A 55529-nucleotide genomic window follows, 5' to 3' on the forward strand; every position below is an offset into this window, starting at 1 on the left:
CGCAGCGCCTCGGCTGGCGGACCGTCGCGATCCACACCGACCTCGATGCCGACGCCCCGCACGTCCGGGCCGCCGACGCGGTGGTGCGGGTCGGGTCCTACCTCGACATCGACGCCGTCGTCGCGGCCGCGCGCGAGAGCGGCGCGGGCTTCGTGCACCCCGGCTACGGCTTCCTGTCCGAGCGCGCGCCCTTTGCGCGGGCACTCGCCGACGCCGGGATCACCCTCGTCGGCCCGACCGGCGACGTGATGGACGCGATGGGTCGCAAGGACAGGGCGCGGGACATCGCCGTGGCCGCCGGCGTGCCGATCGTGCCGTCGTACGACCTCGCTGCCGACCCGGCCTCGTTCGCCTACCCGGTGCTGGTCAAGGCGGCGGCCGGCGGGGGCGGGAAGGGCATGCGGGTCGTGCGCTCGGCCCCGGACTTCGTCGAGGCGTGCGCTGCGGCCCGGCGCGAGTCGCTCAAGGCCTTCGGTGACGACACGCTGCTCGTGGAGAAGTACGTCGAGTCCGGGCGCCACATCGAGGTGCAGGTCCTCGGTGACACCCACGGTCACGTGCGGCACTTCTTCGAGCGCGACTGCTCCACCCAGCGCCGGCACCAGAAGGTGCTCGAGGAGGCGCCCGCGCCCACGATCGACGCCGCACAGCGGGCTGCGATCACCCGCGCCGCGGTGGCGCTGGCCGAGCAGTGCGACTACACCGGTGCCGGCACGGTCGAGTTCCTGCTCGACAACGCGACCGGCGAGTTCTACTTCCTCGAGATGAACACCCGCCTCCAGGTCGAGCACCCCGTCACCGAGGAGGTCGTCCGGGTGCAGACCGATCAGGGGAGCGAGCGCGTCGACCTCGTCGCGCTCCAGCTCCTCGTCGCGACCGGTGAGCCGCTCCCCTTCGAGCAGGACGACGTCACGCTCGAGGGTCACGCGATCGAGGCCCGGGTCTATGCCGAGGACTCCTTCCACGGCTTCCTCCCGCAGGCAGGGCGTACGTCGATCGTCCGGTGGGGATCGGGTCATGGCGTCCGCGTCGACCACGCCCTCGAGCCGGAGCAGGAGGTCAGCACCTCCTACGACCCGATGCTCGGCAAGGTCATCGCCTGGGGAGCCGACCGCGAGGCCGCGCGATCGACCCTGGTCGCGGCGCTCGACGGGACCGCGATCCTCGGGATCACCACCAACACCGGCTTCCTGCGCGCGCTGGCTGCCTCCGACGAGTTCCGCGACACCACCATCGACACGGCCTGGCTCGACGACCACGAGGTCCCCGCGCCGGACGCCGCCCTGGCGCTGGTCTTCGGGGCCTGGACCGAGGTCCTCCTCGACACCGCGGGCTCGACCGGACCGTGGGAGGCCGACGGTTGGCGGATGGGCGCCGACCCGGCCCCCGACACCGTCACGCTGGGCGACGCGCTCGTGGTGGTCGACCGGCACCGCGGGACCGTCACCCACGACGGCACCACCCACGACGTACGCCTCGTCTCGGCCGCCGACCACACCGTGCACCTGCTCGTCGACGGTCGCGCCGAGCACGCCGTGCTCAACGTGCAGCGCGACCTCGTCGACGTGGTGCACCGGGGGCAGCGCTGGTCGTGGGAGCGCCCCGACCCGTTCGGCGACCACGCAGCCGCGGCCGGTGACGGCACGCTGCTGGCACCGATGCCCGGCACCGTCCTCGCGGTCAACGTCGCCGAGGGCCAGGCGGTCGCCGAGGGTGAGACGCTGGGTGTGATGGAGGCGATGAAGATGGAGCTCGCGCTCAGGGCGCCCTTCGCCGGCACGGTCACCACGGTCGGCGCCGGTGTCGGCGACCTGGTCCGGCTCGGCGCGACGCTCTTCGTGGTGGAGGAGTCATGACGCTCCCCATGACCGTCCCCGCAGACGGCCTTCCCGCGCGCGTCACGATCTACGAGGTCGGTCCGCGCGACGGACTCCAGAACGAGCAGGCGATCGTCCCGGTCGAGGTGAAGGCGCAGTTCGTACGCCGCCTCGTCGCCGCCGGGCTGCCGATCGTCGAGGCGACCTCGTTCGTGCACCCGAAGTGGGTCCCGCAGCTCGCCGATGCGGCGGAGCTGATGGCCGACCTCGGCGAGGAGGGACGCCACCTCCCGGTGCTGGTGCCCAACGAACGCGGCCTCGACCGCGCCCTCGAGCTCGGCCTCGAGCACATCGCGATCTTCGGCAGCGCGACCGAGACCTTTGCGGCCAAGAACCTCAACCGCACCTTCGACGAGCAGTTCGCGATGTTCGAGCCCACAGTGGCGCGCGCCCGCGCCGCCGGGATGGACGTGCGGGCCTACGTGTCGATGTGCTTCGGCGACCCGTGGGAGGGCACCGTGCCGATCGAGCAGGTCGTCACCGCCGGCACCCGGCTGCTCGACCTCGGCGCGAGCCAGCTCAGCCTCGGCGACACCATCGGCGTCGCGACCGCGGGACACGTGAAGGCCCTCGTCGCGGCCTTCGCCGACGCGGGCGTCGGCACCGACCGGCTCGCGATGCACTTCCACGACACCTACGGCCAGGCGCTGGCCAACACCCTCTCCGCGCTGCAGGCGGGGATCACCACCTTCGACGCGAGTGCGGGCGGCCTCGGTGGTTGCCCCTACGCGAAGTCGGCCACCGGCAACCTCGCCACCGAGGACCTGGTCTGGATGCTGACCGGCCTCGGGATCGACCACGGTGTCGACCTCGACGCCGTCGTCGCCACCAGCGTCTGGATGGCCGGCCAGCTGGGTCGCCCGAGCCCGAGCGCCGTCGTACGAGCACTGGGTGGCAGTGCTGGTTGAGCAGCGAGCGAAGCGAGCGTGTCGAAACCGAGCGCACGTGAGCCTCGGTTTCGACACGGGACTTCGTCCCTGCTCAACCAGCGGCCGGTGGCGGCCGGATGACTGGCACAATCAGCGCCATGAGCCGCGTCGTCCACCTCCACATCGGCGCCCCCAAGACCGGGACGACCTACCTCCAGGACCGGCTGCTGCTCAACGCCCCGTCGCTCGCGCGCCACGGCGTGACGGTGCCGTCACCGCGCGGGGGGCGCTCCGACATGTTCCACTTCCGCGCGGCGCTCGACCTCCTCGAGCAGGACTGGGGCGGGCCGCCGGGACACGCGCGGGGTTCGTGGGACGCGATGGTCAAGCGCGTCAACCGCGCCGACGGCAACGTCGTCATCAGCCACGAGATCCTCGCCGGGGCCAAGCCGGACAAGATCGCCAAGGCGATGAACGACCTCGCCGGCAGCGAGATCCACATCGTCTACTCGGCCCGCGACCTCGGCCGCCAGCTGCCCGCTGCCTGGCAGGAGTCGATCAAGCAGGGGCGCAAGTGGCCCTTCAAGCGCTTCCTCACCAAGGTCGAGCGCGGCCAGACGTGGTTCTTCAACGCGATGGACCTGCCGCGGGTGCTCTCGCAGTGGGGCGCGAAGCTGCCGCCCGAGCGCGTCCACGTCGTCACCGTCCCGCACGACCGCGGTCCCAACGGCGACGAGCTGTGGCTCCGGTTCTGCCGCGCGTTCGGCATCGACCCGGCGTGGGCACCGCTCGACTCCGAGCGCGACAACCGCTCGCTGGGCATCGCCGAGACGTCGCTGCTGCGCAAGCTCAACCGGCGCCTCGAGCTCGGCCTGTGGCGCGAACCCGCCTACGACGCCCTCATCCGCGAGCTGCTCGCGCAGGAGGTGCTGGTCTCCCGCAAGGCCCTGCCGGTGCGCCTGCCGCCCGACCGCTACGACTTCGCCGAGGAGCGGGCCGAGCTCTGGATCGACTGGATCAAGGGCAGCGGCGTCGACGTCATCGGTGACGTGGAGGACCTGCGGCCGCGCCGGCCCGCGGCCGACGAGAAGTGGCGCGACCCCGACCGGGTCCGCGCCAAGCTCGAGCTCGGTGCGGCGCTCGACGCGCTGACGGTGATGACGCAGGAGGCGGCCAAGGGCGCCGGGTCCGACTCCGTCGGCGACCGCCTGCGCGACACCGCCCGTCGGCTGCGCGACCGTTGACCGGCTCGCGCGCGCACTCCTGGGTCGCACACCTGCGCGCCGGGGGTACGACGCCCTGGCTGGCGTGGTCCGACGCGTCGCCGGACCCGCGCGCCCCGGGTCCGCTGCCGGGCGCCCAGCAGCTCGAGCTGCTCCGCCGGATCAACCTCGCGTCGAGTGCGCGGCCCCGCGGCGACCACGACCGCGAGCGCACTCGACTCGCCGACCGCGTGCTCGCCGCCCCGGCCGCCGGTCGGGGCAAGGCGGACCTCCCGCTGGTCGGCCTCGACGCCCCCGGCTTCGGTCCGCGCCCGGTCGATCCGTCGGAGCTCAGCGCCCACGAGCTGCTGCGGGTCGCGAGCGCGGTGCTCGCCGACGACCTCGGCGCGCTCGGCCCCGACCCGGTCCGGACCACCTGGGCCCGGCCCTGGCGGCTCCGGTTCCGCCTCGTCGGCGACCCCGTCGTGGTGGGCACTCTCCGCGCGGACCTGCTCGCCCGTGGCCGCCCCGAGGGTGGTCCCCGGCCCTTCGTGGTCGCCGTCGGCGCACCGCTCGACGACCTGCTGGCCCGCACCTGGACCCAGCGCTGCTTCGAGACCGGCACGATGCCGTGGCCGGAGTGGCTGCGCTTCTGGCGGGGGCGCGACCAGCTGCCCCCGCGTGCTGACCTGCTCGCCTCCGTACGCCGCTGGAACGGCCGTCGTCCGTTCGTCCGGATCGTCACCGACCTCGACCTCCTGCCCCGCCAGGTCGGCGTACGACGCCTGCCGGAGGTCCGGGTGCCGGGCGCCGACCAGGCCGAGCTGGCGCGCCGCGTGGCCGCCGTCGTCGGCCTCCGGGTGCCGGCGGCCGAGCGCCCGGCGCTGATGCGCACGCTGCAGCAGCGGATCCCGGCCAGTGGCGTCGCGCCCATCGGCGTACCGTCCCGCGAGCGGGACTGGGTGGCCGCGTCCGCGGAGCGGATGTCCCGGGGCCTGTCGCGTGCTGGCTACTCTGTCGTCGGCGACCTCGCCGACCTGGCGCCCCGTACGGCCTCAGCCGCGGGCGGCTCCGGCGGCGCCGACGACCGGCAGGTGCTGGACCTGGCGATCCGGATGGTCGTCGACACGGGCTGGCGAGCCGGAGGCCGCAGGCCGCACGAGGTGGAGAGGCAGGTGGAGCAGTGAGCAGACGAGTGCTGCTGCACGTGGGCTGCCCCAAGACCGGCACGTCCTACCTCCAGGACGTGCTGTTCCGCAACCAGGCGACCCTGCGCGAGCACGACATCCTCTATCCCGCGGACCGCTTCGACGCGCACTTCCTGGCGGCGCTGGACCTCATGACCCTGCCGTGGGGCGGGCTCGAGACCGAGGCCGTCGGGTCCTGGGACCGGCTGTCCGCCGAGGTCCGCGACTGGCACGGCACCTCGATCATCAGCCACGAGATCTTCGCGCGGGCCACCCCCACGCAGGTCGAGCGCGCGCTCGCCTCGCTCGGCGACGCCGAGGTCCACCTCGTGCTGTCCGTGCGCGACCTGGTCCGCCAGATCCCGGCGGAGTGGCAGGAGAACGTCAAGCACCGCAGCCACATCACCTACGCCCGGTTCCTCGAGACCGTGCGCGACCCCGGGCGCGAGTCGAAGATCGGGTCGTGGTTCTGGGCGGTGCAGGAGGTCCCCGACATCCTCGACAGGTGGGGCGCCTCGCTGCCGGCCGAGCACGTGCACCTGGTGACCGTGCCGCCGTCCGGCTCGGACCGCGGTGAGCTGTGGCGCCGCTTCTCCCACACCTTCGGCCTCGACGACCTGCCGCTCGACCTCACCGCAGAGCGGGAGAACCCGTCCCTCGGCGTGCCCGAGACGTCGCTGCTGCGCACCATCAACCAGCGGGTCACCTCGATCCTCTCGCCGCCCGACTACCGGCCGCTGGTGCGCGAGCTGCTGGCCCACCAGACGCTCTCGCGCAGCGTCGCCTCGGCCCGTCTCGGGCTCGCGCCCGACGACCACGCCTGGGCGCAGGACCTGTCCCGGAGCTGGGTGGCGCTGCTCGCCGAGCGCGGTTACGACGTGGCCGGCTCGCTGGACGACCTCCTCGGCCCCGACCTCGGCACCTTCGCCGACCCCGACACCGCGTCCGCGGAGGTCCTGCTTCCGCCGGCCCTCGACGCGATCGGCGCCCTGCTGGTGGAGGCCGCACGACTGCGCGCCGTGGAGGAGCGCCTCCACGAGGAGCTGCGGGAGGCGCACGAGGAGCGCGACCGCGCACGGATGACGACGTCCTACAAGGTCCGGCGCAAGGTGGTCACCACACTGGAGGACAGCCCCGCCGGCCGAGGGACGCTGGACGCCTACCGGCGGATGCGCGGCCGGGGCTAGTCTGGCCGCACTCGCGCGCCCGCTCCCGGTCGCCGGTTGGTCTGCAGCGTCTCGTGATGAGCGCCTCTCTGTGTGCCTCGCTCCCGTGGCACGCGAAAGAGCCTTCATGCCCGCTGCATCGGACTTCGCCCAGTCCATCGACGAAGCCGCCCGTACGCTCAACAAGCCGCGCAGCCTCGCCGACACGCTCCAGACGATCGTCGAGGTGGCCTGCAACTCGGTGCCGGGCTTCGAGCACGTCGGCATCGCGACGCTCGCGAGGAAGGGCGAGATCGAGACCCGGGCCTTCACCGGCGACCTCGTGCTCCGCCTCGACGCGCTGCAGTACGACCTGCGCGAGGGCCCCTGCTCGGCCGTGCTGCAGGGTGACGACGCGGTCAGCGTCTCCCACCTGCGAGACGAGCAACGCTGGCCCCGGTACGTCCCGCAGGCACTCGGGGCGGGCGTCCGCTCGCAGCTCGCGGTCAAGCTGTACCTCGACAGCGGGACGCTGGGTGGCATCAACTTCTACTCGACGGTCCACGACGAGGTGAGCGAGGACGCGCGGGCGCTGGCGCGGCTCTTCGCCACCCACGCCGCCATCGCCCTCGGGCACGCCCAGGAGCGGGAGACCTTCACCGAGGGGCTGGAGACCCGACGGGCCATCGGGCAGGCCATCGGGATCCTCATGGAGCGCTACGACATGAACGAGGACCGCGCCTTCGCGTTCCTCGTCCGTGCCTCGTCGCACGCCAACATCAAGCTGCGCGCAGTGGCGCAGGAGCTCGTGGACGTGGGCAACACCGACCACGCGTCATGAGGTCGCGCGGGTCGTAAACCCGTGGCCGACACGGTCCCGGGCTGCGACGCTCTGCCCGTGCACACGACTCCCTGGCCGATCCGCCTCGACGACCTCCTCTTCCGGGAGGCGGTCGAGCAGGACCTCGACGCCCTGCTGTCCTTCCGCAACGACCCGGACGTCAACCGCTTCATGGTGCGGACCCACGTCGAACCGGAGGAGCTGCGCAGGGACTGGCTCGCCGTGCCGGAGAGCCCGACGGAGTTCTCCTGCGTCGTCGAGCGCGCCGGCCGGGTGGTGGCGATGGGCTTCCTCGACGTCGTCGACGGCCCCGGCCAGGACGGCGCCCCCACCGGCACCGACGGCCTGATCGGCTACATCGTCGACCCGCGCTACACGGGTCAGGGCATCGGGAGGGCGACCGCACGGGTGCTGCTGCAGGCCGCCTTCGACGGGCTCGGGCTCCGCCGCGTCACGGCAGCGGCGTACGCCGACAACCCGGCGTCGGTGCGGATCCTGGAGTCGGCCGGGATGCGCCGCGAGCGGCTCTCCCGCCAAGCGCTGTGGCACGACGAGCTCGGGTGGCTGGACGAGGTGGGCTACGCGATCCTCGCCGACGAGTGGGCGGCTCGTGCTCCCGCGGGAGCACGGAGCTCCTGAGCCAGCAGACGGCTCACGAGCTCCACGATCTGTGTCGCGAGCGCGCTGTCGTCGCGGGCGGCCGTCAGCGCCGGCGCGGCAGCAGCTCGCGGTCGGCGTAGCGCCCGATCTTCCACGTCCCGTAGCCGTCGGCTCCCATCCCGACGACCCCGCCGACGACCGGCACCCGGCGCCCGACCGTGCTCGCGAGCCGCTTGCCGGCGACGCGGGTGAGGAGGTCGGTCGCGACGATCGAGGAGATCACGCCGTCGAGCGTCGGGTCGTGCGCCGGTGCGGTGGCCAGGCCCATCGGGGTCGTCGGCAGCTTCTTCTTCGTGACCATGTCGTCGACCTGCTCCTCACCGAGCAGCAGGGCGAGGATCGCGTTGCGCACGCGCGGGTCGGTCAGGTCGTGGCCGCGCAGGTGCGCGATGCCGGCGACCATCCGGCACTGGATGAGCGCAAGGCCGCTGATGTTGGCCGGGATGGTGAGCGCCATCGTCACCAGGCCGCCGACGTTGGTGGCGAAGCCCTGGGCGCCGGCGAAGCGCACGTGGTTCTCGATGACCTCGTGGATCGCGCGCTCGACGTCGCCGCGCTGCTCGGCCAGCTGCTTGTCGGCCGCCACGGCAGCCGGCACGAGGGGTCCGACGCCGTCGATGGCCCGGTTGAGCGCCTCCCGCACGAACCCCGTCGTCAGTCCCGGAGCGATCTCCTGGATTCGCGGCCCGAGCTGGCGGCCGACGGTCTGCATCACACCCATGCCCCGATCGTACGGTCAGTCGCTAGCGTGAGGGGTGTGCCGACAGCTCCCGCCCCGACGCCGTGGGGGTTTCCCCACCACTCGACGTGGGACCCCGACGACGACCTGGTCGCCCTCGGCGCCGACCTGGAGCCGGGCACGCTGATCACGGCGTACTCCGGCGGCCTCTTCCCGATGCCGGTCACGATGGACGCCGAGGACCAGCTCGGCTGGTTCTCGCCGGTGGAGCGCGGCGTGCTGCCGCTCGACGAGATGCGCGTCTCGCGCTCGCTGCGCCGCTCGGCGCGCGACTTCGAGGTCCGCGTCGACACCGCGTTCGACGAGGTGGTCGCCCGGTGCGGCAGCCCGGACCGCGCCGACGGCTGGATCACCCCCGCGTTCGCCCGCGCCTACGGCCGGCTGCACCGGCTCGGCTGGGCCCACTCCGTCGAGGCGTGGCGCGACGGGCGCCTGGCGGGCGGCCTCTACGGCGTCAGCATCGGCGGCCTCTTCGCCGGCGAGTCGATGTTCCACCACGAGCGCGACGCGTCGAAGGTCGCACTGCTCGCCCTGGTGGACCTGCTCAGCGACCAGTACGCCGACCGGAGGGTGCTCGACGTGCAGTGGCAGACCCCGCACCTGGCCTCGCTCGGGGTCGTACGACGTCCGCGCGCGGAGTACCTCGAGGCCCTGGAGCAGGCCCTGTCGGTCCCGCTGCCGGCGCTGCTCGATGTGGACGATTGACGGAGATCGCGCAAGGGTGGGCCCGGGTGGACGCGGCAGCGTCCCGGGCGAAGGGGAAACCATGAACATCCGTACGCGCATCTCCGTCACCACGGCGGTCCTCCTGGTCGGAGCCGTGACGTCGGCGTGCGGCGGCGACAGCGGCGGCGGGGGCGGCGCCCCGACCGACGCGAGCGAGACGTCCTTCTGCGACACGCAGTCGAGCCTCCTCGAGGACCTGCTTCCCGACGACATGACCAACCCCCAGGTCCCGACCAACGACGAGATGGCCGCGGCCGTCAAGAACTGGGGCAAGAAGCTCGAGGAGGTCGGCACCCCCGATGACATCCCGGACGACGCGCGCGCCGGGTTCGAGGCGGTCGTCCAGCAGGCCAGGGACATCAATGCCGACGACTTCTCCGTCGAGAAGCTCGAGGAGCTCGAGCAGGGTGGCAAGGACGCGTCCGCCGAGGTGAAGGAGCAGGCGGCTGCCTTCTCCGACTACCTGACGGAGAAGTGCGGCAACCCGATGGACGACCTCGAGCTCCCCGAGATGCCGGAGCTGCCGGGCTCGACCGAGTGACGTGACGGCGCCGGGGCGGGGCCGTCTCGGCGTACACCGACCCAGATCGCGGACGTGCGAGTAGCATCGACAGCACGAGGGAGTGTGAGGACCGTATGGCGATCAAGCGCGAGGGCAGGCTCTGCTCCTTCTGTGGCACGTCCGGGGGACCCGGCACCGACGTCGACCTGGTCGGTGGCCTGGGTGCGCAGATCTGCACCTCCTGCATCGACGAGTTCCACGCGATCGTGCACGACGAGGAGCGCACCAGCTCCGTGCGTCGCACCATGCCGTGGGACCGGATGTCCACCACCGAGCTCGTCGCCACGCTGCCCCAGATCCTCGCGTCGGCCGAGCAGAACGTCGCCTTCGCCCAGGAGTGGGTCGACATGCTCCGCGAGCGCAACATCTCGTGGGCCGAGATCGGCCGCGTCCTGGGCGTCTCGCGCCAAGCGGCCTGGGAGCGCTTCGCGAAGAAATCAGGAGACAAGAGCGCCACTGCGTGACACGATCGTCACCCGTCAAGGTACTCTTGACGCTGCCGGGTGCCGGTCGGGCTTCACGGGGGTGAGTCCGACCCGCACCCGACTGTCGTCCTCAGCGGGTGCCGCTCACTTCAGCAGGCGCGACATCCGACGGTCTGCGAGCGGCTTGCCGCCGGTCTGGCAGGTCGCGCAGTACTGCAGGCTCGAGTCGGCGAACGACACCTCGCGCACGACGTCACCGCACACGGGACACTTCTGGCCGGTCCGGCCGTGGACCGCGAGGTTGCTCTTCTTCTCGCCCTTGAGCTCGCTGGCGGCGAGCCCGCTCGAGCGCTGGACCGCCTCGCCCAGCGTGCCGCGGATGGCGTCGTACAACGTCTGCAGCTCGGTCTCGTCGAGACTGTTGGCCGGCTTGAACGGCGACATCCGGGCGGCGTGCAGGATCTCGTCGCTGTAGGCGTTGCCGATGCCGGCGATGATCGACTGCATCCGCATGACGCCCTTGATCTGCTTGCGACCCTCCGCCTCCAGGATCGTCCGGAGGGCCTCGATGGTGAACGCCTCGGCCAGCGGGTCGGGCCCGAGGCGGGCCACGCCGGGCACGTCCGCGGGGTCGCGCACGACGTAGATCGCGAGGCCCTTCTTGGTGCCCGCCTCGGTGATGTCGAGGCCAGGCTGGGTGTCGCGGTCGGGGTCGTCGATGACGATGCGCGCAGCCAGCGGGTTCTTGGTGTTGGGCCGGGCCGGCAGCGCCGGGACCTCCTCGCGCCACCGGATCCAGCCAGCGCGCGCCAGGTGGATCACGAGGTGCACGCCGCTGGCGTCGATGTCGAGGAACTTGCCGTGCCGCGTCACCTCGTCGACGAGGGTGCCGTGCAGCGCGTGGAGCGGCGGGTCGAAGGTCTTGAGGGCGCTGAACGCGGTGAGGTCGATCCGGCTGATCGCCCGGCCCACCAGGCGTCCGCGCAGGTCATGGACGAGGGCTTCGACCTCCGGCAGCTCGGGCACGACCCCGAGTCTAGGCAAGATTGTGTGCGCCGAGTCACAATGGGACATGGTCCAGCCGCGCACGCCTCGCACCGGAGCGGTCTTCTTCGACCCCCGCGGTGTCGACCGCTCGCTGCGCGTGACCTGGCACCAGGAGTCGCAGCTGGTCGTGCTGTCGCTGTGGCGCGACAACGTGTGCGCCGGCACCTTCCGCCTCGCCGCCGACGAGGTGCCGGACCTGATCGCCCTGCTGCGCGGCGGCCTCGACGAGGCGTACGACGCCGCGCGCGAGCGCGTCGAGCGGCTGGACCGGCCCAGCCAGGCGGGCTGACCGGCCGGACCCGCCTGCTACTTCTTGGCGCGCCACTCCCGCTCGAACGGCAGCCGCCAGGCGTGCGGCGCGACGAGCTGGTGGATCGCGTTGGGCCCCCACGTGCCGGGGGCGTAGGGCTTCACCGGCGGTGGGTTGTCGAGCAGGGCGGCGGAGCGGTCCCACAGAGACTCGATGCCCTCGGCGGTCGTGAAGAGCGTGTGGTCGCCGCGCATCGCGTCGAGGATCAGGCGCTCGTACGCCTCGAGGACGTCGCCGGCCGTCTCGGTCTCGCCGGTCGAGAACTGCATGGACAGCTTCTGCAGCCGCATGCCCGGACCCGGTCGCTTGCCGTAGAAGGAGAGGGACACCTTGGACTCGTCGGCGAGGTCGAAGGTGAGGTGGTCGGGACCGCTGGCCCCCACCCCGGAGTTCTCCGGGAACATCGAGCGCGGCGCCTCCTTGAAGGCGATCGAGATGATTCGCTTGCCCTCGGCGAGCTCCTTGCCGGTGCGGAGGTAGAACGGCACGCCCGCCCACCGCCAGTTGTCCAGGCGGCACTCCATCGCGATGAACGTCTCGGTGTCGGAGTCGGACGCCACGCCCGGCAGGTCCGTGTAGCCGGTGAACTGGCCGCGGACGACGCTGTGGGTGTCGATCGGCAGCAGTGAGCGGAAGACCTTGTTCTTCTCCTCCGAGATCGCGCGCGGCTCGAGCGCCGTCGGCGGCTCCATGGCCACGAAGGCGAGCACCTGGAACAGGTGCGTGACGACCATGTCCTTGTAGGCGCCGGTCGACTCGTAGAAGTTGGCCCGCTGGTCGAGGCCGAGCGTCTCGGGGATGTCGATCTGGATGTGGTCGATGAAGGTGCGGTTCCAGATCGGCTCGAAGAGACCGTTGGCGAAGCGGAACGCCAGGATGTTCTGCGCGGCCTCCTTGCCGAGGAAGTGGTCGATGCGGAAGACCTGCGACTCGTCGAACGTCTCGTGGACCCGGGCGTTGAGGTGGATCGCGCTGGCGAGGTCGGTGCCGAACGGCTTCTCCATCACCACGCGCGCGCGGCTGACCAGGTCCGCCGCCCGCAGCATCTCGATCACCGGCAGCGCCGCCTTGGGGGGCACGGAGAGGTAGTGCAGGCGGCGTACGTCGCTGCCGAGCGCGCGCTCGGCCTCCGCCACCGCGGCGGCCAGCGCGTCGGGGCCGGCGCCCTGCGGGACGTAGGTGAGGTGGTCGTCGAAGGTGTTCCACTGCTCGGCGGTGAGCTCATGGGTGCCGAACTGCTCGACGGCGGTGCGGGCGAACTCCCGGAAGCCGGCGTCGTCCATCTCCTCCAGCGACGTGCCGATGATGCGGATGTCGGGCGCGAGCTCGGACAGGACGAGGTGGGCCATGCCCGGGAGGAGCTTGCGGCGGGCCAGGTCGCCGGTCGCGCCGAAGAGCACGATGACGTGGGGATCGACGCGTTCGGCGGTGTAGCGCGAGGAGGCCCGCGCCTCCGCCGGGTAGGAGATGGACTGGGGCTCGGTGTGCACGGAGGGGGGCGCGAACGGCTCGGTCACGCGTCGATCGTCGCACCGCACGGGTCGACTCGCCGTCTATCGGTCAATCTAAGGTCGCGCCTAGATCGGCCGATACCTTCTGATCGTGGACCCGATTCGCAACCCGTACGCCCCCGGCGCCGGCCAGCGCCCGCCCGAGCTGGCCGGTCGTGACGAGCAGCTCGCTGCCTTCGACGTCGTCCTCGAGCGGGTCTCCAAGGGACGCCCCGAGCGCAGCCTGGTGCTCACCGGCCTGCGCGGTGTCGGCAAGACGGTGCTGCTCAACGCGCTGCGCGGCGCCGCCGTTCGCAAGGGGTGGGGCACCGGCAAGCTCGAGGCCCGGCCCGGCCAGGGGCTGCGACGACCCCTGAGCAGCGCGCTGCACCAGGCCGTGCGCGAGCTCGGGCACCGCGACGAGGAGTCGGTCGACCACGTCCTCGGCGTGATCAAGTCCTTCGCCCACCGCGACGCCGGCACCGCCGCCAGGCTCAAGGACCAGTGGAGCCCGGGCATCGACGCGCCGGCCGTCCGCGGCCGCGCCGACTCCGGTGACATCGAGATCGACCTCGTCGAGCTCTTCACCGACCTCGGCGGGCTCGCCGCCGACGTCGGCAAGGGCATCGGGATCTTCATCGACGAGATGCAGGACCTCGGCCCCGACGACATCTCCGCGCTGTGCGCCGCCTGCCACGAGCTCAGCCAGTCCGGGCTGCCGGTGATCGTGGTCGGCGCCGGACTGCCGCACCTGCCCGCGGTGCTGAGCGCCAGCAAGTCCTACAGCGAGCGGCTCTTCCGCTACCAGCGCATCGACCGGCTGACCCGCGACGCGGCCGACCGCGCGCTGGAGGCGCCTGCGGCCGACGAGGACGCCGCCTTCGCCGCCGACGCGCTCGCCGCGATGTACGACGCCACCGGCGGCTACCCCTACTTCATCCAGGCCTACGGCAAGGCGGTCTGGGACCTCGCGCCCCGCTCGCCGATCACTGCCGCCGACGTGGCCGTCGCGGCCCCGGAGGCCGAGTCCGAGCTGGCCGTCGGGTTCTTCGGATCGCGCTACGAGCGGGCCACGCCGGGGGAGCGCGACTACCTGATGGCGATGGCGGAGGTGGCGGCCGCCCAGCTGCAGTCGGGCGGGGAGGTCGAGGGCGACGCGGTCCTCAGCGCCGACGTCGCCGCCCACCTCAGCAAGAAGCCGCAGTCGCTGTCACCCGCGCGCGACTCGCTGCTCAAGAAGGGCCTCGTCTACTCCGGCGAGCGTGGCCGGATCGCCTTCACGGTCCCGCACTTCGGCCGCTACCTCCGCGAGCGGGGGTAGGTCGGCGCGAGTTGCTGGTTGAGCAGGGCGCGCGGGTGTGAGCCGCTGGTTGAGCAGGGCGCGCTGGCGTGAGCCGCTGGTTGAGCAGGGCGCGCTGGCGTGAGCCGCTGGTTGAGCAGGGCGCGCTGGCGCCCGTGTCGAAACCAAGGCCATCCGAGACCCTTGGTTTCGACACGCTCGCTTCGCTCGCTGCTCAACCAGCGGGTGGGGACGCTTCGCTCGCTGCTCAACCAGCGGGGTGGGGCGGTGCGGGCGTACGGAACTCGCGCGGCAGCTCCTCCAGCAGCCGCAGCCACAGCTCGCTGGCGGTCGGGTAGGACGCCACCGCGTGGCGGAGCACGTGCACCGGGACGTCCCCGACGATGGCCACCGTCGCGGCGTGGACCAGCTCGCCCGCCTCGGGGCCGACGAAGGTCGCGCCGAGCAGCAACCGCGTGGTGGCGTCCACGACCAGCTGGGACTCGCCGGCGACGTGGTCGCGCAGCAGCGCGGTGCCCGCCGCCGAGGAGGTGGGCACCCGGGTGGTGACGACGTCGTGGCCGCGGTCGCGCGCCTCGGCCTCGGTCATCCCGACGCTGGCGACCTCGGGGTCGCTGAAGACCACCTGCGGCACCGGTGCCTCCCGGTCGGGCTCCCAGGCCACGTCGCCCTTCGCCGCTGCGGCGATGCGGGCCCCGACGACGCGTGCCTGGTGCTTGCCCCAGTGGGTCAGCGGCGGGCCACCGCTCGCATCACCGACCGCGTGGAGCCACTCGGGCAGCCTGCCGCCGGTGACGTCCTCGCGGGTGAGTCCCACCGAGTCGAGCCCGAGGTCGTCGAGGCGCGGCTTCCGGCCGATCGACAGCAGCAGCTCGTCGGCCTCGAGCTCACCGGCGGTGGTGGTGAGGGTGACGACACCGCCGTGGATCCGGCCGAGCCCGGTCGCGGCGGGTGCGTCACGGCGTACGTCGCTGACCTCGGTGTCGAGGTGGACGGTCACGCCGCGCTCCCGCAGGCCGGCCAGGACCGCTTCGCCGGCGAACGGTTCGGTGCGTCCCAGCAGCCGTGAGTCGCGGACGACGAGGGTGACCTGCGAGCCGAGCGCCGTCATCCAGATCGCCGCCTCGCACGCCACGACCCCGCCCCCCACGACCACCAGCCGGTCGGGCACGTCGACGACACCCGTGGCGTCGCGGGAGTCCCAGGGGAGGGCGTCGGCGTAGACGTCGGGGACGCTCGCCTCACTGCCGGTCGCGATGATCACGGCCTGCCGCGCACGCACCGTCACGTCGCCTGCGGCGGAGGTGACCGTGACCGTGCGGTCGCCGGTGAGCCGGGCGGCTCCGCGTACGACCGCGATGCCGGCGCCGTCGGCCCACGACTCCTGGCCGCTGTCGCTGTAGTCCGAGACCCAGTAGTCGCGGCGCTCGAGCAGCGCCTTCGGTGCGACGTGGGCGGTCGAGACCCCGTCGAGGTCGCCGGTCAGGTCGGCGACGGCGATCGGTCGCAGCAGCGCCTTGCTCGGCATGCACGCGAAATAGCTGCACTCGCCGCCGAGCAGCTCGCGCTCGATGAGCACCGACGTCAGGTCGGTGCCCTCGACGGCGTACTGCGCTGCGTTCTCCCCGGCCGGACCGCCACCGATGACCACGACGTCGTACTCCACTGTCTCCATGCCGTGGACGATACGTGGCCCGGCTGAAGTGGCGATGCCCTTGCTCGTTCAACTACACTCGTCCACGAGGGGAGTACCCCACCCAACATCAGCCGGTCAGTACGGCGCCTCCGAAGGCGCTTCGGCGGAGGCCGCCCTCGGGCGGTGGGGGAGACCTCAGGCGTTCACACCTGAGGAGATCCATGTCGTCCATCGCGTCCCCCACCCTGTGGTTCATCACCATCGGCGTGGTGCTCGCCCTGCTCGTCGTCGACTTCATCGCGACGCGGCGTCCCCACGAGGTCTCGATGAAGGAGGCCATCGCGTGGTCGGCGTTCTACGTCGCGCTGCCGCTGGCCTTCGGCCTCTACGTCTGGTCGGCCCACGGCGGTGACCGCGGGCTGGAGTACTACACCGGCTACCTCGTCGAGAAGACGTTGAGCGTCGACAACCTGTTCGTCTTCATGCTGCTGCTGGCGGCCTTCGCCGTGCCGGAGGTGCTCAAGCAGCGGGTGCTGCTCTACGGCATCATCGGCGCGCTCGTCCTGCGGGGCATCTTCATCGCGCTCGGTGCGGCCGCCCTCTCGCGCTTCGACTGGGTGTTCCTGATCTTCGGCGCGATCCTGCTGCTCACCGGCGTCAAGCTGCTGCGTGACGCGATCCGCGGCACCGAGCACCAGGTCGACGTCTCGGAGCTGCGGGCGGTGAAGGTCGCCAGGCGCTTCATGCCGGTCACCGACGACTACGAGGGCGCCAGGCTGACGGTGGTCAGGAGCGGTACGCGCTACCTGACCCCGTTCGCCCTGGTAACGATCGCGGTGCTGGCCACCGACATCGTCTTCGCCGTCGACTCGGTGCCGGCGGTCTACGGCATCACCGGTGACCCCTACCTCGTCTTCGTCACCAACGCCTTCGCGCTGCTCGGCCTCCGGGCGCTCTACTTCGTGCTCGAGGGCGCGCTCAGCGCGCTGGTCCACCTCAGCTACGGCCTGGCCGCGATCCTCGGCTTCATCGGGTTCAAGCTGGTCCTGCACTGGGCGCACCTGGTCTGGCCGTCGATCCCCGACGTGCCGACGCTGACGTCGCTGTTCGTGATCGTTGGCATCCTGGCGGTCACGGTGTGCACGAGCCTGATCGCCAACAGGCGCGCGAAGCCCGCCGACGACGAGGAGCTCGTCAGTCGACGGTGAGCATCGTCGCGCCGAGGCCGATCATCATCGTCCCGCCAGTGGCGCTGAGGGCGTCGAGGCGCTGGGGCCGCCGTGCGAACCACGTACGCGCGGCCCCTGCGGCCAGCGCCCAGATGCTGTCGGACGCCACGGCGAGCACCCCGAACACCAGGCCCAGCGCCACCGTCTGCAGGGCCACCGGACCGCTCGGGTCGGTGAACTGCGGCAGGAACGCCACGAAGAAGACGATGGTCTTGGGGTTGGTCGCCCCGACGGTGAAGCCGATCCGCACCGGGTGACCGCGCCGGACCGGCGCAGCGTCGGTCATCGCCCGGCGGGCGTCGCTGCGGTGGCGGATCGCCTGGACGCCGAGCCAGATGACGTACGCCGCACCGAGGAGCTTGATGGCGGTGTACGCCGTGGCGCTGGCCGCGACGACCGCGCCGAGGCCGATGGCCACCAGGCTCACCTGGGCGAGCAGGCCGATCGCGTTGCCGACCACGGAGAGCAGTGCCTCGCGTCGCCCGACGGTGAGGGCGCGGCCGATGGTGAAGAGCAGGCTCGGGCCCGGCACCTGGATGAACAGGATCGACGCGACGAGGAACGCGATCCACTGGCTCGACGACGGCATGGTCCCAGTGTGGGGCCACGCCGTCGTCGGTGTCAGGTCGATTCCGAGGGCTGGTTCCGTTGCCGGTCGCTGCGCGACGTGATGTCCCGGTGGTTGCTCTCGCGGGTCAAAGGCTTTGCCCTGTCGCCTGAGTCTCTGAGAGACTCATCCGCAAGGGCGCCGTCCAGCGCCCAGCCCACCGCGACGGCCCCAGTCCGCGCGAGGCGGTGAAGGGGAGCAGATCCTCGGACGCATCCATGAGTCACACCGTTCACGCCCGCTGCAGCGGCGCACTGGGGACGCAGCGCAGCCGAGGGTGTTCGAGATGACCAGGGACAGCGACTTCAAGCAGGTCGTGCGTGCGCGCATGGCCGAGACCGGGGAGACCTACACCGCCGCCCGCGCCGCGGTGGAGGCCGATCGCAGCCCGCGGCAGGTGGCGTACGACGTCGCGCGGGCCGAGCAGGAGCGACTGGTGGGCCGGCTCTTCAGCGACGGACGCATCGAGCGGGTCCCGGCGAAGCGCAAGGTGCGCGCGGCGGTGCTGCTGGAAGTGGTGAGTCGCTTCGAGCCCGGACGCGTCTACGCCGAGCGTGAGGTGAACGACGTGCTCCTCGACGTGCACGAGGACTGCGCCTACCTGCGCCGTGAGCTCGTCAACTACCACTATCTCGAGCGGGAGGGCGGTCGCTACCGGACCGCCGAGCGGGCGCCGGCGCGGGCCGCGATCGAGCACCAGGAGATCCCGGCGTGGGAGGCGCACTGGCTGCCGGAGTTCCTCGCCGGACGCTTCCGCTCCGGCGGGTGAAGGGGCACGCTGGGTGCATGACTGCAGGTATCGATCCCGAGGTGGCACCGTCCGGTCCGGGCTGTGTCGAGTGTGACGAGGACGGCGGCTGGTGGGTGCACCTGCGCCGCTGCGCGCAGTGCGGACACGTCGGCTGCTGCGACTCCAGCCCGGCCCAGCACGCGACGGCGCACCACGAGGCGACCGGGCACCCGGTGATGCAGAGCTTCGAGCCGGGTGAGGACTGGTTCTGGGACTTCACCCGGTCCGTCGGGGTGGTCGGCCCACGGCTCGCCGACCCCCAGGCCCACCCTGACGACCAACCCGTCCCCGGGCCGGCCGGACGCGTGCCTGAGGACTGGCAGGACCACATCCGCTGACGGCACTGCGGCGCGGTCGGGTGGCTCGTGCTGGGGGAGCGGTGCGTGAGACATGCCGTGGGGTTTTCCAACGTGTCTCACGCACCGCTCGTCGGGCGTGCCGTGGGGACACGCCGGAATGCGTTCGGCTGGGGTCAGCAGCCGAGCGCGGTGAAGGTGAAGTCGCTGAGGAAGACGCGCTGGTTGCCGTTCCCCGAGTTGTTCCAGAAGGACATGACGATGGCGGTGTTGGCGGCGATGGTGCCGCCGAAGGTGACGGTGACGTTGCCGTCGTTCGAGTCGTTGTCGGCGTTGTCGGCGTTGTTCCGAGGGCGCCACGCGTTGTTGTTGAACATGGGTGCGGTCCCGTTGGTCCCGTTGCCGCTCACGTTCGGCGCGGAGAAGGTGCGAGTGCCGGTCAGTTCGACGCGGTCGTTCCAGTCGCCGTCCTGGCGGTCGATGTCGGTGATCGTGAAGGTCAGGCCGGTGACCGGTCGGTCGAAGGAGATCGAGATGTCCTGGCGGTTGCCCCGACCGTTGGGGATCGGCGACTGGTGGGAGATGTTGAGCCCGGCCCCCTGGTTGAGCCCACCGACGTTGTCGGCCGCAGGCGACAGCGAGCTGGACAGCTGGAGGTTGTCGCCGTCGCGCGACATGGTCCCCTGCATCTGGCTGCTGAAGGTGACCTTGAGCGGCGTGGTGCCCGCAGGGCCGGTGATGGTGGCGACCCCGGTCTGGACTCCACCGAGGGTCGTCGGCGCCGGGTAGGTCGTGGTGAACGCATCGGTCGCGTTGTCGTTGCTCCAGTCGAGCCGCCACGTGTAGGTGGCGGTCCCGCACGAAGCGGCGTACGCCGGCGCGGCCGCCGTGACGGCCACGATCGGCACCGTCCAGGCGGCGGAGCGCACGACGTTGCGGCGCGAAGGCATGGCTTTGCTCATGAAGACTCCCGGTTGGTCGCGGCACCGGGCGTATCCCCACACGCTCGAGCAGTGCCGCAGTCGGAGGTTAGCCACGCCTCACCCGGCTCCGGGCAGATTCGACCCACGCGGCGTCCGGAGGTCGGATTTCTTTACCTTTCGCGCGCCGCGGGTCTAGACCGGGCGACGTACGTCGGGTCTGCCGCACACCTGTCGCCGGACGTGTCATGCTCACCCCATGCGTCGTACGCCGCGCATCCGCCGCGCCCGTCAGGACAACAGCGGCGCCCGCTCGCGACCACAGGTCGTCGCGCACCGCGGCAGCAGCCACGACAACCCGGAGCACACCCTCGCCGCCTACGTGAAGGCGCTCGACGAGGGGGCGGACGCCCTCGAGTGCGACGTCAGGCTCACCGCCGACGGCCACCTCGTGTGCGTGCACGACCGCAACCTGCTCCGTACGGCGGCGACGCCCGGGCTCGTGTCGACGATGAACCTCGCCGAGCTCGACGAGCTCGACTTCGCGTCGTGGAAGAGCCCGTGGGCCGAGCTCGACGACGAGGCGCCCGACCGTGACCCGGAGGCCGGCAAGGTGCTCACCCTCCGCAAGCTGCTGGAGATGGTGGCCGACTACGACCGGCACGTGGAGCTGGCCATCGAGACCAAGCACCCGACCCGCTACGGCGGGCTCGTCGAGCGACGCCTGGTCGAGACCCTGGGCGACTTCGGGTGGGACGGGGCCGGGTCGCCGGCGCGGATCATGAGCTTCTCGCTCAACGCCGCCAACCGGGTGCGGCGGCTGGCCCCCGAGCTCGACGTCGTGATGCTCGTCGACAAGGCGCACCACTGGCCGGTGCTGCGGCCGGTGGTCGACGACCGCTGGATCATCGGCCCAGGCATCAAGGAGCTCCGCGAGCACCCGGGGCTCGGCAAGCACCTGGTCAAGGCAGGACGGGAGATCCACGTGTGGACCGTCAACACCGCCGACGACCTGCAGATCTGCCTCGACCTCGGCGTGACCGCGGTGATCAGCGACCGACCGGCACACATGCTGGAGCTGCTCGGGTCGGCGGACTGAGGCGGCTGGGACCCCTCGCACTAGGCTCCGGCCTATGGCCAAGAAGTCCCGCACCCGCACCCAGACCGCCTCCGCCCCCGGCGAGGTCGGCCCCCGTCAGCCCTGCCCCTGCGGATCGGGCAAGCGCTACAAGGCCTGCCACGGCGCAGCCGGCGGCGCCGCTCCCACCTTCGTGGCGCGTCCCTTCGAGGGGATGCCCGACGAGTGCGACGTGATCGCGCTGCGCGAGCTCGTGCCTGCCGCGACCGCACCGCTGACGCTGAAGGACGGCGGCCGTACGATCCGCCTCGCCACGCTCCTGCCCGGTGCCGCGCCGGCGATGGTCCGCGACTCGGGCGACGTGTGGCTCGGTCTCCAGGTGCAGCACTCCTACGGCAACCCCGCCCGCGACCTCGGCGCCGTGCTCGAGGCCGCGCTGGCCACCGAGGAGCCCGGCATCGTCGGTCTGCCGACCGCGCCCGGTGAGGGCCCGAGCCTGCAGGACCTGATCACCGACACCAGTCTCGACATCACCGTCCACGACGGCTTCGAGTACTGGATCGACGACATCCCGGACCGCGACGCCACCATGGAGGCGGCGCTCGAGCAGGCCAACGGCGGAGTCATGCCCACCGTCCGGCTGAGCTCGGTCGAGGCGTCGTACTGGACCAACGTCGGCACCAAGGAGCACCTGCGCTGGGTGATGCCCCACCCGGAGGACCAGCTCCTCGACGCGCTCGCCCGCCTGCACGCTGCCGGCCAGGACTCCGTGGCCGAGGGCTCGCGGTTGGTCGGCATGTTCCGCGCCCACGGACTGCTCGCCCCCGTGTGGGACCTGCCGCTCGGCACCGGTGCCGAGGTCCTCGAGGAGCCGGCCGCCAAGTTCGCCGCGGACCTCGAGGAGGCGCTGAAGGGTGGGGAGCTGACGGCCGCGGAGAGGTCCGCTCGCGCAGGACTCGCCAACCGTCAGGTGACGATCCGGTAAGGACCGGCCTACACCTCCTCCACGAGGTGAACACAACCGGGCCAATGGTTGTGCGCGCCCTGACGAGCGGAGTAGATTCATGGCTGCCCGGTCGTTGTTGTTTCCCCCGTCAACAACGACCGGGCTTTCACGTCCTCACCCGCCACGCCTCGAGGTGGTGGAACCCCTTCGCCGACACCCGCCGCACCCGGCGCCAGCGCCAGTCCTCCTCCCGGGCTGACTCGTCGTCCTCCTCGGCCGTCAGCGCCTCGCGGACGCCCGCGTCGACGAGCACCGTCCCGGGTCGCGCGGCCGAGGTCAGGCGCGAGGCCGCGTTGACGGTCGAGCCGAACACGTCGCCGAGTCGTCGTACGACGGCGCCGTGGGCGATGCCGGCCCGCACCGCGGGGAACGGGTCGTCCGGGTCCTCGCCGCGGGCCGTCAGCGCGAGTGCGATCGTCACCGCGGCGGCCGGGTCGGCGACGGTGAAGAGGACCTCGTCGCCGATGGTCTTGATGACGTGGCCGGCGTGGTCGACCACGAGGGTGGTCGTGTCCTGCTCGAAGCGGTCCACCCAGGCGACCAGCTCGGCCCCGTCGAGGCTGCGGCTCTGGGTGGTGTAGCCGACGATGTCGACGAAGCACACCGACAGCTGCGTCTCGGCCTGCGTGAGCGAGCTGGTGTCGGCGAGCAGGTGCTGCGCGGCACTGGCCAGGTGGCGGCGCCAGACGTAGGACTGCAGCTCCTCGACCCGCGGCAGCACCTCGGTGGCGAGGTCGGCGAGGGCGGCGGCGGGGTCGCCGCCCTCCACCGCGAGACCGGCGAGCAGCGTGGTCTGCCACTCCGCCAGCCGGGCATAGCTGCGACCCCACGTGCGGACGAGCGCGGCCTGTGACTCAGGCGGCAGGATGCCGATCTCGACGAGGTCGGCGCTCAACCGCAGGGCCTCGACGTCGCTCTCCGCGAAGGCGACATCGTCGTCGTCGTGGTGCGGGAAGCCGAGCTGGTGCCACAGCGTGACCGCGACGTCGAGGGGTACGCCGGCGCGCTCGGCGACCTGCACCCGCGTCAGGCTCGGCTCCTGGCCGAGCAGGAACGCCTCCATCGCACGCCCGACGTCCCCGTCCACGTGGATCAGCGTCCCGCGACCCGCCCGGCTGCGGCGGCACGCAGCGCGGCGCCGAAGGCCGGGACCTGGTCGGCCAGCTCCTCGAGGCGTTCGCTCGTGAAGTGGACGACCGTGAGCGGGGTCAGGGCGACGACGGTGGCCGAGCGCAGCGTCCGGTTGACGATGGCGGCCTCCCCGACGACGGCACCGGGCCCGAGGGTGGCGATCTCCACGCCGCCCTTGCGCACCGACACCTCACCCTCGGTGATGAGGTACGCCTTGTCGGCGGGGGTGCCTGCCGCGATGGGCGACCAGCCCTGCGGCAGGGTCAACGCGTTGCCCCCAGCCAGCACACGCTGGGCGTCAGCGGGGTCGAGGGCATCCAGGATCGAGTCAGTCATGACAACTCAACGATCCATCGCGGCGAACGTGATGGCCCGCTGAGCAGCCACCCTCGGTCAGTCGACGTGCAGCGGCTCCCGCGAGATCGGGCAGCTCATGCAGCGCGGTCCGCCACGTCCCGAGCCCAGCTCGGACCCGGCGATCCGGACGACCTCAATGCCGGCGTCCTCGAGCCGGTCGTTGGTCTCGTCGTTGCGCTCGTAGGCGACGGCCACCCGCGGGGCGAGGGCCAGCGTGTTGTTGCCGTCGTCCCACTGCTCGCGCTCGGCGGTGACCGGGTCGAGGCCGGTGTCGATCTGGTGCAGCGTGTCGATCTGCATCGCCTTGGCCGCGGCGACCAGGAACGGCTCCCAGTCGCTGACGTCGAGGGTCAGGTCGCTCTCGCCGGATCCGGGGTCGCGGAGGGTCACGGTCACCGCGCGGAGGGTGTCGGCGACGTTGGGATACATCACGACCTTGTCGACGTCGACCATCGTGCAGACGGTGTCGAGGTGCATCGTGGCCCGCTCCTGGGCGATCGGCACGGCCAGCACGGTGTGGGCGAGGTCGGCGTGGAAGACCTGGCGGGCCAGCCGCTCGACGCCGGCGGGGGTCGTACGCTCCCCGACACCCACCGCGATGACGCCGGGGGCCAGCAGCAGGACGTCGCCACCCTCCACGTGCTCGTTGTGCCAGCCGTGGATCTTGCGGGTGCCGGCGAAGCGCGGGTGCTCGGTGTAGATCAGCTCGGTCAGCTGGGTCTCGCGCTTGCGGGCCGGCATGGCGAGGCTGGTGACCGCGACCCGGTCGCGGACCCACACGCTGGAGTCGCGGGTGAAGAGCAGGTTGGGCAGCGGGTCGATGAGGAAGTCGTGGGGGTGCAGCAGGCTGGTGACCAGGCCGTGGCCGCCGCGGACCTCGTCGTTGCGGATGCCGGAGGTGAGCGTGTCGGTCAGCTCCGACGGCGACTGGTCGCGCAGCGACTGCGCGAGGTAGCGGCGCATGGTGTCGCCGAGGTGCAGCCCGGACAGCGCGCTGGTGATCGCGTGGTTGCGTGCGGCCGGGCTCTCGAGCGTCTCGGTGAGGAGCTCGGTCAGGTAGAGCACCTCGACGCCGCGCTCGCGCAGGGTGGCGGCGAACGCGTCGTGCTCGTCCTGCGCCCGGCTCACCCACGGGATGCCGTCGAAGAGGAGGCGGTCGTTGTTGCGCGGCGTCAGGCGCTTGAGCTCGTTGCCCGGGCGGTGCAGCATCACGGTGGCCAGGCGGCCGACCTCGCTGTCAGCGCCGTGGGGGGCCGTGGGGGTGGAGACCATGTCGGGACTCTAGTGCGGTCCGGGCACTTTGTGACACAGCAGGCGCCACCACCCAGCGCCACCTGTGCCCCGACCTGGCACGGGGTGTGTCACCACGCGGCGGGATGCACTCCGGGATGTGGTCGGGGCCGTGTCACCACGCGCGCCACTCGTCCGCCAGCAGGGCGTACTCGAAGGAGTCGGTCCAGGCGCCCTTGGACCAGAAGTCTCCGAGCCGGTGGGTCTCGCGGCGCATCCCGAGGCGCTCGCAGAGTGCGGCCGAACGGTCGTTGCGCGCGTCGAGGTTGGCCACGACCCGCCGCAGGCCGTAGTGCTCGAAGCCCAGTCGCAGCACGGCGCGGGCGGCCTCGGTCGCGAAGCCGCGGGCGGCGTGCTGCGGCAGGATCGTCCAACCGATCTCGCCCTCGCTGAGGCCGGTGCCCTGCAGGTGCAGCATCGAGTCGCCGACGACCTGACCGTCGTGCACCACGGCCAGGCCGATGAACTCGCCGTCGCCCGGGTCGGTGCGGCGGCGCACCAGCTCGGCGACCTCGGCCGGGTTCATCGGACGGCTCAGCAGGAGGCTGGTCCACTCCTCGGAGGCCCACGCATCGACGAACGCGGCAGCGTCGCCGATCTCGAAGGGCCGCAGCGTCAGCCGCTCGGTGAGCAGCGGCCAGACCGGAGGCGCGGGTGTGAGGAACTCCCGTCGGGGTGCGTCGACCCAGGTCTCGCGGACCGTGGGACCGCCGAAGCGGAGCCGGTCGTACGCCGTCATCGGCAGCAGCAGCGCGTCCAGCCCGGGAACGGCGATCACGCCGTCCACGGCCTCGCCGATCATCCCGCGCGCGATCGGGTCGTGCGGGTCGCGGCGCAGCAGGTCGACCGCGGCGGCAGCCTCGGCCACGCGCTCGTTCTTCTGCCTGATGCGGAACGGCAGCACCTCGCGGAGGCAGACGTACTGCCCGGACAGGTAGTGGCTCCACTCCTGCTCGCCGCTCGCGGGGTCCTCGGCCCAGAACGCCACGAACCAGTCGTGCAGCTCGTCGACACCGCCGGCGATCTCGGCGACCGCTCCGTGCGCGGCCGGGACCATCGGTGTCCCGTCGCCCAGGACGTACGACGGCAGTGGCAGGCGGCCCTCGAGCATGAGCTGCATCGCCCCGGGCGTGGCGGCGACGAAGTGCTCACGGACGTAGGCGTCGTCCGCGGCGGTCATCGGGTGGTCGCCGTTGACGGCGAGGTAGCGGTCGTGGACCGCCCTCTCGACCGATCCGGTCAGCGCGTCATCTCCCACACGGTCAACAGTGCCATCAACACGCAGACCGTGGCACCCACGTAGTGGAGCGCCGAGAGCTTCACGCGCTGCAGCAGCAGGCGCCCGACGATCACGGCGAGGCCGGAGACCGCGAGCAGCGCGCCCCAGGCGCCGAGGAAGACCGAGACCGGGTCGTCGTACTTCGCGACGAGCGAGATCGTCAGCAGCTGGGACAGGTCGCCCCACTCGGCCGCGAAGAGCACCAGGAACGAGGTGACGACGACCCGGAAGCCGTGCGCGTCGGCGTCGGACTTGGCGGCGTACTCCTCCTCCTGGCCCGCCTCGTCGGCGTCGGCCGAGCGCGCCTCGCGGAACAGGATCACCGCTCCGATGAGGAACATCAGCGCAGCGATGCTGTGGATGAGCTGCTCGGGCAGGAACGAGGCGGCCTTGCCGAGGCCGACCGCGACGCCGGTCTGCACGAGGAACGCCAGCGCGACGCCGATCCAGACGAAGAGCGGTCGCATCTTCGTCGACATCACCAGGGTGGCGATGAAGGTCTTGTCGGGGAGCTCGACGACGAAGATGGCGCCGAAGGCGAGGGCCACGACCAGCAGATCAATCACCGACCGAGTCTCTCAGGGTCGTTCAATCGCGAACTACGCGGCCCGCGACTACCCGTCCCGGAACGCGTCGGCCGCGTAGACCCCGAGGACCTTGACCTCGGTGGTGAAGAAGGCCAGCTCCTCGAGCGCGTTGCGCACGCCCGGGTCGTCGGGGTGGCCGTCGACCTCGGCGAGGAACTGGGTGGCGGTGAAGTGGCCGCCGACCATGTAGCTCTCCAGCTTGGTCATGTTGACGCCGTTGGTCGCGAAGCCGCCCAGCGCCTTGTAGAGCGCCGCGGGCAGGTTGCGGACGTTGAAGATGAAGGTCGTCACGACCGGGCCCTCGCCCGCGGTCGCCTGCTCGAAGTCGCGCGACAGCACCACGAAGCGGGTGGTGTTGTGGTCCTCGTCCTCGATCTCCTCGCGCAGCACCTGCAGGCCGTAGATCTCCGCGGCCAGCGGCGGCGCGATCGCGGCCTGGGTCAGGTCGCCGGACTCCGAGACCTCCCGCGCGGCACCGGCGGTGTCGCCGGCGACGACGGGAGTGAGGCCGAGCTCGCGGATGACCCCGCGGCACTGGCCGAGCGCGTGGACGTGGCTGTGCACGGTGCGCAGCGAGTCGATGCTCGCCTCCGGCAGCGCCATCAGGGAGAACTGGATCCGCAGGAACCGCTCGCCGACGATGTGCAGGTCGGACGTCGGCAGGAAGTGGTGGATGTCGGCCACCCGGCCGGCGATGGAGTTGTCGATCGGGATCATCGCGAGGTCGGCGTCGCCGCCCTCGACGGCGGCGAACGCGTCCTCGAACGACGCGCAGGCGACCGGCTCCCAGTCCGGGTAGGCCTGCTGGCACACGAGGTGGGAGTTGGCCCCCGGCTCGCCCTGGTAGGCGATCCGGCGCCTCGGCCCCGCCACATCAGACCCCACCGCAGACTCCGTCACGCCGCGAGTCTGGCACGCGCGGCCGTGTCCGACCGGCCGATACCGCCCCGCGAACATAGGGTCACCCCATGCTCGATGTGGTCGCTGTCGTCCTTGCTGCGCTGGCCTGCGTGCTGGCCGGCCTCGCCCTGCGTCGTACGACGTCGCGCCCGAGCGGAGAGGGCGTGGATGCGCTGCCCGAGGACGTCCACGGCCTGCGGCAGGAGGTCGCGGCGCTCAAGGCCGAGAACGCCGACGCGCTGCGCCACCTCTCCGTCGTGCGCTACGACGCCTTCGGCGACGTGGGCGGCCACCTGAGCTGGAGCCTGGCCCTGCTCGACGACGCCGGTCACGGCACCGTCCTCACCTCGATCCACGGGCGCAGCGAGGCCCGCACCTACGCCAAGTCCGTCGCCGGCTGGACCTGCGAGCAGCAGCTGTCGCCGGAGGAGCTCGAGGCGATCGAGCACGCCCGCCCCTGAGGTGGCCAGGTAGGCGACAAGTGCCCGTCAACGGGCGCTAAGACGGCGACAAGACCGGCCTGATCCCGCCCGGTCGGGTCGACGCTCGAGGACATGAGCATCGAAAGCGGCCTGCTCGTGGGCGCGGTCATCGTGATCGCCCTCTACGTCCTTGCGGCCCTGGTCTTCCCGGAGCGTTTCTCGTGACCGACACCCTCGGCGGTCTGGTGACGATCGCCCTCCTCATCGTCCTGCTCGCCGCGGCCTACGTCCCGCTCGGGGACTACATGGCGCGGGTCTTCACCAGCACCCGCCACCTGCGCGTCGAGCGCGGCGTCTACCGCCTCACCGGCGTCGACCCCGACGCCGAGCAGGGGGCGCGCTCCTATGCCACCAGCGTCGTCGGCTTCAGCCTGGTCGGCATCGTCGGCCTGATGGCCCTGCTGGTCGGCCAGGCGGCCCTGCCGATGGATCGCGGGCTGCCCGGAATGCCGTGGTGGATGTCCTTCAACACGGCGGTCTCCTTCGTCACCAACACCAACTGGCAGTCCTACGCCGGTGAGTCGACGCTGGGCTTCACAGCGCAGATGGCCGGACTGGCGGTGCAGAACTTCCTCTCCGCCGCGGTCGGCATGGCGATCGCCGTCGCGCTGATCCGCGGGTTCGTACGGGCCCGCAGCGGGACGCTGGGCAACTTCTGGGTCGACCTGACCCGCGCCACCCTCCGGATCCTGCTGCCGCTGTCGGTCGTGGCCGCCCTGCTGCTCCTCGCCGGTGGTGTCGTGCAGAGCTTCGCCGACACCACCGTGCAGACCCTCGCCGGCCACCCCCAGGTGCTGACCGGCGGGCCGGTGGCCAGCCAGGAGGCGATCAAGGAGCTCGGCAACAACGGTGGCGGCTTCTTCAACGCCAACTCCGCGCACCCCTTCGAGAACCCCACCGCCCTGACGAACTTCCTCGAGGTCTTCCTCATCCTGGTGCTGCCGGTCGCACTGACCCGGACGCTCGGCACGATGCTCGGCCACCGCCGCCAGGGCGTCGCGGTGCTCGGCGTGATGACGATCCTCTGGTCGGTCTCCCTCGCGGTCACCACCTGGGCCGAGGTCGGCGCGCACTCGGCGGCCGGACGGGCCGCGGGCGCGGCGATGGAGGGCAAGGAGACCCGCTTCGGCGAGTGGGCGTCCGCGCTGTTCGCGGTCGCCACCACCGGTACGTCGACCGGCGCGGTCAACGCCTCGCACGACTCGCTGACCCCGGCCGGCGGCGGCACCGTGCTGGTCAACATGATGCTGGGCGAGATCGTGCCCGGCGGCGTGGGCGCCGGCATCTACGGCATCCTCGTGATGGCGATCCTGGCCGTCTTCGTCGCCGGGCTGATGGTGGGCCGCACCCCCGAGCTGCTCGGCAAGAAGATCAGCGCCCGCCAGATGACGTACGTCGCCCTCTACACGCTGACCACCCCCGCCCTCGTCCTCGTCGGCACCGGGACGGCCATCGCGCGCAGCGACACCGCAGAAGCCATGGGCAATCCGGGCGGCCACGGGTTCTCGGAGGTGTTGTACGCCTACACGTCCGCGGCCAACAACAACGGCAGCGCCTTCGGTGGGCTCACGGTGACCTCCGACTTCCTCCAGATCACGCTGGCGCTGGCGATGCTGCTCGGCCGGCTCGTGCCGATCGTGCTCGTCCTGCTGCTCGCCGGGTCGCTCGCCGAGCAGGGCAAGGTGCCCGCCACGGCGGGCACGCTGCCCACCCACACGCCCCTCTTCGTCGGGATGCTGGTCGGGGTCATCGTGATCATGACCGGCCTCACCTACTTCCCGGCGCTCGCCCTCGGACCGATTGCTGAGGCCCTCGCATGAGCACCCTCCTGACCCAGGCCGCCCACCAGCTGCCCGAGGCCGTCCGCAAGCTCGACCCACGCCACCTGTGGCGTTCGCCGGTGATGTTCCTGGTGCTGCTCGGCTCGGTCGCGACCACGGTGGCTGCGATCGGCGACCCGAGCGTCTTCACCGTGTCCATCGCCGCCTGGCTCTGGCTCACCGTGCTCTTCGGCAACCTCGCCGAGGCCGTGGCCGAGGGTCGCGGGAAGGCCCAGGCCGCCTCGCTCCGGGCCGCCCGCACCGACACCGTCGCCCGGTTGCTCGGCGACGACGGCACAGAGACGGAGGTCGCGGCGACGCAGCTCGAGGTCGGTGACCGGGTGGTCGTCGAGGCCGGCGACGTGGTCCCCGGCGACGGCGACATCGTCGACGGCATCGCCTCGGTGGACGAGTCGGCCATCACCGGCGAGTCCGCGCCGGTGATCCGCGAGGCCGGCGGCGACCGCAGCGCCGTCACCGGCGGCACCCGCGTGCTGTCGGACCGGATCGTCGTCCGGATCACGGCCGCGGCGGGCGAGACCTTCCTCGACAAGATGATCGCCCTGGTCGAGGGCACCTCGCGGCGCAGGACGCCCAACGAGATCGCCCTGTCCATCCTGCTCGCCAGCCTGACCCTGGTCTTCCTCGCGGCCGTCGCGACACTGGCGCCGATGGCGACGTACGCCGGTGCGCCCCAGGACCTCGTCGTCCTCGTCGCGCTGCTGGTCTGCCTGATCCCCACCACGATCGGCGCGCTGCTCTCGGCGATCGGCATCGCCGGCATGGACCGGCTGGTGCGGGTCAACGTGCTCGCCATGTCGGGCCGCGCCGTGGAGGCCGCCGGTGACGTCAGCACGCTCCTGCTCGACAAGACCGGCACCATCACCTACGGCAACCGCCAGGCCAGTCGGTTCGTCGCTGCGCCTGGCGTGAGCGACGCCGAGCTGCGCGACACCGCCCGGCTCGCGAGCCTGGCCGACCAGACCCCGGAGGGTCGCTCGGTCGTCGACCTCGCCCTCGCCCAGGGCGCCGACGACCGGGACCTGCCCGGCGATGCCGTCTTCGTCGAGTTCACCGCCCAGACCCGGATGTCGGGGGTCGACCTCGCCGACGGCACCCAGGTCCGCAAGGGCGCGGGGTCCGCGATCGGTGGCTGGCTCGGGCACGAGCCGCAGGAGGTGCGCGACACCGTCGACGCGATCGCCCGCGAGGGAGGTACGCCGCTGGTGATCGGTCGCAAGGACGCCGGGGACCCAGGGGGCACCGGCACGGTGCTCGGCGTCATCCAGCTCAAGGACGTCGTCAAGGAGGGCATGGCCGAGCGTTTCGCCGAGCTCCGGTCGATGGGCATCCGCACGGTGATGATCACCGGCGACAACGCCCTCACCGCCCAGGCCATCGCCGCCGAGGCCGGGGTCGACGACTTCCTCGCCGAGGCCACCCCCGAGGACAAGATGGCCTACATCCAGAAGGAGCAGGAGGGCGGACGGCTCGTCGCGATGACCGGGGACGGCACCAACGACGCCCCGGCCCTGGCCGCTGCGGACGTCGGCGTCGCGATGAACAGCGGCACCGCCGCCGCCAAGGAGGCCGGCAACATGGTCGACCTCGACTCCGACCCGACGAAGCTCATCGACATCGTCGAGATCGGCAAGCAGCTGCTCATCACGCGGGGCGCGCTCACCACCTTCAGCATCGCCAACGACGTGGCGAAGTACTTCGCGATCATCCCGGCGATGTTCGTCGCCGCCTACCCGTCGCTCGACCGGCTCAACGTGATGGGCCTGGCCACGCCGCAGTCCGCGATCCTCTCGGCGGTCATCTTCAACGCCCTGGTCATCGTGGCGCTGATCCCGCTGGCCCTGCGCGGGGTCCGCTTCCGGGCCGCGTCGGCGACGGCGGTGCTGCGCCGCAACATCCTCGTCTTCGGCCTCGGCGGCCTCGTCGTGCCGTTCGTCGGGATCAAGCTCATCGACCTGCTCGTCTCGACCCTCCCAGGAATGAACTGACCATGCTCACGCACCTGCTCACCGACCTCTCCCGCCAGTCCCTCGCCGCGCTGCGCATGCTGCTCGTCATGACGGTGCTCCTCGGTGTCGGCTATCCGGTCGCCGTGTGGGGCGCCGGCCAGGCCCTGGTTGACCGGGCGGACGGCCAGCCCGTACGCGTCGACGGCGAGGTCGTCGGGTCCCGGCTCATCGGCCAGCAGTTCGAGGGCGACGAGTGGTTCCACTCCCGGCCCTCGCCCCAGGCGTACGACACGCTGGCGTCGGCTCCGAGCAACCTGGGCCCTTCCAACCCGGACCTCCTCGCTGCCATCGACGAGCGTCGCGCCGAGGTCGCCACCCGCGAGGGCGTGTCCCCGGGCGACGTCCCCCCGGACGCGCTGACCGCCTCCGGCTCGGGCCTCGACCCCCACATCTCCCCGGCGTACGCACTCCTCCAGGCGCCGCGGGTCGCCGAGGCCAACGACCTGACGGTCGACGAGGTCGAGGACCTGGTCGCCGCGCACACCGACGGCCGGGGGCTCGGCTTCCTCGGCGAGCCCGGTGTCAACGTCCTCGAGCTGAACCTCGCGGTCCGGGCATCGGCCCCGGGTGGAGACTGAGTCCATGCCTGTGCCCACCGAACGCGGACGGCTGCGCGTCTACCTCGGCGCGGCACCGGGTGTCGGCAAGACCTACGCCATGCTCGACGAGGGGCACCGGCGGCTCGAGCGCGGCACCGACCTCGTCGTCGGCTACGTCGAGACGCACGGGCGGCCGAGGACCGAGCGCGAGCTCGAGGGGCTCGAGGTGGTGCCGCGCCGACAGGTCGACTACCGCGGCACGGTGCAGGAGGAGATGGACCTCGAGGCGATCCTCGCGCGGCACCCCGACGTGGTCCTGGTCGACGAGCTCGCCCACACCAACGTCCCCGGCAGCACGCACGACAAGCGCTGGCAGGACGTGGAGGCGCTGCGCGACGCCGGCATCGAGGTGATCACGACCGTCAACATCCAGCACGTCGAGTCCCTCAACGACGTCACGGAGGCGATCACCGGCGTCCGCCAGCGCGAGACGGTGCCGGACCACGTCGTCCGCTCGGCCGACCAGATCGAGCTGGTCGACATGAGCCCGCAGTCGCTGCGACGACGGATGGCGCACGGCAACATCTATGCCGCCGACAAGATCGACGCCGCGCTGTCGCGCTACTTCCGCGAGGGCAACCTGACGGCGCTGCGCGAGCTGGCCCTCCTGTGGCTGGCCGACCGGGTCGACGAGGGCCTCGAGCGCTATCGCGACCAGCACGACATCGAGGCCACCTGGGCGACGCGCGAGCGCATCGTCGTACCGGTGAGCGGCGGTCCGGAGTCGACGACGCTGATGCGGCGGGCGGCACGGATCGCGACGCGGCGCTCGGGCGGGGAGTGGCAGGCGTTGTACGTCACCCGCCGCGACGGCCTCACCGGCATCTCCCCGGACAGCCTCACGCACCTCGCGGCGAAGGCCGACGAGCTCGGCGGCACCTTCCACACCGTCGTCGGCGACGACCCGGCCGACGCGATCCTCGCCTTCGCGCGCGCCGAGAACGCCACCCAGGTCGTCATCGGAGCGAGTCGCCGCGGTCGTGTCTCGACCGTGGTCCGGCCGGGGGTGGGGGAGCGCGTCGTCGCCGGCTCGGGGGACATCGACATCCACATCGTGACCCACGACTACGCCCGCGGCCGGTCGACCGACCGCCGCCCGGACGTGCAGAACGTCGGACCCCGTCGACGTCTCGCGGGCTTCGCATTCGGGCTCGCCGTGCCGGTGCTGCTGAGCCTGCTGCTGTCGCTCACCCGCGACCTGCACGGCCTCCCCATCGAGGCGATGTCGCTGATGGTGGTCGTGGTCGCGACCGCGCTGATCGGCGGACTGGCGCCGGCCGTCGTCTCCGCGCTGGCGAGCGCGCTGCTGCTCAACTACCTCTTCACCCCACCGCTCTACACGCTGACCATCGCCGAGCCGGAGAACGTCGTCACCATCGCGATCTTCGTCGCCGTCGGGATCGCCGTCGCGACGGTGGTCGACAACGCGGCGCGGCGGACTGCCGAGGCCCGCGCCGCCCGGGCGGAGGCGGACGCGCTGACCGTGCTCGCGCACAGCCTGCTCACCTCCACCGACGACCTGCCCGGCCTGCTGTCCTCGGCGTGCCGCCTCTTCAGTGCTCAGGGGGCAGCGGTGCTGCGTCGGGACGACACCGGCGTGGAGAGCGTCGTGGCGTCCTACGGCACCGCGCCCGCGTCGGTCGAGTCCGCGGACATGTCGGCCGCGATCGACGACCGCAGCACGCTGGTCCTGTCCGGAGCGACGCTGCCGGCCAGTCGCCGCGGCCTGCTCAACGCCTACGCCGCCTACGCGAAGGTGATGGAGGAACGACGGCGGGCCACCGCGGCCGAGGTCGACCGGCTCCGGCTGACCGAGGTGGACCGCACGCGTACGGCGCTGCTGGCCGCCGTCTCGCACGACCTCCGCAACCCGCTGGCTGCGGTCAAGGTCGCGGTCGCCAGCCTCCGCAGCACGGAGGTCGCCTGGTCTGCGGAGGACGAGGCCGAGCTGCTGCTGACGATCGAGGAGTCCACCGACCGGCTCACGGCTCTGGTGGCCAACCTGCTCGACATGAGCCGGATCAGCACCGGCTCGGTCCGGGTCGCCCGCACGGAGGTCGACCTCGCCGCCGCCGTACGGGCCGGTCTGGCGCCCCTTCCCGGCGGCGAGCGCATCGAGGTCGACGTGGATCCCGACGTGGTCGTGCTCGCCGACGCGGGGCTGCTCGACCGGGTGATCGCCAACATCGGTGAGAACGCGCTGAAGTACACCCCCGACTCGGCGCGGGTCCGGATCGACGCGACGGCCACGCCGGACCGCGTCGTGCTCCGGATCGCCGACTCCGGGCCCGGTGTCCGCGACCGGGACCGCGACCGCCTCTTCGCGCCGTTCCAGCGGCTCGGCGACGTGCCGCAGCAGGACGGGGTCGGCCTGGGGCTCGCCGTGGCGCACGGACTGACCGAGGCGATGGGTGGCACGATCGCGACGGAGGAGACGCCCGGTGGTGGGCTGACCTTCGTGCTCGAGCTGCCGGCCCCGTCGGACGCAGAGCCTCCCGAGACCGCGCCCGCCCACGTCGAGGAGCCTGCATGACGTTCGTCCTGGTCGTCGACGACGACCCTGCGATGCGGCGTACGTTGACGATCAACCTGCGCGCCCGCGACTACGAGGTGGAGACGGCGGGTGACGGCCGCTCGGCGTTGCAGATCGTCGACGAACGGATGCCCGACGTGATCCTGCTCGACCTCGGCCTCCCCGACCTCGACGGTGTCGCGGTGCTGACCCGGCTGCGGACCTTCACCCAGGTGCCGGTCATCGTCGTGTCGGCGCGGACCGAGTCCGACGACAAGGTCGAGGCCCTCGACCTCGGCGCCGACGACTTCATCACCAAGCCGTTCTCCATCGAGGAGCTCCTGGCGCGGGTCCGCGCGACGTCACGCCGCGTGGGCCGCGAGGAGCCGGAGCTGGTCGTCGAGGCCGACGGGCTGAGGCTCGACGTCACCGACTCCCGCGCCACCCGCGACGGCGTGGAGATCCACCTGACCCCGATCGAGTGGCGCATCGTCGAGGTCCTCGCGCGCCGGCGCGGCCGGCTCGTGCGCCAGGCCGAGCTGCTGAGCGCGGTGTGGGGGCCGGCCTACGAGCGCCAGACCAACTACCTCCGCGTCCACATGGCCAGCATCCGGCGCAAGCTCGAGGTCGACGCGGGTCGGCCGGTCCTCTTCCTGACCGAGCCGGGGATGGGCTACCGGTTCACCGGGTCCTGACCCTCGGCGGTCGCTGCGATCCCACCGCCCGCCGGGAGATGCTGGGCTCAGCGCGGGACGCGCACCAGCAGCCGCCCGTGGACGCACTCCATCCACAGCTCCCGGCCGACGCCGATCGAGTCACCGTCGAGCTGGCGGGGGGTGTCGGCGGACGCCTTGATGCGCACCCGCGCTCCGGTGCGTCGGTCGATGAGCTCGTCGACGGTCTGGCTCTTGCGCAGCACCCGCACCGCGAGCGGGATCCAGGACAGGAACTTCTTGGGGTGCAGGATCACCACGTCGAGCACGCCGTCGTCGATCGCCGCGTCGGGCAGCAGCGGCATCCCGGCCTGCAGGAAGCCGACGTTGCCGACGAGCACGGTGCGCGCCCGGTGGACGGTGGGCTCCTCGTCGTCGATCTGGATCTCGACCCTGATCGCTGGGAACATCAGCGACTTCAGCCCGGAGATGACGTAGGCCACCCAGCCGATCTTCTTCTTGATGTCCTCGTTGACGCCCTCCATGATCGCGGCGTCGAAGCCCATCCCGGCCATCACCATGAAGTGGGTGTCCTCGATGTGGTCACCGCCGACGTTGACCAGGTCGATCGCCCGGTCCTGGCCGTTGAGGGCGACGTCGATGGCCGAGCGGAGGTAGAGCGGGATCTCGAGGTTGCGGGCGAGCAGGTTGCCGGTACCGGCGGGGATGATCCCGACCGGGATGCCGGTGCCGGCCAGCTCGGCACACACCTCGCGCACCGTGCCGTCGCCGCCACAGACCATGACGAGGTCGGCGCCGGACACCGCGGCCCGCTCGGCCATGCCCGTGCCCGGGTCCTCGATCGTCGTGTACTGCCAGGTCGGCTCCGACCAGCCCGACTCACGGGCCATCTCGGCGACGACGGTGCGGAACTGGCCGACGTCCTCGACCTTGATCGGGTTGAGGATCACCGCGAGGCGGCGCTCGGAGGCGTAGACCTCGGGCAGCGGCTCGGAGTTCGCGGCGGTCGAGCGGGGTCGCGGGTCGATGAAGGCCAGCGCGAGGAAGAAGACGGTGAGGGCGAGCAGCGTGCCGCCGATGACGTCGGTCGGGTAGTGGCGGCCGAGCAGCAGCCGGTCGAAGCAGACCAGCAGCCACCACGCCACGGTCAGCCCGATGCCGAGGCGGCGCAGGCTCGTACGGCGTACGAAGAGCACCAGCAGCATGATCAGGATCGCTGCGAACGCGGCGCTCGAGGAGGCGTGGCCCGAGGGGAAGCTGAAGTTCTCGTGCAGCCCGAGGGTGTCCTGCCAGTCCGGCCGGTCGCGGCCGAGCCACGTCTTGAGGCCAGTGGTGGCCAGCGAGGTCCCGGCCATCACGACGGCAGTGAGCAGCGCGGCCCACCGCTGACGGCGTACGACGAGCGCGAGCACCAGCAGGACGGTCAGGATCGTCATCCCGATGGTCCCGAAGGCCACCTCGATGACCCGCAGCGCGTCGACCAGGAAGGCGGAGTCGTCCGCCCAGTCCTCCAGGCGCCGGCCCTCGACGTCGAAGCCGTCGAGCGGTGCCCGGTCGCGGTTGACGAGGACGGCCAGGACGGTGAAGAGGACACCGCTGAGGAGGGCCCAGGCCAGGCTGCGGTTGCGGTAGGCGGGAGTCACCTGCGAAGTATGCCCAAACCGGTTCGAATCCCTGATGTCCTGGCGGCTAGCCTCTGCTGTGTGATTGATCCCCGGCTCCTCCGTGACGACCCCGACCGCGTGCGTGCCGCCCAGGCCAAGCGCGGACTGTCCGACGACGTCGTGGACCGGGCGCTGGCGGCCGACTCGGCCCGGCGCCAGGCGATCTCCGACTTCGAGACCCGGCGCGCGGAGCAGAAGGCCAGCGGTGCGCTCGTCGCCCGGGCCCAGGGCGAGGAGAAGCAGGCCCTGCTCGCGCAGGTCAAGGTGCTCGCCGCCGGCGTGAAGGCCGCCGAGGCCGCCCGCAACGAGGCCGAGGTCGCGTGGGACGAGGTGATCAAGGCGATCCCCAACCCGGCCGCCGACGAGTCACCTGCCGGTGGCGAGGACGACTTCGTGGTGCTCGAGCACGTCGGCACGCCGCGCGAGTTCGACTTCGAGCCCCGCGACCACATCGAGCTCGGCAAGATGCTCGGCGCCATCGACCTCGAGCGCGGCGCCAAGGTGAGCGGCTCGCGGTTCTACTTCCTCACCGGCGTCGGTGCCCAGCTCGAGCTCGCGCTGGTCAACATGGCGATGGACCAGGCCCGCAAGGCCGGCTTCACCCAGGTCATCGCGCCGTCGCTGGTCAAGCCGCGGGCGATGGAGGGCACCGGCTTCCTCGGCCAGGCCGCCGACGACGTCTACCGCATCGAGGGCGAGGACCTCTACCTCGTCGGCACCAGCGAGGTCGCGATGGCGGCCTACCACTCCGACGAGATCCTCGACGCCGCGTCGCTGCCCAAGCGCTACGCCGCCTTCAGCCCCTGCTTCCGCAAGGAGGCCGGATCGCACGGCAAGGACACCAAGGGGATCATCCGGGTCCACTGGTTCGACAAGGTCGAGATGTTCGTCTACACGACCGTCGAGGAGTCGTACGCCGAGCACCAGCGGCTGCTGGCCTGGGAGAAGGAGTTCCTCGACAACCTCGAGGTCGCCTACCGGGTCATCGACGTCGCCGCCGGCGACCTCGGCCTGAGCGCGCAGCGCAAGTTCGACTGCGAGGTGTGGATCCCGACGCAGGGCAAGTTCCGTGAGCTCACCTCGACGTCCAACTGCACCGACTTCCAGTCGCGCCGCCTCGACATCCGCACCCGCGAGGACGGTCAGACCGTCCCCGTCGCCACCCTCAACGGCACGCTCACCGCGATCACGCGCACCATCGTCGCGATCCTCGAGACCCACCAGAACGAGGACGGCTCGGTCACGGTGCCGCAGGCGCTGCGTCCCTACATGGGCGGCCTCGAGGTCCTCATGCCGCTGGGTTCCACCCCCGCCGCCGGTTGAGCACCAGAGCGACCTGGGTCGAGCAGTGAGCGAAGCGAGCGCGTCGAAATCCGTGTCGAGACCAAGGAACTGCTGTGAGCACTGACTGGACCCCCCGCGTCGTCGCGCTGGACATCGACGGCACCCTGCTCAAGTGGGTCGACGGCCAGACCGAGGACTACGAGACCATCCCCGGCCCGGTCTACGACGCGGTCCACCGCGCCCTCGACGCCGGCGCCCACATCGTCCTGGCCAGCGGCCGCTCGCCGCACGGCATGACCCGCATCGCCGACATGCTCGACATCCCGCGCGAGGAGGCCGACCAGCTGTGGATCGTCGCGTCCAACGGCGCCGTGGTCTTCCGCTACCCGCCGATGGAGGTCGTCCACGAGGAGACCTTCGACGCCGCCCCGGCCGTGGCTGCGGTCCTGGAGCACCACCCCCACGCGCTGGTGGCGGTCGAGGAGCGCGGCGTCGGCGGCTACCGCGTCAACCGGGTCTTCCCCGAGGGCGAGATCTCGGGTGAGCAGATCATCACCGACGTCGCCGACATCGTCGGCGAGCCGGTCAGCCGCGTGATCATCCGCGACCCCGAGGCCACCGCCGACGACTTCATCGAGCTCGCTGCCCGGCTCGGGCTGCACGGCACCGACTACGTCGTCGGCTGGACCGCCTGGATGGACCTGTCGCCGGTCGGCGTCTCGAAGGCGTCCGGGTTGGAGCACGTCTGCGACGCACTCGGCCTCGGCGCGGCCGACGTGCTCGCCATCGGCGACGGTCGCAACGACATCGAGATGCTGCGCTGGGCAGGTCGCGGAGTGGCGATGGGCCAGGCCGTCGACGAGGTCAAGGCGGCTGCCGACCACGTGACCGCCTCCGTGCACGACGAGGGCGCCGCGGTCGAGATGTCGCTCTGGTTCGCACCGCGGACGGCCTGACGCCCGTGGCCGAGAGGTTCACCTTCACCGCTCCGCTGTGGCGGTGGACCGCCCGCAAGGAGTCGTCCGACGCCGACGGGTGGTGCTTCGTCACGCTGCCCCCGGAGGTCGCCGACGAGGTGCGCGCGCTCTCCGGCGAGCCGCGCGGGTTCGGCTCGGTGCGGGTCCACGTGGAGGCCGCCGCAGTGGCCTGGGACACCAGCGTGTTCCCCGACTCCGGCTCGGACGGCTTCGTGCTGCCCGTCAAGAAGGCCGTACGGGTCGCGGCCGACGTCGGCGAGGGCGACGACCTCACGGTGACGCTGTCCCTCAGGGACGCAGGGTGAGGACGCCCGGGCTGGTCGCCACCGACCTCGACGGGACGCTGCTGCACTCCGACGGCACCGTGACGGCGCGCAGCCGCGCGGTGCTGGCCGAGCTGGACGCGCGCGGCATCCCCGTCGTCTTCACGACCGGGCGCCCGGTCCGGTGGATGGAGGACCTCTGGGAGGCCGTCGGCGGGCACGGGCTGGCGATCTGCAGCAACGGCGGGATCGTGTACGACGTCTCGCGCCGCGAGGTGCGCGACTTCTGGCCGGTGCCGCGCGAGGTGGGGGTCTCCGTCGCCGAGCAGCTCAGGGTGGCGGTGCCGGGGACGCAGTTCGCGATCGAGCACACCGCCGGCTGGGCGAGCGAGGTCGACTTCCCCAGCCACCCCGACGACCGCGCCGAGCACGTCCGCGGTGACTACGCCGAGATGTTCCGCGACGACGTGGTGAAGATCCTCGCCGTGCACCGCGACCTCGAGCCCGAGGCCTTCTGGCGGCAGGTCGAGGCGAGCGTCGGTGACCAGGTCGTCACCACCTGGTCCTCGTCCTTCGCGCTCGTCGAGATCAGCGCCGCCGGCATCACCAAGGCGACCACGCTGGCCACGATCGCCACCGAGATGGGGGTGGGTCCCGAGGACGTCGTCGCCTTCGGTGACATGCCCAACGACCTGCCGATGCTCGACTGGGCGGGCAGGTCCTACGCGATGGCCAACGCGCACCCGTCCGTCCAGGACCTCGCCGACCACCTCGCGCCCAGCAACGACGACGACGGTGTGGCCACGGTGCTGACCGACCTCTTCGGCCTTTCTGGTTAGGCTTCGCGCCATGTTCCGTGCCGTCCGCATCTGTGCCGCGATGCTGCTCGCGTGCCTGGGCCTGGTCGTCACGGCCACCGCCCCGGCCTCCGCCGCCTGCACCTGCAAGCAGGGTGAGCTCGAGCAGCAGGTCAACCGCGCCGACGCGATCTTCCGGGGCACCATCGACGTGGTCTCGCCCGATGGCAACGGCTTCACCTACGACATCACCGCCTCACGCGCCTACCGGGGCACGCCCGAGCGGTCGACGCAGGTCGTGTCCGAGGGCGGGCGCAACGCGTGCGGCCTCGGCGAGCTCGCCGTCGGCACGGAGTACGTCTTCTTCGCCACCGGCACCGCGGCTCCCTACGCCGCCGACAGCTGCGGCGGCACCAGCGTCGCCAACCCGACCAAGATCGGGAAGGTCGAGGCACTGCTGGGTGCAGGCACCTCGGTCGAGCCGCCTCCGCCACCGACGGCCGAGCTGACCCTGGTCGAGGACTCCGCCCCGGCCGGCTTCGCGCGGACGGCCGCTCCCGGCGCCGCGATCGCGCTCATCGGCCTCCTCGGCCTGGTCGTCGTACGACGTCTCGCGCGGCGCTGAGCCCCGGCCCGCAGGCGCACCCCCCGGATGGTCAGAGGTACATCCCGCTCGACGGCCCACCGTGCTCGGGCGCGTCCTCGCTGGGCATGTTGGGCATCCCCATCGGCTGGTGCGGGCCCTGGTGCGCGCCGGCGGGGAGCGCGCGGCGCATCTGCTCGAGCTGGGCGCGCGACGCCATCTGCTGGGCGTAGATCGCGGTCTGGATGCCGTGGAACAGGCCCTCGAGCCAGCCGACCAGCTGGGCCTGGGCGATCCGCAGCTCGCCGTCGGACGGGGTGCCCTCCTCGGTGAAGGGGAGCGTCAGCCGGTCGAGCTCCTCGACCAGCTCGGGCGCGAGACCGGTCTCGAGCTCCTTGATCGAGGCGGCGTGGATCTCCTTGAGCCGCTGGCGGCTGGCCTCGTCGAGCGGCGCCGCCTTCACCTCCTCGAGGAGCTGGCGGATCATGCTGCCGATCCGCATCACCTTCGCGGGCTGCTCGACCAGCTCGGTGATGTGGCGCTCGCCGTCGCCCTCGTCGCCGCTCGTCCGGGTCATCGCCGGCAGCGCGCTCGCCGGGATGGTGCCGATCGGCTGGCCGTCCGGTCCGATGACGACCACCTGGTCCTCGTCGCCGGCGGCGGAGGTGTCGGGGGTCTGCTCGGACTGCGGCTGCTCGCTCATGCGACCAACCCTAGTTGGGCGCGCGAAGCGCTCGCTGCGCCCCGGTGGGCGGTGAGCCACGCAGGTTCTGCGCCGGGCAAACCCGCCTCACGCACCGCTCGTACGCTCGTCCGTGGCGGTGAGCCACGCAGGTTCCGCGCCCCGAAAACCCGCCTCACGCACCGCTCGGACGCAGTCGGACCGAGATCCGCCCGAGAATCAGGGATCAGAGGGTCAGGACGAACTTCCCGGCGTGCCCGCCGTCCTCCATCGCCCGGTGCGCCCGCGCAACGTCCTCGAGCGGCATCGTCGCCTCGACGATCGGGCGGATCGCGCCGGAGGCGACCAGCGGCCAGACGTTCTCGACGACCCCGCAGCAGATCGCGGCCTTCTCGGCGAGCGGTCGCGCGCGCAGCGAGGTCGCGGTGACCGAGGCGCGCTTGCGCAGGAGGGCGTTGATGTCGAGCTCGCCCTTGGTGCCGCCCTGCATGCCGATGATCACCAGCCGGCCGCCGGTGGCGAGCGCGGTGACGTTGCGGCCGAGGTACTTCGCGCCCATGTTGTCGAGGATCACGTCGGCCCCGCCCGCCTCGGTGAGGACCTCGACGAAGTCGTCCTCGCGGTAGTCGATCGCGTGCGCAGCGCCCAGCGAGCGGCACAGCTCGAGCTTCTCCGGGGAGCCGGCGGTCGTGAAGACCTCGGCGCCGCGGGCCGCGGCCAGCTGGATCGCCATCGTGCCGATGCCGCCGGCGCCGCCGTGCACGAGGAACCGCTCGCCCTTCTGCAGGTGGGCGGTCATGTAGACGTTGGACCACACGGTCGAGGCGACCTCGGGCAGGCAGGCGGCCTCCACCAGGGAGACGCCGGCCGGGATCGGCATGACCTGGCCGACCGGCACGGCCACGCGGGCGGCGTACCCGCCACCGGCGAGCAGCGCGCACACCTCGTCGCCGACGGACCAGCCCTCGACGCCCTCGCCCAGCGCGGCGATCCGGCCGCTGCACTCGAGGCCCACGACCTCGGAGGCACCCGGCGGCGGCGGGTAGAAGCCCTGCCGCTGCATCGTGTCGGCCCGGTTGACGGCCGTCGCGACGACGTCGATGAGCACCTCCCCGGCCGCGGCGGTCGGCTCGGCGACGTCGCCGACGGACAGGACCTCGGGGCCACCGGCGCCGGTGGTCACGACTGCGCGCACGGAATCAGTCCTCGTAGAGATCGGTGGAGTGGTCGACCGACGAGTCGTCGGGCACCTCATCGTCCACGTCGTCGGGGTCCGGGGCGTCGGCGGGGCGGTCCCAGCTCTCGGCGAGCAGCTGCGCCCGCGCGGCCAGCTTCTCGATCGCCTCGGGGTCGGACCCGCCGGCGCCCGCGGCATAGCCGAGGAGGTACGCCGTGATGGGCGCAGCGGTCTTCTGCACGTTCTGCGCCGCCACCCGGGCGAGGTCGAGGATCAGGCCCTCGTCGACCTCTGTCTCGACGTCGAGCGCGTCGGCGAGCTCATCGATCCAGTCGTGAAGATTCACGACCCCAATGTCTCGCACCCGACCGGCCGCGGCAAGGGATGGTGGCTCAGCCGCCTGCTGGTCCGCCCAGGTCGCGCAGGTCCGTCCACGAGTCGATGTCGACCGCCTCGTCCCCGTCCGTCGGGACCTGTGCCAGGCGCAGCGGCGCGAGCAGGCGGTGCAGCGCCATCCCGTGCTGCCCCTCCAGGTCGGGGCGTACGCCGGCCAGCGCGGCCGCGTCGAGCACCCCCGCGAGCTGCCGACGACCGTCGCCGTCCACCAGGAACGCGCCGTCGTGGCCCTCCGCGGCGTCGCGCAGGCGCCGCATCGTCGCGGGCGTGACGCGGGGCATGTCCACGGCCAGCACGCCGACCAGCCGAGGGCGTCGCAGCAGCGCGTCGACCCCGGTGAGGAGACCGGCGACGGGGCCGCCGCGGGGCGGGTCCTCGCAGACGAACGTCACCGGCCGCTGCGTGGGGACGCTGTCGGGCGCGACCACGACGACCTCGTCGGCGTCGACGAAGGCGTCGACCGCCAGCTCCAGGAGCGTCCGGCCGTCGAGCTCGATCCCGGCCTTGTCGATCCCGCCCATGCGGGCCGCCGTGCCCCCGGCGAGGACGACGCCGGCGAAGCCACCCGCGGTGAGGTCGAAGTCCATGCCCGCATCGTGTCAGTGTTGACCTCATGAGCGATCAGCTGCGGGTCCGCGTCCAGCAGTGGGCGAGCGGCCTCGACCCCGCCGCCAACCGCGTACGCCTGGCACAGGGCGTGACCCCCGGCGCCGACCTGGTCGTGTTCCCGGAGGCGTTCGCCCGCGACTTCGGCGAGGCCGGCTCCGACGTGAGCCCCTTCGCCGAGCCGCTCGACGGGCCCTTCGGCCACGAGCTCGCCCACGTCGCCGACGCGGCGGGGTGCACGGTCGTCGCCGGGATGTTCGAGGTGGCCGAGGACCCCGAGCGGCCCTACAACACGCTTCTCGTCGGCGGGGCCAGCCGCGCGGCCTACCGCAAGATCCACCTCTACGACTCCTTCGGCTACCGCGAGTCCGACCGCCTCACCGGCGGCGCCACCGAGCCCGTCGTCGTCGAGGTGGCGGGATGGCAGGTCGGCCTGATGACCTGCTACGACCTGCGCTTCCCGGAGCTGGCGCGGCGCCTCGTCGACGCCGGTGCCGAGGTGCTCGTCGTCCCGTCGGCATGGCTGCCGGGTGACCGCAAGGTCGAGCACTGGCGCACCCTGCTGGCGGCCCGGGCCATCGAGAACACCTGCTTCGTCGTCGGTGCCGGGCAGCCGGAGCCTCGCTACGTCGGTCACTCGGCCGTCTACGGGCCGCTGGGCCAGACGTTGGCGGCGGCCGGTGGGGGCGAGGAGTCGCTGGAGGTCACCCTGGACCGCGCCGACCTCGCCGCCGCGCGTCGTACCAACCCGTCCCTGGCCAACCGCCGGCTGTAACCTCGTCCGACGTGTCTTCCCCCACCCCCGACAACCCGCGCGGATCGTCCCGCGGCAAGCGGGCTGCCGAGCGGCCGACGTCGCGCCTGCGTCGGGGTCGGAAGGACGACCACAGGGATGCGGTCGTACCGACGACCGAGCCCGCCCCGGTGGCAGCCCCGGCGCCGTCCGTGGAACCGTCCGGTCCCCAGCTCCCTCCCGAGGGACCACGACGCACCCTCCTGATCATCTGGTTCGCGGTCCTCGCGGCCGGCATCGCCGCGCTGGCCTGGTCGGCGCTCAGCGGCGCCCTCGGCGGCACCTCGGCCCTGGTCGGGTCGGCACCCGCGTGGGTGGACGGCGTGGGTGCTGTCGCCGTCGTGACCTCGCTGTCCTGGCTCCTCGCCACCCGCACTGCCGGGCGGGCGCTGGTCTCGGCCGGTCTCGCGCTCGCCCTGGGCGTCGCCAGCCTGCTGGTCGGTGGTCGGGTCCTGCCCACCGGCGCCGCGGTGATGACGTGCGTGGTCGGAAGCGTGTACGCCGTGATGGTGACGGTGCCCGCGATCACGTGGTGGAAGGCGGGGCGCGAGGCGCTCGTCGCGACCGCGGTCGCTGCCGTGACCGCCTTCGCGGCCGTGGGCTTCGAGCCGACCGTCGCCTCCGAGCGCTTCGACATCGTCGCCCTGCTGCTCGCGCTGGCCCTCGCCTTCACGATCGTCTACCGCCTCGGCGCCGGCCTCCACGGCCTCGGGCGACGCGGGCTGATCATCGTCGCGATCGGTCTGGCGGTGCTCTTCGCGACGCTGGCGTACGCCGAGCTGCTGCGGCGCTACGGCGCCCAGTCCGTGGTGTCCTCGATCCTCGACTTCGCCGATGCGACGTCGGCCCGGTTCGGCGCCTTCCCGCGACCGCTCGTCGTGCTCCTCGGCATCCCGGCGCTGGTGTGGGGCACCCACGTGCGTGCGCGCCGCCGCCAGGGCTGGTGGGTGTGTGCCTTCGGTGTCGCTGCGACGGTGCCGCTGGCCTCGGGCCTCGTGGCGCCGGACAGCTCCTACGCCGAGGCGGGACTGCGCGCGGCGTACTCCGTGGTCCTCGGCCTCGTCATCGGCTACCTCGTCATCCGGGCCGACCTAGCGCTGACCGGCCCCAAGGGTCGAGGCGGTCGACGCGCCGAGGAGGCCGGACCGCACCGGCCCGAGCCCAGCCGCTTCGCCGAGCTCTGAGCGGTCCGGCCACGGTGGCGAGCGGCGAAAGGTCGGCTACGGCCGGGTAACCACTAGCGTCGCCGTCATGGCCCGCCACACATCGCTCGAGATCGTCTCCGAGCTGGTCGCCAACGTGCTGGTCATCGAGGTCGCCGAGGGCGACCGCGTCGAGGCCGGTGACACCGTCGTGCTGCTGGAGTCGATGAAGATGGAGATCCCGATGCTGGCCGAGCGCGCCGGCACCGTCACCGCGATCAAGGTCACCGTCGGCGACGTCGTGCAGGACGGCGACGTCCTCGTCGTCCTGGACTGAGCGCCCTACGCTCCTGCCATGACTCCCGCGCGCGCCCGGACGGTCCACCTGGTCGTGGCCGTCGTCGCCTGGGCGGCGCTCCTGCTCCAGCTCGTCCTGGTGGTGTCCGGCTCCGCCGTGCTCGTCGAGGACGACCCGCCCGGCCTGGCAGCCCGGATCTACCGCTTCTTCGCCTACTTCACGATCCAGAGCAACCTGTTGGTGGCGATCGTCTCGACGGTCCTGGCGCGGGACCCCGGCGTCGACCGACCCGTTTGGCGGCCGGTCCGGTTGGCCGGGCTCGTCGGCATCGCCGTCACCGGGCTCGTGCACTTCTTCCTGCTGCGCCCGCTGCTCGACCTCGACGGTGCCGACTGGGTCGCCGACAAGCTGCTGCACATGGTCGTGTCGGTCCTCGCGATCGCGGCCTGGGCCTGGGTGGGACCCCGCCCGCGGTTCCTCGTGCGGGAGGCGGCGTACGCGCTGTGCTGGCCCCTGGCGTGGCTGGCCTGGACGCTGGTCGTGGCCCAGGTCGGCGGGTGGGTGCCCTACCCCTTCCTCGACGCCGACACCGAGGGCTGGGGATCCGTCGCTGTGGTGAGCGTCGGGATCACGGTCCTCTTCCTGTTGCTCTTCGCACTGTTCGGCTGGCTCGACCGCCGGCTGCCGGCCGCGCCGGTGAGCGGCTCCACCGACACCTCTCGCGGCTGAGGCTCACCCCGTCGGGCGAGGGCCTTGGAACGCCGGGGCTAGGGTCGAAGACATGGAATTTCGATACCTCGGCAACAGCGGACTGAAGATCTCCGAGATCACCTACGGCAACTGGCTCACGCACGGCTCGCAGGTGGAGAACGACGTCGCCACCCAGTGCGTGCGCGCCGCGCTCGACGCAGGCATCTCGACCTTCGACACCGCAGACGTCTACGCCAACACCGCGGCGGAGACCGTGCTCGGTGAGGCACTCAAGGGCGAGCGCCGCGAGGGGCTGGAGATCTTCACCAAGGTCTACTGGCCCACCGGCCCGAAGGGCAAGAACGACACCGGCCTGTCCCGCAAGCACATCATGGAGTCGATCAACGGCTCGCTCGAGCGGCTGCAGACCGACTACGTCGACCTCTACCAGGCCCACCGTTACGACGTGGAGACCCCGCTCGAGGAGACGATGCAGGCCTTCGCCGACGTCGTCCGCCAAGGCAAGGCCCTCTACATCGGCGTCAGCGAGTGGACCGCCGACCAGATCCGCGCCGGCGTGGAGCTGTCGAAGGAGCTCGGCTTCCAGCTGATCTCGAGCCAGCCGCAGTACTCCATGCTGTGGCGGGTGATCGAGGACGAGGTGGTGCCGACCTCCGCCGAGCTCGGTGTCTCGCAGATCGTGTGGAGCCCGATGGCGCAGGGCGTGCTGTCCGGCAAGTACCTCCCCGGCCAGGCCCCGCCCGAGGGCTCGCGCGCCACCGACACCAAGGGTGGCGCCGATATGATCTCGCGCTGGATGCAGGACGACGTCCTCACTGCGGTGCAGGACCTCAAGCCGATCGCCGACGACGCCGGCCTGACCATGGCCCAGCTCTCCGTCGCCTGGGTGCTGCAGAACGACAACGTCGCCGCCGCCCTCGTCGGCGCCTCGCGCCCCGAGCAGGTGGCTGACAACGTCAAGGCCGCCGGCGTGAAGCTCGACGCCGACGTGATGAAGCGCATCGACGACGCCATCGGCTCCGTCGCGATCACCGACCCCGGCAAGACGGCGGAGGGTATGCCGAAGGCCCGCGTCGTGTGATCTCCGTGTGAGCGGTGCGTGAGGCGGGTTCCGGACGCTCGGAACCCGCCTCACGCACCGCTTCTGCGTGCCCCGGCCTCACCCCACCCGCGTCACCCGGTAGCGCACGAACGCCGGCACCGCGAGCGCTGCCGCGACCGTGAACACCACGACCAGCACGCCTCCGCCCGCCGCGGCGACCGCGGCTCCGGTCACCGCGGCGGTCGCGCCGTGGGCCACGTCGGCGACGCGCGGACCGCCGGCGACCACGACGATGAAGATGCCCTGCAGCCGGCCACGGACCTCGTCGGCCGCGGCGGACTGCAGCATCGACGTACGGAACGCGGCGGACGCCATGTCGGCGGCACCGCCGATGGCGAGCATGAGGACCGCGACGCCGAGCCAGAACGAGGGGGCGTACGGCGCCAGCATCGCGGCGACACCGAAGCCGATCATGGCCACTCCCCACACGAGGATGGCGATGATGACCGCAAGGCCCTGGCGGTCGACCCGCGACACCCAGCCGGACAGCACGCCGCCCACCACGGCGCCGAGCGGGATCGCGGCGAAGAGCAGAGCGAAGGCGAGGCCACCTTCGCTGGGTCCGCCGAAGGCGACGTCCGCCAGCTCGGGGAAGAGCGCCCGCGGCATCCCGAAGACCATCGCGATGATGTCGACGACGAACGACATCATCAGCACCGGCTGCGTCCGCAGGTAGCGGAAGCCGTCGATGACCGCCTTGATGCCCGGCGTCACGGTCGCGCCCATGACCGGGAGGGCCGGCAGGCCCACGACCGCGCCAAGGGTCGCGAAGAGGGTGATCGTGTCGAGAAGGTAGAGCCACGAGAAGCCCACCAGCGGGATGAGGGCGCCCCCGACCAGCGGACCGGCGATGCCGCCGGCCTGCATGACGGTCATGTTGAGCGAGTTGGCCGCGGGCAGGAGCTCCTTGTCGAGGATCCTCGGCAGCAGCGCCGACCGGGTCGGCTGGTTGACCGCGAAGAAGGCCTGCTGCACCGCGAAGAGGCACAGCAGCAGCCACACGTCCTCCGCCCCGAACGCCGCCTGCAACCAGAAGCCCGCGCTCGTGAGGATCAGTCCCACCGTCGTGATCATCAGCAGCGTGCGCCGGTCGAACACGTCGGCCAGCGCGCCTCCCCACAGCCCGAAGACCACCAGCGGCACGAGGCCGAAGACGCCGGTCAGGCCGACGTACGCCGACGAGCCGGTCATCGCGTAGATCTGCGCGGGCACCGCGACCACGGTCAGCTGGGCGCCGATCACGGTGACGATGTTGGCCAGCCAGAGCCGCTTGAAGTGTGGGTTGGCGAGCGGTCGGGTGTCCGCCAGCAGTCGCCTCTCCACCTCGGAAGGCTAGGTCAGCGCGGTCTCGCCCCTGCGCAGAGGCCGAGGCGCGGATGCCGCAGCGACCTATCATCGTCGCTGCCGGACGACACCGGCGACGGAGGAACGTGATGGGCGCAGGACACGGCCACGGGCACGGCCACGCGGGCGGTCGACACCGCTGGCGGCTGGCGGTCGCCTTCGCGCTGGTGGCGGCGTTCTTCGGCGTCGAGCTCGTCGTCGGTCTCCTCAGCGGCTCGCTCGCCCTGATCTCGGATGCCGGCCACATGGCGGCCGACGTGGTCGCCCTCGGCGCCGCGCTGGTCGCGACGAAGATCGCCACCCGTCCCGACGGCACCGGTCGTCGTACCTATGGCTCCTACCGCGCCGAGGTCTTCGCCTCCGGCTTCACGGTGCTGATCATGCTGGGCGTCTCGGTCTACGTCGTCGTGGAGGCCGTACGCCGGATCGGCGAGGACGTGGCGGTCTCGTCCGGGCCGATGCTGGTCGTCGGCGCCCTCGGCCTGGTCGTCAACCTCGTCTGCCTGGCGCTGCTCCGCGGCGGCGCGCAGGAGTCGCTCAACGTCCGCGGCGCCTACGTCGAGGTGATGGCCGACGCGGCCGGGAGCGTCGGCGTGCTCGTCGCCGGACTGCTCGTCGGGCTCACCGGGGCCGGGCAGTGGGACACCGTCGTCGCCGTGGCGATCGGCGTCTTCGTCGCGGTCCGCGCCGTCATGCTCGGGGGGCAGGTGCTCGCCGTCCTGGGCCAGCACGCCCCGGACGACGTCGACCTCGACGCCGTCGTGCGCGACCTCGAGGAGGTCGCTGGTGTGGCCGAGGTCCACGACCTGCACGCCTGGACCCTGACGTCCGGGATGAACGTCGCCACGGCCCACCTCGTCCTCTGCGTCGGGGCCGACGCGACGGCGGTCCTCGGGGGCGCCCGGGCCACGTTGCGCGATGACCACGGGATCGACCACGCGACCCTCCAGGTCGAGGTCACGCCGGCCCGCGAGTGCCACGAGGCCACCTGGTGAGGGGTGGTGCCACACTGAGCGCCGTACGCGCCGCTCCAGCACGGCGCCGCGAGACGAGGTGTGAGTGAGCGAGGCAGCGATCGAGCACGCGGCGACACCGACGAACGCCTGGACCGCGAACGTCTTCGCCAAGGGCGCACTGGTCCTCCTCCTGGTCCTCGCGCTGCTCTACCCGGACCAGGGCAACCTCCGCGACAAGGCGGCCGGCATGCGGGCCGTCGGCTACCCGCTGATCTCCTTCACCCTGCCGGTGCTGTGGTGGTCGCTGTGGCGTGAGCGGATGTCGTTCCCGTGGGTGTCGGACCTCCTCATCACGATCACCTGCTTCAGCGACATCCTCGGCAACCGGATGGACCTCTACGACACCGTGGTGTGGTTCGACGACCTCATGCACTTCATGAACACCGGCCTCCTCGCCGCCGCGTTCATCCTGCTCACGCTGCCGCGCGACATCGGCTTCGGCCGGGTCCTCGAGCGGGCGCTCGCCTTCGGGGCGACCGCGGCGATCGCGTGGGAGGTGGCGGAGTTCTTCGCCTTCATCAGCAGGTCGACCGAGCGCGAGTTCGCGTACGCCGACACCTTGGGCGACCTCTCCCTCGGCGTCGCCGGGGCCGTGGTGGCCGCCGTCGTCATCCACCGCTCGTGGCACCACGGCCGGCTGCTAGATCCCGAGCGGCTGCCGCCCCGCGTCGCCGTCTGAGGTCCTGCGGCCGGGTTGACGCACTTCACACGGCCCGGGACTTGGATCGTTCCAATTTCTTCGTCAGACTGGACGCAGAGGTCCCAACCCGAGGAGAGACCCATGCGTCTGATCGACGAGCTCAACGAGCTGCACGACTACTACGCGAGCAAGATCAACGAGGCCGTCGAGCACGACGACCTCCTGTCGGCCGACCAGCTGGCCCAGGCCTACGAGACCGACGCCGTCCAGCTGATGGCCGAGCGCGAGGGCCTGACACACCTGCTCCCGCTGCCGCCCTTCGGCACCCGCGAGAGCTCCCTGCGCCGCGTCGTACGACGGCTGCGCGTCACCCGCGCCGCCTAGGTCGGCCTAGTTGTCCGGGACGTCGTCGGGCAGCTGCATCTGACCCACCATCGGCACCACGTCGGCGATCGAGTCGACGACCATCGTGGGCCGGTAGGGGAAGTCGGCGACCTGGTGGCGCTCGGTCGCGCCGGTGGCGACCAGGATCGTGCGCAGCCCGGCCTCGAGCCCGCTGATGATGTCGGTGTCCATCCGGTCGCCGATCATCACCGTCGTCTCGGAGTGCGCCTCCAGCCGGTTGAGCGCGCTGCGCATCATGAGCGGGTTGGGCTTGCCGATGAAGTAGGGCTGACGGCCCGTCGCGGTGCTGATCAGCGCGGCGACCGAGCCCGTCGCGGGGAGCATCCCCTGGGCGCTCGGGCCGCTCGCGTCAGGATTCGTGGCGATGAACCGTGCGCCGTTGTTGATCAGGCGGATCGCTCGCGTGATCGCCTCGAACGAGTACGTCCGGGTCTCCCCGAGCACGACGTAGTCGGGGTCCTGGTCGGTCATCACGTAGCCGATGTCGTGCACCGCCGCGGTCAGCCCCGTCTCACCCACGACGTAGGCCGATCCTCCCGGCCTCTGGTCGTCGAGGAACTGCGCGGTGGCCAGCGCCGACGTCCAGATCGACTCCTCCGGCACGTCGATCCCGCTGCTGCGCAGCAGCCGCACCCGCAGGTCGCGCGGGGTGAAGATCGAGTTGTTCGTCAGCACCAGGAAGGGGATCTGGGCCTCGCGGAGGGCGGCGATGAACTCCTTCGCCCCGGGGATCGGGTCCTCCTCGCGCACGAGGACCCCGTCCATGTCGGTCAGCCAGGTGCGTACGGGGCGGGGTTCGGTCACGGACCCATTGTCGACCACTCGGCCCGCATCCACCTGATCTCGTCCATCTGGTCGTTGCGGATCTTCGTGGCGAGGTCACCGACCGCCTCGTGCTCGTCGAGCCCCCGCACCAGCAGCTGCTGCGACATCATGACCGCCGCCATGTGGTGGCCGATCATGTCCTCGAGGAACACCCGGTCGAGCGCGTCACCGCTGAGCGCGGTGAGGTCGCGCATCATCGGCTCGTACGCCGAGTCCGCACGCTCGTCGGGGTACCACGCGGCCAGCCATCCCTCCATCGACGTGATCTGGGCTGACTGCGTCGCCACGACGTCGCGGCCGAAGGCGCGCATCTCGGGCCGCTCGGAACGGCTGAGCTCCTCGGCCGCGGCGACCGCTTCGCGGTGGTGGGCCACCATCTCGATCAGGTAGTCGGCCTCGCTGGTCACCACGGCGGAGTGGTGGGGCATGCCGCCGGCACCACCCATCCACCCGGACGTCGACAGGGAGTGGCGGCCCCATCCCGGGTCGTCGTCGGCGTGCACCCAGACCATGCCGGCGGTGCCGAGCCCCAGCAGCACCACGACGGCGGCGGCCACGATCGCGACCATGCGCTTCATCGCTGCACCTCCTGTGCGTCTCCCTCGATCGTGCTCCTCGCGGCCCACGGGGGTCAGGGTCGAAGGGCCCCACCTGTCCGGGCACCTCACGCTTAGTCGACTCGTCCGCTTGACTTTCGAACCGCCCAGACGGTTCGGTGCTCCCGTGACCGCACCGGAGAAGTCCACGCGTGACGTGATCCCGCTGCGGGTGGCGGCGCGAGCCTGGTTCGCGATCTCCCTGCAGACCTTCGGCGGGCCGGCCGGCCAGATCGCCGTCATGCAGCGCACGCTCGTCGACGAGAAGCGCTGGATCGGCCAGCAGCGGTTCCTCTTCGCGCTGTCCTACTGCACGCTGCTCCCCGGCCCCGAGGCCCAGCAGCTCGCGACCTACGTCGGGTGGCTCCTCAACGGCGTCCGCGGCGCGCTCGTCGCGGGTCTCCTCTTCATTCTTCCCGGCGTCGTGGCGCTGCTCGTCCTGTCAGGCGTCTACGTCGCCTTCGGCGACACCACCCTCGTCGAGTCGCTCTTCCTCGGCCTCGCCCCCGCCGTGATCGCGATCGTCCTGCAGGCCGTGGTCCGCGTCGGCCGCAAGGGCCTGGGCCACCCGGCCCTCGTCGCGCTGGCGGTCGTGTCGTTCGTGGCACTCACGTTCTTCGGCGTCCCGTTCCCCGCCGTGGTGCTCGCGGCGGCGGTCATCGGGTGGTTCCTGGGGCGTCGGATCCCGACCCTCACCCGGGCGCCGAGGGCCGCGGTCGACGACGGGCCTCCGCCGCTGGTCAGCGACGACGCGCTCCACGCCGAGCGCCCGTCCGGCCGGCGTTCCGCCCTGATCCTCGTGATCGGGCTGGTGGTGTGGTTCGCCCCGGTGGCCCTCGCCGCGCTCGCCTTCGGGCGCAGCAGCATCTTCGTCGACCAGGGGCTGTTCTTCTCAGGCGCGGCGGTGGTGACCTTCGGCGGTGCGTACGCCGTCCTGGCCTACGTCGCGCAGCAGGCCGTCGAGGTCTACGGCTGGCTCGCGCCGGGCGAGATGGTCCGAGGGCTCGCGCTCGCCGAGACGACTCCCGGCCCGCTGATCATGGTCGTGCAGTTCGTCGCCTTCGTCGGCGCCTACCGCGCGCCTGGCGAGCTCGACCCGTGGGTCGCCGCCGTCATTGCTGCCCTGCTGACGACGTGGGTCACGTTCGTCCCGTGCTTCCTCTTCATCCTGCTCGGAGCTCCCTACGTCGAGCGCCTCCGCGGCAACCGCGACCTCGCTGCCGCGCTGGCGGGCATCACCGCCGCCGTGGTCGGGGTGATCGCGAGCCTCGCGATCTTCTTCGCCCTGCACACCCTCTTCGACGAGACCGGCCGGGTCACGGCCGGCCCGCTCGACCTCGAGTACCCCCACCTGGCGTCGCTCGACTGGGCGTCGCTCGCGATCACCGCGCTGGGGTGCGCGCTGATCTTCTGGCGGGGCTGGTCGGTGCTGCGCACCCTCGGCGCGTGCGCGCTCGCGGGCGTGGTGATCGGGCTGGCGCTGGCGGCCTGAGGGCCCCGCTCAGGTCGCGGTCGCGACCTCGTCGGCCGTCTGGTGCACCGGGTGGCTGCGCTCCAGCCTGGCGCCCTCGACATCGACGTCCGGGAGGATCCGGTCGAGCCACTTCGGCAGCCACCAGGCGCTCTCGCCCAGGAGGTGCATCGCGGCCGGGATGAGCAGCATCCGCACCACGAAGGCGTCGAGCAGCACGCCGAAGGCCAGTCCGAAACCGATCGGCTTGATGGTGGCGTCGTGGGAGAAGATGAAGCCTGCGAAGACCGAGATCATGATGATCGCCGCGGCGGTCACGACCGCCCGCCCCGCGCGCAGGCCGTGCTGCACCGCCACCCGTGCCGGTGCCCCGTGGGCGTAGGCCTCGCGCATGCCGGAGACCAGGAACAGCTGGTAGTCCATCGCCAGGCCGAACAGGATGCCCGTGGCGATGATCGGCAGGAAGCTCAGCACCGGCCCCGGCGCGTGCACGCCGAAGAGGTCGGACAGGAACCCGATCTGGAAGATCGCGGTGATCCCGCCGAAGGCCGCGAGCAGCGACAGCACGAAGCCGAGCGTCGCGGTGAGCGGCACCAGGATCGAGCGGAAGACCAGGATCAGGATGAGCAGCGACAGCCCGACCACGAGCACGAGGTAGAGCGGAAGCACCTCGGACAGCTTGTCCGAGATGTCGATGCCGGCGCTGGCGTTGCCGGCGACGCCGAGCGTGGCCTCGCCCCCGGCGGCGGTCTCCGGGGTCAGGTTGCGCAGGTTCTGGACGAGCTCCGCGGTCGACTCGCTCGACGGTGAGCCGGCGGGGATGACCTGGAAGGCCAGTGCCGACCGGTCCTGCGAGGCGCCGATGGGCACGACGGCCTCCACGTTCCAGGTCTGGCCGAGCGCCTCGCCGATCGCGGCCTGCTCCGCGAGCACGTCGTCCTCGCCGACGGGTGCGGGCAGGTCGGCGACGACCAGCAGGGGGCCGTTGGACCCGTCGCCGAACTTCTGCGCCTGGATGTCGTACGCCTTGAAGCCGGCGGAGTCCGGCGGCTGGGTCGAGCCGTCGGGGAGGCCGAGGCGCATCTGGGTCGCGGGTGCAGCGATGACCAGCAGGGCGGCCACGCCGAGCCCGAGGACGGTCCATGCGCGGGTGG

The 55529-nt window shown here is 71.8% G+C and carries 59 protein-coding genes (2 of these 59 running past the window's edge); 38 read left to right on the forward strand and 21 right to left on the reverse strand.

Annotated elements, in window-relative coordinates; translation table 11 throughout:
• From BM127_RS11745 to BM127_RS11775, 7 genes are all read left to right on the forward strand, one after another.
• A protein-coding gene (locus tag BM127_RS11745) for an ATP-binding protein (RefSeq protein WP_091198855.1) crosses the window boundary here: on the forward strand, window positions 1-1856 show its 3' portion. 58 nt of this gene lie to the left of the window's left edge; only the last 1856 of its 1914 coding nucleotides appear in the window; its start codon lies off the left edge, out of view; its stop codon occupies window positions 1854-1856.
• Window positions 1853-2785, forward strand: coding sequence for a hydroxymethylglutaryl-CoA lyase (locus tag BM127_RS11750; protein ID WP_091198857.1), 933 nt, complete (start codon window positions 1853-1855; stop codon window positions 2783-2785). The genes BM127_RS11745 and BM127_RS11750 overlap by 4 nt, the downstream gene beginning before the upstream one ends.
• A 119-nt stretch (window positions 2786-2904) precedes the next feature.
• Window positions 2905-3990, forward strand: a complete 1086-nt coding sequence (locus tag BM127_RS11755; RefSeq protein ID WP_091198859.1) for a hypothetical protein — start codon at window positions 2905-2907, stop codon at window positions 3988-3990.
• Window positions 3987-5135, forward strand: coding sequence for a hypothetical protein (locus BM127_RS11760; RefSeq protein ID WP_091198861.1), 1149 nt, complete (start codon window positions 3987-3989; stop codon window positions 5133-5135). Before BM127_RS11755 ends, BM127_RS11760 begins: the two co-directional genes overlap by 4 nt.
• Entirely contained in the window at window positions 5132-6322 is a 1191-nt protein-coding gene (locus BM127_RS11765) for a hypothetical protein (protein ID WP_091198863.1), read from the forward strand. Before BM127_RS11760 ends, BM127_RS11765 begins: the two co-directional genes overlap by 4 nt.
• A 106-nt stretch (window positions 6323-6428) precedes the next feature.
• Entirely contained in the window at window positions 6429-7121 is a 693-nt protein-coding gene (locus BM127_RS11770) for a GAF and ANTAR domain-containing protein (protein ID WP_091198865.1), read from the forward strand.
• Window positions 7122-7178: 57 nt separating this feature from the next.
• Window positions 7179-7760, forward strand: coding sequence for a GNAT family N-acetyltransferase (locus BM127_RS11775; protein ID WP_091199163.1), 582 nt, complete (start codon window positions 7179-7181; stop codon window positions 7758-7760).
• Window positions 7761-7824: 64 nt separating this feature from the next.
• On the opposite strand, the gene BM127_RS11780 is transcribed toward BM127_RS11775, so the two are convergent.
• Window positions 7825-8502, reverse strand: a complete 678-nt coding sequence (locus tag BM127_RS11780) for an EcsC family protein (RefSeq protein WP_091198868.1) — start codon at window positions 8500-8502, stop codon at window positions 7825-7827.
• A gap of 36 nt (window positions 8503-8538) precedes the next feature.
• Between BM127_RS11780 and aat the strand changes: the two genes are divergently transcribed.
• From aat to BM127_RS11795, 3 genes are all read left to right on the forward strand, one after another.
• A complete protein-coding gene (gene aat, locus BM127_RS11785; protein ID WP_091198870.1) occupies window positions 8539-9225 on the forward strand; it encodes a leucyl/phenylalanyl-tRNA--protein transferase in 687 nt (228 codons plus the stop codon).
• 61 nt (window positions 9226-9286) lie between these two features.
• A complete protein-coding gene (locus tag BM127_RS11790) occupies window positions 9287-9787 on the forward strand; it encodes a hypothetical protein (RefSeq protein ID WP_091198872.1) in 501 nt (166 codons plus the stop codon).
• Between the two features lie 95 nt (window positions 9788-9882).
• Window positions 9883-10272 (forward strand): hypothetical protein, encoded by a 390-nt coding sequence (locus tag BM127_RS11795; RefSeq protein WP_091198874.1) that lies wholly within the window; start codon window positions 9883-9885, stop codon window positions 10270-10272.
• A gap of 105 nt (window positions 10273-10377) precedes the next feature.
• On the opposite strand, the gene BM127_RS11800 is transcribed toward BM127_RS11795, so the two are convergent.
• Window positions 10378-11259, reverse strand: a complete 882-nt coding sequence (locus tag BM127_RS11800) for an Fpg/Nei family DNA glycosylase (protein ID WP_091198875.1) — start codon at window positions 11257-11259, stop codon at window positions 10378-10380.
• A 46-nt stretch (window positions 11260-11305) separates the two neighbouring features.
• Here BM127_RS11800 and BM127_RS11805 point away from each other — a divergent pair, with 46 nt between their 5' ends.
• A complete protein-coding gene (locus tag BM127_RS11805; RefSeq protein ID WP_091198877.1) occupies window positions 11306-11569 on the forward strand; it encodes a hypothetical protein in 264 nt (87 codons plus the stop codon).
• A gap of 17 nt (window positions 11570-11586) precedes the next feature.
• On the opposite strand, the gene zwf is transcribed toward BM127_RS11805, so the two are convergent.
• The gene (zwf, locus tag BM127_RS11810) at window positions 11587-13107 is read right to left on the reverse strand and encodes a glucose-6-phosphate dehydrogenase (RefSeq protein WP_372476661.1); all 1521 of its coding nucleotides are present in this window, start codon (window positions 13105-13107) and stop codon (window positions 11587-11589) included.
• An 85-nt stretch (window positions 13108-13192) separates the two neighbouring features.
• On the opposite strand from zwf, the gene BM127_RS11815 reads away from it, so the two are divergent.
• Window positions 13193-14401 (forward strand): ATP-binding protein, encoded by a 1209-nt coding sequence (locus BM127_RS11815; RefSeq protein WP_091198879.1) that lies wholly within the window; start codon window positions 13193-13195, stop codon window positions 14399-14401.
• Window positions 14402-14627: 226 nt separating this feature from the next.
• On the opposite strand, the gene BM127_RS11820 is transcribed toward BM127_RS11815, so the two are convergent.
• A complete protein-coding gene (locus BM127_RS11820) occupies window positions 14628-16055 on the reverse strand; it encodes a dihydrolipoyl dehydrogenase family protein (protein ID WP_091198881.1) in 1428 nt (475 codons plus the stop codon).
• A gap of 182 nt (window positions 16056-16237) precedes the next feature.
• On the opposite strand from BM127_RS11820, the gene BM127_RS11825 reads away from it, so the two are divergent.
• Window positions 16238-17224 carry a TerC family protein gene (locus BM127_RS11825; RefSeq protein WP_091198883.1) on the forward strand — a complete coding sequence of 329 codons (987 nt, stop codon included), beginning with the start codon at window positions 16238-16240 and terminating at the stop codon, window positions 17222-17224.
• On the opposite strand, the gene BM127_RS11830 is transcribed toward BM127_RS11825, so the two are convergent.
• Window positions 17211-17834, reverse strand: coding sequence for a LysE family translocator (locus BM127_RS11830; protein WP_091198884.1), 624 nt, complete (start codon window positions 17832-17834; stop codon window positions 17211-17213). The genes BM127_RS11825 and BM127_RS11830 overlap by 14 nt on opposite strands.
• A 304-nt stretch (window positions 17835-18138) precedes the next feature.
• Between BM127_RS11830 and BM127_RS11835 the strand changes: the two genes are divergently transcribed.
• Together BM127_RS11835 and BM127_RS11840 are read left to right on the forward strand one after the other, a co-directional pair.
• Window positions 18139-18621, forward strand: coding sequence for a DUF2087 domain-containing protein (locus tag BM127_RS11835; RefSeq protein ID WP_091199166.1), 483 nt, complete (start codon window positions 18139-18141; stop codon window positions 18619-18621).
• A 17-nt stretch (window positions 18622-18638) separates the two neighbouring features.
• Entirely contained in the window at window positions 18639-18980 is a 342-nt protein-coding gene (locus BM127_RS11840; protein ID WP_091198885.1) for a UBP-type zinc finger domain-containing protein, read from the forward strand.
• A gap of 134 nt (window positions 18981-19114) precedes the next feature.
• Here BM127_RS11840 and BM127_RS11845 read toward each other — a convergent pair whose 3' ends face one another.
• Window positions 19115-19888 (reverse strand): hypothetical protein, encoded by a 774-nt coding sequence (locus tag BM127_RS11845; protein WP_091198886.1) that lies wholly within the window; start codon window positions 19886-19888, stop codon window positions 19115-19117.
• Window positions 19889-20117: 229 nt separating this feature from the next.
• Between BM127_RS11845 and BM127_RS11850 the strand changes: the two genes are divergently transcribed.
• Both BM127_RS11850 and BM127_RS11855 read left to right on the forward strand, forming a co-directional pair.
• Window positions 20118-20957: a glycerophosphodiester phosphodiesterase family protein gene (locus BM127_RS11850; protein ID WP_091198887.1), complete on the forward strand. Its 840-nt coding sequence runs from the start codon at window positions 20118-20120 to the stop codon at window positions 20955-20957.
• A gap of 34 nt (window positions 20958-20991) precedes the next feature.
• Window positions 20992-21921 (forward strand): DUF5926 family protein, encoded by a 930-nt coding sequence (locus BM127_RS11855; RefSeq protein WP_091198888.1) that lies wholly within the window; start codon window positions 20992-20994, stop codon window positions 21919-21921.
• A 127-nt stretch (window positions 21922-22048) separates the two neighbouring features.
• On the opposite strand, the gene BM127_RS11860 is transcribed toward BM127_RS11855, so the two are convergent.
• From BM127_RS11860 to BM127_RS11885, 6 genes are all read right to left on the reverse strand, one after another.
• The gene (locus BM127_RS11860) at window positions 22049-23029 is read right to left on the reverse strand and encodes an adenylate/guanylate cyclase domain-containing protein (RefSeq protein ID WP_231263404.1); all 981 of its coding nucleotides are present in this window, start codon (window positions 23027-23029) and stop codon (window positions 22049-22051) included.
• A 5-nt stretch (window positions 23030-23034) separates the two neighbouring features.
• Window positions 23035-23409 carry a cyclic nucleotide-binding domain-containing protein gene (locus BM127_RS11865; protein ID WP_091198890.1) on the reverse strand — a complete coding sequence of 125 codons (375 nt, stop codon included), beginning with the start codon at window positions 23407-23409 and terminating at the stop codon, window positions 23035-23037.
• 57 nt (window positions 23410-23466) lie between these two features.
• A complete protein-coding gene (locus BM127_RS11870; protein WP_091198891.1) occupies window positions 23467-24702 on the reverse strand; it encodes an arginine deiminase in 1236 nt (411 codons plus the stop codon).
• 133 nt (window positions 24703-24835) lie between these two features.
• Entirely contained in the window at window positions 24836-25978 is a 1143-nt protein-coding gene (locus BM127_RS22555; RefSeq protein WP_198554440.1) for a GNAT family N-acetyltransferase, read from the reverse strand.
• Window positions 25960-26565, reverse strand: coding sequence for a TMEM165/GDT1 family protein (locus BM127_RS11880; protein ID WP_231263405.1), 606 nt, complete (start codon window positions 26563-26565; stop codon window positions 25960-25962). Before BM127_RS11880 ends, BM127_RS22555 begins: the two co-directional genes overlap by 19 nt.
• A gap of 48 nt (window positions 26566-26613) precedes the next feature.
• Window positions 26614-27459 (reverse strand): prephenate dehydratase, encoded by an 846-nt coding sequence (locus tag BM127_RS11885; protein WP_372476667.1) that lies wholly within the window; start codon window positions 27457-27459, stop codon window positions 26614-26616.
• 95 nt (window positions 27460-27554) lie between these two features.
• Here BM127_RS11885 and BM127_RS11890 point away from each other — a divergent pair, with 95 nt between their 5' ends.
• From BM127_RS11890 to BM127_RS11915, 7 genes are all read left to right on the forward strand, one after another.
• Window positions 27555-27947, forward strand: coding sequence for a DUF4446 family protein (locus BM127_RS11890; protein ID WP_091198893.1), 393 nt, complete (start codon window positions 27555-27557; stop codon window positions 27945-27947).
• Between the two features lie 93 nt (window positions 27948-28040).
• The gene (locus tag BM127_RS21870) at window positions 28041-28133 is read left to right on the forward strand and encodes a potassium-transporting ATPase subunit F (RefSeq protein ID WP_139227717.1); all 93 of its coding nucleotides are present in this window, start codon (window positions 28041-28043) and stop codon (window positions 28131-28133) included.
• Window positions 28130-29788 (forward strand): potassium-transporting ATPase subunit KdpA, encoded by a 1659-nt coding sequence (gene kdpA, locus BM127_RS11895; RefSeq protein WP_091198894.1) that lies wholly within the window; start codon window positions 28130-28132, stop codon window positions 29786-29788. The genes BM127_RS21870 and kdpA overlap by 4 nt, the downstream gene beginning before the upstream one ends.
• Window positions 29785-31797 (forward strand): potassium-transporting ATPase subunit KdpB, encoded by a 2013-nt coding sequence (gene kdpB / locus BM127_RS11900; RefSeq protein WP_091198895.1) that lies wholly within the window; start codon window positions 29785-29787, stop codon window positions 31795-31797. Before kdpA ends, kdpB begins: the two co-directional genes overlap by 4 nt.
• A 2-nt stretch (window positions 31798-31799) precedes the next feature.
• Window positions 31800-32396 carry a potassium-transporting ATPase subunit KdpC gene (kdpC, locus tag BM127_RS11905; protein WP_091198896.1) on the forward strand — a complete coding sequence of 199 codons (597 nt, stop codon included), beginning with the start codon at window positions 31800-31802 and terminating at the stop codon, window positions 32394-32396.
• A gap of 4 nt (window positions 32397-32400) precedes the next feature.
• A complete protein-coding gene (locus tag BM127_RS11910; RefSeq protein WP_091198897.1) occupies window positions 32401-34950 on the forward strand; it encodes a DUF4118 domain-containing protein in 2550 nt (849 codons plus the stop codon).
• Complete coding sequence (locus BM127_RS11915) at window positions 34947-35624, forward strand: response regulator (protein ID WP_091198898.1); 678 nt, start codon at window positions 34947-34949, stop codon at window positions 35622-35624. Before BM127_RS11910 ends, BM127_RS11915 begins: the two co-directional genes overlap by 4 nt.
• Window positions 35625-35671: 47 nt before the next feature.
• On the opposite strand, the gene BM127_RS11920 is transcribed toward BM127_RS11915, so the two are convergent.
• On the reverse strand, window positions 35672-37246 hold the full coding sequence (locus BM127_RS11920) for a bifunctional phosphatase PAP2/diacylglycerol kinase family protein (RefSeq protein WP_139227718.1): 1575 nt from the start codon (window positions 37244-37246) through the stop codon (window positions 35672-35674).
• Between the two features lie 60 nt (window positions 37247-37306).
• On the opposite strand from BM127_RS11920, the gene serS reads away from it, so the two are divergent.
• The 5 genes from serS (at window position 37307) to BM127_RS11945 (ending at window position 41213) form a co-directional block, all read left to right on the forward strand.
• The gene (gene serS, locus BM127_RS11925; protein WP_091198899.1) at window positions 37307-38590 is read left to right on the forward strand and encodes a serine--tRNA ligase; all 1284 of its coding nucleotides are present in this window, start codon (window positions 37307-37309) and stop codon (window positions 38588-38590) included.
• 74 nt (window positions 38591-38664) lie between these two features.
• Entirely contained in the window at window positions 38665-39507 is an 843-nt protein-coding gene (locus BM127_RS11930; protein ID WP_091198900.1) for an HAD family hydrolase, read from the forward strand.
• Between the two features lie 5 nt (window positions 39508-39512).
• Window positions 39513-39833: a DUF1905 domain-containing protein gene (locus BM127_RS11935; RefSeq protein WP_091198901.1), complete on the forward strand. Its 321-nt coding sequence runs from the start codon at window positions 39513-39515 to the stop codon at window positions 39831-39833.
• A complete protein-coding gene (locus tag BM127_RS11940) occupies window positions 39830-40630 on the forward strand; it encodes a Cof-type HAD-IIB family hydrolase (RefSeq protein WP_091198902.1) in 801 nt (266 codons plus the stop codon). The genes BM127_RS11935 and BM127_RS11940 overlap by 4 nt, the downstream gene beginning before the upstream one ends.
• Before the next feature lie 10 nt (window positions 40631-40640).
• A complete protein-coding gene (locus BM127_RS11945) occupies window positions 40641-41213 on the forward strand; it encodes a hypothetical protein (RefSeq protein WP_091198903.1) in 573 nt (190 codons plus the stop codon).
• A 31-nt stretch (window positions 41214-41244) separates the two neighbouring features.
• On the opposite strand, the gene BM127_RS11950 is transcribed toward BM127_RS11945, so the two are convergent.
• The 4 genes from BM127_RS11950 to mobA form a co-directional block, all read right to left on the reverse strand.
• The gene (locus tag BM127_RS11950; RefSeq protein ID WP_091198904.1) at window positions 41245-41874 is read right to left on the reverse strand and encodes a bacterial proteasome activator family protein; all 630 of its coding nucleotides are present in this window, start codon (window positions 41872-41874) and stop codon (window positions 41245-41247) included.
• A 205-nt stretch (window positions 41875-42079) separates the two neighbouring features.
• The gene (locus BM127_RS11955; RefSeq protein WP_198554441.1) at window positions 42080-43048 is read right to left on the reverse strand and encodes an NAD(P)H-quinone oxidoreductase; all 969 of its coding nucleotides are present in this window, start codon (window positions 43046-43048) and stop codon (window positions 42080-42082) included.
• A gap of 4 nt (window positions 43049-43052) precedes the next feature.
• Window positions 43053-43376, reverse strand: a complete 324-nt coding sequence (locus BM127_RS11960) for a DUF6457 domain-containing protein (RefSeq protein WP_091198906.1) — start codon at window positions 43374-43376, stop codon at window positions 43053-43055.
• A gap of 46 nt (window positions 43377-43422) precedes the next feature.
• Window positions 43423-44013, reverse strand: a complete 591-nt coding sequence (mobA, locus tag BM127_RS11965; RefSeq protein WP_091198907.1) for a molybdenum cofactor guanylyltransferase — start codon at window positions 44011-44013, stop codon at window positions 43423-43425.
• A 26-nt stretch (window positions 44014-44039) separates the two neighbouring features.
• Between mobA and BM127_RS11970 the strand changes: the two genes are divergently transcribed.
• The 5 genes from BM127_RS11970 to BM127_RS11990 all read left to right on the forward strand — a co-directional run bounded on the left by BM127_RS11970 (window position 44040) and on the right by BM127_RS11990 (window position 48057).
• Complete coding sequence (locus BM127_RS11970) at window positions 44040-44807, forward strand: carbon-nitrogen hydrolase family protein (protein WP_091198908.1); 768 nt, start codon at window positions 44040-44042, stop codon at window positions 44805-44807.
• Between the two features lie 11 nt (window positions 44808-44818).
• Window positions 44819-46009, forward strand: a complete 1191-nt coding sequence (locus BM127_RS11975; RefSeq protein ID WP_139227719.1) for a hypothetical protein — start codon at window positions 44819-44821, stop codon at window positions 46007-46009.
• Window positions 46010-46076: 67 nt separating this feature from the next.
• A complete protein-coding gene (locus BM127_RS11980; RefSeq protein ID WP_091198910.1) occupies window positions 46077-46304 on the forward strand; it encodes a biotin/lipoyl-binding carrier protein in 228 nt (75 codons plus the stop codon).
• Window positions 46305-46322: 18 nt separating this feature from the next.
• Entirely contained in the window at window positions 46323-46994 is a 672-nt protein-coding gene (locus BM127_RS11985; RefSeq protein ID WP_091198911.1) for a Pr6Pr family membrane protein, read from the forward strand.
• Window positions 46995-47046: 52 nt separating this feature from the next.
• Window positions 47047-48057: an aldo/keto reductase family protein gene (locus BM127_RS11990; protein ID WP_091198912.1), complete on the forward strand. Its 1011-nt coding sequence runs from the start codon at window positions 47047-47049 to the stop codon at window positions 48055-48057.
• Between the two features lie 78 nt (window positions 48058-48135).
• On the opposite strand, the gene BM127_RS11995 is transcribed toward BM127_RS11990, so the two are convergent.
• Window positions 48136-49401, reverse strand: coding sequence for an MFS transporter (locus BM127_RS11995; protein WP_091198913.1), 1266 nt, complete (start codon window positions 49399-49401; stop codon window positions 48136-48138).
• A gap of 110 nt (window positions 49402-49511) precedes the next feature.
• On the opposite strand from BM127_RS11995, the gene BM127_RS12000 reads away from it, so the two are divergent.
• From BM127_RS12000 to BM127_RS12010, 3 genes are all read left to right on the forward strand, one after another.
• Entirely contained in the window at window positions 49512-50417 is a 906-nt protein-coding gene (locus tag BM127_RS12000; protein WP_091198914.1) for a cation diffusion facilitator family transporter, read from the forward strand.
• A gap of 64 nt (window positions 50418-50481) precedes the next feature.
• Entirely contained in the window at window positions 50482-51117 is a 636-nt protein-coding gene (locus BM127_RS12005; RefSeq protein ID WP_091198915.1) for a DUF2238 domain-containing protein, read from the forward strand.
• A gap of 102 nt (window positions 51118-51219) precedes the next feature.
• Window positions 51220-51462 (forward strand): hypothetical protein, encoded by a 243-nt coding sequence (locus tag BM127_RS12010; protein WP_091198916.1) that lies wholly within the window; start codon window positions 51220-51222, stop codon window positions 51460-51462.
• A 6-nt stretch (window positions 51463-51468) separates the two neighbouring features.
• Here BM127_RS12010 and BM127_RS12015 read toward each other — a convergent pair whose 3' ends face one another.
• The gene (locus BM127_RS12015) at window positions 51469-52320 is read right to left on the reverse strand and encodes an HAD-IIA family hydrolase (protein ID WP_198554442.1); all 852 of its coding nucleotides are present in this window, start codon (window positions 52318-52320) and stop codon (window positions 51469-51471) included.
• Complete coding sequence (locus BM127_RS12020; RefSeq protein WP_091198917.1) at window positions 52284-52886, reverse strand: DUF305 domain-containing protein; 603 nt, start codon at window positions 52884-52886, stop codon at window positions 52284-52286. Before BM127_RS12020 ends, BM127_RS12015 begins: the two co-directional genes overlap by 37 nt.
• A gap of 145 nt (window positions 52887-53031) precedes the next feature.
• On the opposite strand from BM127_RS12020, the gene chrA reads away from it, so the two are divergent.
• Window positions 53032-54396, forward strand: a complete 1365-nt coding sequence (gene chrA / locus BM127_RS12025; RefSeq protein ID WP_231263407.1) for a chromate efflux transporter — start codon at window positions 53032-53034, stop codon at window positions 54394-54396.
• 9 nt (window positions 54397-54405) lie between these two features.
• On the opposite strand, the gene BM127_RS12030 is transcribed toward chrA, so the two are convergent.
• Window positions 54406-55529: the final stretch of an MMPL family transporter gene (locus BM127_RS12030; protein WP_091198919.1), read on the reverse strand. Its footprint extends 1381 nt past the window's final position; the window shows 1124 of its 2505 coding nt (coding positions 1382-2505); the start codon falls outside the window, past its right edge; it ends in the stop codon at window positions 54406-54408.

The organism is Nocardioides alpinus (assembly GCF_900112035.1).
Classification (GTDB): domain Bacteria; phylum Actinomycetota; class Actinomycetes; order Propionibacteriales; family Nocardioidaceae; genus Nocardioides; species Nocardioides alpinus.

Bases quoted from the DNA above. Each gene is read 5' to 3' on its own strand.
- BM127_RS12010 (WP_091198916.1), top strand. From the start codon at position 51,220: ATGCGTCTGATCGACGAGCTCAACGAGCTGCACGACTACTACGCGAGC.
- BM127_RS11755 (WP_091198859.1), top strand. From the start codon at position 2,905: ATGAGCCGCGTCGTCCACCTCCACATCGGCGCCCCCAAGACCGGGACG.
- BM127_RS11950 (WP_091198904.1), bottom strand. From the start codon at position 41,874: ATGAGCGAGCAGCCGCAGTCCGAGCAGACCCCCGACACCTCCGCCGCC.
- mobA (WP_091198907.1), bottom strand. From the start codon at position 44,013: ATGGACTTCGACCTCACCGCGGGTGGCTTCGCCGGCGTCGTCCTCGCC.
- BM127_RS11780 (WP_091198868.1), bottom strand. From the start codon at position 8,502: ATGGGTGTGATGCAGACCGTCGGCCGCCAGCTCGGGCCGCGAATCCAG.
- kdpC (WP_091198896.1), top strand. From the start codon at position 31,800: ATGCTCACGCACCTGCTCACCGACCTCTCCCGCCAGTCCCTCGCCGCG.
- BM127_RS12020 (WP_091198917.1), bottom strand. From the start codon at position 52,886: ATGAAGCGCATGGTCGCGATCGTGGCCGCCGCCGTCGTGGTGCTGCTG.
- BM127_RS11890 (WP_091198893.1), top strand. From the start codon at position 27,555: ATGCTCGATGTGGTCGCTGTCGTCCTTGCTGCGCTGGCCTGCGTGCTG.
- BM127_RS11985 (WP_091198911.1), top strand. From the start codon at position 46,323: ATGACTCCCGCGCGCGCCCGGACGGTCCACCTGGTCGTGGCCGTCGTC.
- BM127_RS11830 (WP_091198884.1), bottom strand. From the start codon at position 17,834: ATGCCGTCGTCGAGCCAGTGGATCGCGTTCCTCGTCGCGTCGATCCTG.
- BM127_RS11870 (WP_091198891.1), bottom strand. From the start codon at position 24,702: ATGGTCTCCACCCCCACGGCCCCCCACGGCGCTGACAGCGAGGTCGGC.
- BM127_RS11850 (WP_091198887.1), top strand. From the start codon at position 20,118: ATGCGTCGTACGCCGCGCATCCGCCGCGCCCGTCAGGACAACAGCGGC.
- BM127_RS11855 (WP_091198888.1), top strand. From the start codon at position 20,992: ATGGCCAAGAAGTCCCGCACCCGCACCCAGACCGCCTCCGCCCCCGGC.
- BM127_RS11840 (WP_091198885.1), top strand. From the start codon at position 18,639: ATGACTGCAGGTATCGATCCCGAGGTGGCACCGTCCGGTCCGGGCTGT.
- BM127_RS12000 (WP_091198914.1), top strand. From the start codon at position 49,512: ATGGGCGCAGGACACGGCCACGGGCACGGCCACGCGGGCGGTCGACAC.
- BM127_RS11820 (WP_091198881.1), bottom strand. From the start codon at position 16,055: ATGGAGACAGTGGAGTACGACGTCGTGGTCATCGGTGGCGGTCCGGCC.
- BM127_RS11795 (WP_091198874.1), top strand. From the start codon at position 9,883: ATGGCGATCAAGCGCGAGGGCAGGCTCTGCTCCTTCTGTGGCACGTCC.
- BM127_RS11790 (WP_091198872.1), top strand. From the start codon at position 9,287: ATGAACATCCGTACGCGCATCTCCGTCACCACGGCGGTCCTCCTGGTC.
- BM127_RS11825 (WP_091198883.1), top strand. From the start codon at position 16,238: ATGTCGTCCATCGCGTCCCCCACCCTGTGGTTCATCACCATCGGCGTG.
- BM127_RS11915 (WP_091198898.1), top strand. From the start codon at position 34,947: ATGACGTTCGTCCTGGTCGTCGACGACGACCCTGCGATGCGGCGTACG.
- BM127_RS11865 (WP_091198890.1), bottom strand. From the start codon at position 23,409: ATGACTGACTCGATCCTGGATGCCCTCGACCCCGCTGACGCCCAGCGT.
- BM127_RS11910 (WP_091198897.1), top strand. From the start codon at position 32,401: ATGCCTGTGCCCACCGAACGCGGACGGCTGCGCGTCTACCTCGGCGCG.
- BM127_RS11980 (WP_091198910.1), top strand. From the start codon at position 46,077: ATGGCCCGCCACACATCGCTCGAGATCGTCTCCGAGCTGGTCGCCAAC.
- BM127_RS11770 (WP_091198865.1), top strand. From the start codon at position 6,429: ATGCCCGCTGCATCGGACTTCGCCCAGTCCATCGACGAAGCCGCCCGT.
- BM127_RS11945 (WP_091198903.1), top strand. From the start codon at position 40,641: ATGTTCCGTGCCGTCCGCATCTGTGCCGCGATGCTGCTCGCGTGCCTG.
- BM127_RS11845 (WP_091198886.1), bottom strand. From the start codon at position 19,888: ATGCCTTCGCGCCGCAACGTCGTGCGCTCCGCCGCCTGGACGGTGCCG.
- BM127_RS11750 (WP_091198857.1), top strand. From the start codon at position 1,853: ATGACGCTCCCCATGACCGTCCCCGCAGACGGCCTTCCCGCGCGCGTC.
- BM127_RS21870 (WP_139227717.1), top strand. From the start codon at position 28,041: ATGAGCATCGAAAGCGGCCTGCTCGTGGGCGCGGTCATCGTGATCGCC.
- BM127_RS11970 (WP_091198908.1), top strand. From the start codon at position 44,040: ATGAGCGATCAGCTGCGGGTCCGCGTCCAGCAGTGGGCGAGCGGCCTC.
- kdpB (WP_091198895.1), top strand. From the start codon at position 29,785: ATGAGCACCCTCCTGACCCAGGCCGCCCACCAGCTGCCCGAGGCCGTC.
- BM127_RS11835 (WP_091199166.1), top strand. From the start codon at position 18,139: ATGACCAGGGACAGCGACTTCAAGCAGGTCGTGCGTGCGCGCATGGCC.
- BM127_RS11805 (WP_091198877.1), top strand. From the start codon at position 11,306: ATGGTCCAGCCGCGCACGCCTCGCACCGGAGCGGTCTTCTTCGACCCC.
- BM127_RS11990 (WP_091198912.1), top strand. From the start codon at position 47,047: ATGGAATTTCGATACCTCGGCAACAGCGGACTGAAGATCTCCGAGATC.